Annotated in this window: 60 protein-coding genes, 1 tRNA gene and 1 pseudogene (1 of these 62 only partly in view); 41 read left to right on the forward strand and 21 right to left on the reverse strand. The window is 68.8% G+C overall.

Annotated features, from left to right (window positions below; genetic code table 11):
- Positions 1-632 (reverse strand): dGTP triphosphohydrolase (gene dgt / locus B3E43_RS13770; protein WP_292030469.1); only part of this gene is annotated, 632 nt, incomplete at its 3' end.
- A 62-nt stretch (positions 633-694) separates the two neighbouring features.
- Between dgt and erpA the strand changes: the two genes are divergently transcribed.
- Entirely contained in the window at positions 695-1,072 is a 378-nt protein-coding gene (gene erpA, locus B3E43_RS13775) for an iron-sulfur cluster insertion protein ErpA (RefSeq protein ID WP_292030471.1), read from the forward strand.
- Between the two features lie 68 nt (positions 1,073-1,140).
- Positions 1,141-2,067 (forward strand): alpha/beta hydrolase, encoded by a 927-nt coding sequence (locus tag B3E43_RS13780; protein ID WP_292030473.1) that lies wholly within the window; start codon positions 1,141-1,143, stop codon positions 2,065-2,067.
- Here B3E43_RS13780 and B3E43_RS13785 read toward each other — a convergent pair.
- Entirely contained in the window at positions 2,064-3,395 is a 1,332-nt protein-coding gene (locus tag B3E43_RS13785) for a dihydroorotase (RefSeq protein ID WP_292030474.1), read from the reverse strand. The two genes, B3E43_RS13780 and B3E43_RS13785, sit on opposite strands and share 4 nt — an antisense overlap.
- Before the next feature lie 32 nt (positions 3,396-3,427).
- Positions 3,428-4,387, reverse strand: coding sequence for a glycosyltransferase family 9 protein (locus B3E43_RS13790; protein WP_292030475.1), 960 nt, complete (start codon positions 4,385-4,387; stop codon positions 3,428-3,430).
- A gap of 84 nt (positions 4,388-4,471) precedes the next feature.
- Here B3E43_RS13790 and B3E43_RS13795 point away from each other — a divergent pair, with 84 nt between their 5' ends.
- Entirely contained in the window at positions 4,472-5,269 is a 798-nt protein-coding gene (locus tag B3E43_RS13795; protein WP_292030477.1) for a YgfZ/GcvT domain-containing protein, read from the forward strand.
- Positions 5,270-5,275: 6 nt separating this feature from the next.
- Here the strand turns inward: B3E43_RS13795 and B3E43_RS13800 are convergent, their stop codons facing one another.
- Entirely contained in the window at positions 5,276-5,689 is a 414-nt protein-coding gene (locus B3E43_RS13800) for a hypothetical protein (protein ID WP_292030478.1), read from the reverse strand.
- 141 nt (positions 5,690-5,830) lie between these two features.
- Here B3E43_RS13800 and B3E43_RS13805 point away from each other — a divergent pair, with 141 nt between their 5' ends.
- From B3E43_RS13805 to B3E43_RS13825, 5 genes are all read left to right on the forward strand, one after another.
- The gene (locus tag B3E43_RS13805) at positions 5,831-6,496 is read left to right on the forward strand and encodes a cyclase family protein (RefSeq protein ID WP_292030480.1); all 666 of its coding nucleotides are present in this window, start codon (positions 5,831-5,833) and stop codon (positions 6,494-6,496) included.
- Positions 6,497-6,605: 109 nt separating this feature from the next.
- A complete protein-coding gene (locus B3E43_RS13810) occupies positions 6,606-6,959 on the forward strand; it encodes a hypothetical protein (protein ID WP_292030482.1) in 354 nt (117 codons plus the stop codon).
- A 78-nt stretch (positions 6,960-7,037) separates the two neighbouring features.
- Positions 7,038-7,625, forward strand: a complete 588-nt coding sequence (locus B3E43_RS13815; RefSeq protein ID WP_292030484.1) for a DNA-3-methyladenine glycosylase I — start codon at positions 7,038-7,040, stop codon at positions 7,623-7,625.
- Positions 7,622-8,284 (forward strand): ribonuclease HII, encoded by a 663-nt coding sequence (locus B3E43_RS13820; protein ID WP_414631362.1) that lies wholly within the window; start codon positions 7,622-7,624, stop codon positions 8,282-8,284. Before B3E43_RS13815 ends, B3E43_RS13820 begins: the two co-directional genes overlap by 4 nt.
- A gap of 108 nt (positions 8,285-8,392) precedes the next feature.
- The gene (locus B3E43_RS13825) at positions 8,393-8,974 is read left to right on the forward strand and encodes a hypothetical protein (protein ID WP_292030486.1); all 582 of its coding nucleotides are present in this window, start codon (positions 8,393-8,395) and stop codon (positions 8,972-8,974) included.
- An 8-nt stretch (positions 8,975-8,982) separates the two neighbouring features.
- Here the strand turns inward: B3E43_RS13825 and B3E43_RS13830 are convergent, their stop codons facing one another.
- Together B3E43_RS13830 and B3E43_RS13835 are read right to left on the reverse strand one after the other, a co-directional pair.
- Positions 8,983-9,228, reverse strand: coding sequence for a hypothetical protein (locus B3E43_RS13830; RefSeq protein WP_292030487.1), 246 nt, complete (start codon positions 9,226-9,228; stop codon positions 8,983-8,985).
- A gap of 54 nt (positions 9,229-9,282) precedes the next feature.
- On the reverse strand, positions 9,283-10,431 hold the full coding sequence (locus B3E43_RS13835; RefSeq protein ID WP_349677590.1) for a DNA adenine methylase: 1,149 nt from the start codon (positions 10,429-10,431) through the stop codon (positions 9,283-9,285).
- On the opposite strand from B3E43_RS13835, the gene B3E43_RS13840 reads away from it, so the two are divergent.
- Complete coding sequence (locus B3E43_RS13840; RefSeq protein ID WP_292030489.1) at positions 10,358-10,708, forward strand: hypothetical protein; 351 nt, start codon at positions 10,358-10,360, stop codon at positions 10,706-10,708. The two genes, B3E43_RS13835 and B3E43_RS13840, sit on opposite strands and share 74 nt — an antisense overlap.
- Before the next feature lie 5 nt (positions 10,709-10,713).
- Here the strand turns inward: B3E43_RS13840 and pyk are convergent, their stop codons facing one another.
- Positions 10,714-12,144: a pyruvate kinase gene (gene pyk, locus B3E43_RS13845; protein WP_292030491.1), complete on the reverse strand. Its 1,431-nt coding sequence runs from the start codon at positions 12,142-12,144 to the stop codon at positions 10,714-10,716.
- A 151-nt stretch (positions 12,145-12,295) separates the two neighbouring features.
- Here pyk and B3E43_RS13850 point away from each other — a divergent pair, with 151 nt between their 5' ends.
- Positions 12,296-12,478: a DUF3606 domain-containing protein gene (locus B3E43_RS13850; protein WP_055828753.1), complete on the forward strand. Its 183-nt coding sequence runs from the start codon at positions 12,296-12,298 to the stop codon at positions 12,476-12,478.
- A gap of 14 nt (positions 12,479-12,492) precedes the next feature.
- Here B3E43_RS13850 and B3E43_RS13855 read toward each other — a convergent pair.
- The 3 genes from B3E43_RS13855 to B3E43_RS13865 all read right to left on the reverse strand — a co-directional run bounded on the left by B3E43_RS13855 (position 12,493) and on the right by B3E43_RS13865 (position 14,360).
- A tRNA-Leu gene (locus B3E43_RS13855) sits at positions 12,493-12,579 on the reverse strand.
- 13 nt (positions 12,580-12,592) lie between these two features.
- The gene (locus B3E43_RS13860; RefSeq protein WP_292030495.1) at positions 12,593-14,017 is read right to left on the reverse strand and encodes a M20/M25/M40 family metallo-hydrolase; all 1,425 of its coding nucleotides are present in this window, start codon (positions 14,015-14,017) and stop codon (positions 12,593-12,595) included.
- A gap of 106 nt (positions 14,018-14,123) precedes the next feature.
- Positions 14,124-14,360: a DUF3297 family protein gene (locus B3E43_RS13865; RefSeq protein ID WP_292030498.1), complete on the reverse strand. Its 237-nt coding sequence runs from the start codon at positions 14,358-14,360 to the stop codon at positions 14,124-14,126.
- 125 nt (positions 14,361-14,485) lie between these two features.
- Between B3E43_RS13865 and B3E43_RS13870 the strand changes: the two genes are divergently transcribed.
- From B3E43_RS13870 to B3E43_RS13925, 12 genes are all read left to right on the forward strand, one after another.
- Positions 14,486-15,364 carry a serine aminopeptidase domain-containing protein gene (locus B3E43_RS13870; RefSeq protein ID WP_292030499.1) on the forward strand — a complete coding sequence of 293 codons (879 nt, stop codon included), beginning with the start codon at positions 14,486-14,488 and terminating at the stop codon, positions 15,362-15,364.
- A 24-nt stretch (positions 15,365-15,388) separates the two neighbouring features.
- Entirely contained in the window at positions 15,389-16,240 is an 852-nt protein-coding gene (locus B3E43_RS13875) for an aldo/keto reductase (protein WP_292030501.1), read from the forward strand.
- A 40-nt stretch (positions 16,241-16,280) separates the two neighbouring features.
- Entirely contained in the window at positions 16,281-16,529 is a 249-nt protein-coding gene (locus tag B3E43_RS13880) for a helix-turn-helix domain-containing protein (RefSeq protein ID WP_292030504.1), read from the forward strand.
- 74 nt (positions 16,530-16,603) lie between these two features.
- Positions 16,604-18,133 carry a UbiD family decarboxylase gene (locus B3E43_RS13885; RefSeq protein ID WP_292030506.1) on the forward strand — a complete coding sequence of 510 codons (1,530 nt, stop codon included), beginning with the start codon at positions 16,604-16,606 and terminating at the stop codon, positions 18,131-18,133.
- Positions 18,134-18,240: 107 nt separating this feature from the next.
- Positions 18,241-18,588: a hypothetical protein gene (locus B3E43_RS13890; RefSeq protein ID WP_292030507.1), complete on the forward strand. Its 348-nt coding sequence runs from the start codon at positions 18,241-18,243 to the stop codon at positions 18,586-18,588.
- 109 nt (positions 18,589-18,697) lie between these two features.
- Complete coding sequence (locus tag B3E43_RS13895; RefSeq protein WP_292030509.1) at positions 18,698-19,321, forward strand: hypothetical protein; 624 nt, start codon at positions 18,698-18,700, stop codon at positions 19,319-19,321.
- 37 nt (positions 19,322-19,358) lie between these two features.
- Positions 19,359-21,197 carry a M14 family metallopeptidase gene (locus B3E43_RS13900; protein ID WP_414631363.1) on the forward strand — a complete coding sequence of 613 codons (1,839 nt, stop codon included), beginning with the start codon at positions 19,359-19,361 and terminating at the stop codon, positions 21,195-21,197.
- On the forward strand, positions 21,197-21,604 hold the full coding sequence (locus tag B3E43_RS13905) for an MAPEG family protein (protein WP_292030510.1): 408 nt from the start codon (positions 21,197-21,199) through the stop codon (positions 21,602-21,604). The genes B3E43_RS13900 and B3E43_RS13905 overlap by 1 nt, the downstream gene beginning before the upstream one ends.
- Positions 21,605-21,653: 49 nt before the next feature.
- Complete coding sequence (locus tag B3E43_RS13910; protein ID WP_292030512.1) at positions 21,654-23,009, forward strand: TldD/PmbA family protein; 1,356 nt, start codon at positions 21,654-21,656, stop codon at positions 23,007-23,009.
- Entirely contained in the window at positions 23,006-23,803 is a 798-nt protein-coding gene (locus B3E43_RS13915) for a 3'(2'),5'-bisphosphate nucleotidase CysQ (protein WP_292030514.1), read from the forward strand. Before B3E43_RS13910 ends, B3E43_RS13915 begins: the two co-directional genes overlap by 4 nt.
- A gap of 23 nt (positions 23,804-23,826) precedes the next feature.
- On the forward strand, positions 23,827-24,075 hold the full coding sequence (locus B3E43_RS13920; RefSeq protein WP_292030516.1) for a DUF4170 domain-containing protein: 249 nt from the start codon (positions 23,827-23,829) through the stop codon (positions 24,073-24,075).
- 71 nt (positions 24,076-24,146) lie between these two features.
- A complete protein-coding gene (locus B3E43_RS13925; RefSeq protein WP_292030518.1) occupies positions 24,147-24,377 on the forward strand; it encodes a hypothetical protein in 231 nt (76 codons plus the stop codon).
- Between the two features lie 3 nt (positions 24,378-24,380).
- Here the strand turns inward: B3E43_RS13925 and B3E43_RS13930 are convergent, their stop codons facing one another.
- The gene (locus B3E43_RS13930) at positions 24,381-25,046 is read right to left on the reverse strand and encodes a fused DSP-PTPase phosphatase/NAD kinase-like protein (RefSeq protein ID WP_292030588.1); all 666 of its coding nucleotides are present in this window, start codon (positions 25,044-25,046) and stop codon (positions 24,381-24,383) included.
- Between the two features lie 139 nt (positions 25,047-25,185).
- On the opposite strand from B3E43_RS13930, the gene B3E43_RS13935 reads away from it, so the two are divergent.
- The 5 genes from B3E43_RS13935 to lpxK all read left to right on the forward strand — a co-directional run bounded on the left by B3E43_RS13935 (position 25,186) and on the right by lpxK (position 31,362).
- Entirely contained in the window at positions 25,186-26,274 is a 1,089-nt protein-coding gene (locus tag B3E43_RS13935; RefSeq protein ID WP_292030520.1) for a winged helix-turn-helix domain-containing protein, read from the forward strand.
- A gap of 240 nt (positions 26,275-26,514) precedes the next feature.
- Positions 26,515-28,350, forward strand: a complete 1,836-nt coding sequence (locus B3E43_RS13940) for an ABC transporter ATP-binding protein (protein ID WP_292030521.1) — start codon at positions 26,515-26,517, stop codon at positions 28,348-28,350.
- Positions 28,347-29,036, forward strand: a complete 690-nt coding sequence (locus B3E43_RS13945; protein ID WP_292030524.1) for a lysophospholipid acyltransferase family protein — start codon at positions 28,347-28,349, stop codon at positions 29,034-29,036. Before B3E43_RS13940 ends, B3E43_RS13945 begins: the two co-directional genes overlap by 4 nt.
- On the forward strand, positions 29,033-30,343 hold the full coding sequence (locus B3E43_RS13950; protein ID WP_292030525.1) for a 3-deoxy-D-manno-octulosonic acid transferase: 1,311 nt from the start codon (positions 29,033-29,035) through the stop codon (positions 30,341-30,343). The genes B3E43_RS13945 and B3E43_RS13950 overlap by 4 nt, the downstream gene beginning before the upstream one ends.
- On the forward strand, positions 30,340-31,362 hold the full coding sequence (gene lpxK / locus B3E43_RS13955; RefSeq protein ID WP_292030526.1) for a tetraacyldisaccharide 4'-kinase: 1,023 nt from the start codon (positions 30,340-30,342) through the stop codon (positions 31,360-31,362). The genes B3E43_RS13950 and lpxK overlap by 4 nt, the downstream gene beginning before the upstream one ends.
- On the opposite strand, the gene B3E43_RS13960 is transcribed toward lpxK, so the two are convergent.
- Positions 31,347-32,666, reverse strand: a complete 1,320-nt coding sequence (locus B3E43_RS13960) for a metal-dependent hydrolase family protein (protein ID WP_292030527.1) — start codon at positions 32,664-32,666, stop codon at positions 31,347-31,349. The genes lpxK and B3E43_RS13960 overlap by 16 nt on opposite strands.
- An 84-nt stretch (positions 32,667-32,750) precedes the next feature.
- Between B3E43_RS13960 and B3E43_RS13965 the strand changes: the two genes are divergently transcribed.
- The 4 genes and pseudogenes from B3E43_RS13965 to B3E43_RS13985 all read left to right on the forward strand — a co-directional run bounded on the left by B3E43_RS13965 (position 32,751) and on the right by B3E43_RS13985 (position 35,121).
- Positions 32,751-33,335, forward strand: a complete 585-nt coding sequence (locus B3E43_RS13965) for a CYTH domain-containing protein (protein WP_292030529.1) — start codon at positions 32,751-32,753, stop codon at positions 33,333-33,335.
- Between the two features lie 76 nt (positions 33,336-33,411).
- Positions 33,412-33,588 (forward strand): annotated as a pseudogene (locus tag B3E43_RS13970) (adenosylhomocysteinase); the annotation flags it as partial.
- Between the two features lie 399 nt (positions 33,589-33,987).
- Positions 33,988-34,686 carry a murein L,D-transpeptidase catalytic domain-containing protein gene (locus B3E43_RS13980; protein ID WP_292030531.1) on the forward strand — a complete coding sequence of 233 codons (699 nt, stop codon included), beginning with the start codon at positions 33,988-33,990 and terminating at the stop codon, positions 34,684-34,686.
- 42 nt (positions 34,687-34,728) lie between these two features.
- Complete coding sequence (locus B3E43_RS13985) at positions 34,729-35,121, forward strand: hypothetical protein (protein ID WP_292030532.1); 393 nt, start codon at positions 34,729-34,731, stop codon at positions 35,119-35,121.
- A gap of 30 nt (positions 35,122-35,151) precedes the next feature.
- On the opposite strand, the gene trhA is transcribed toward B3E43_RS13985, so the two are convergent.
- Complete coding sequence (gene trhA, locus B3E43_RS13990) at positions 35,152-35,814, reverse strand: PAQR family membrane homeostasis protein TrhA (protein WP_292030533.1); 663 nt, start codon at positions 35,812-35,814, stop codon at positions 35,152-35,154.
- A 231-nt stretch (positions 35,815-36,045) separates the two neighbouring features.
- On the opposite strand from trhA, the gene B3E43_RS13995 reads away from it, so the two are divergent.
- Positions 36,046-37,662: an AbgT family transporter gene (locus B3E43_RS13995; RefSeq protein WP_292030534.1), complete on the forward strand. Its 1,617-nt coding sequence runs from the start codon at positions 36,046-36,048 to the stop codon at positions 37,660-37,662.
- Between the two features lie 9 nt (positions 37,663-37,671).
- On the opposite strand, the gene purD is transcribed toward B3E43_RS13995, so the two are convergent.
- From purD to B3E43_RS14010, 3 genes are all read right to left on the reverse strand, one after another.
- Complete coding sequence (gene purD / locus B3E43_RS14000) at positions 37,672-38,955, reverse strand: phosphoribosylamine--glycine ligase (protein ID WP_292030535.1); 1,284 nt, start codon at positions 38,953-38,955, stop codon at positions 37,672-37,674.
- Positions 38,956-39,004: 49 nt separating this feature from the next.
- Complete coding sequence (locus tag B3E43_RS14005; RefSeq protein ID WP_292030537.1) at positions 39,005-39,160, reverse strand: hypothetical protein; 156 nt, start codon at positions 39,158-39,160, stop codon at positions 39,005-39,007.
- Positions 39,161-39,229: 69 nt separating this feature from the next.
- Positions 39,230-41,077 carry a serine hydrolase domain-containing protein gene (locus B3E43_RS14010; RefSeq protein WP_292030539.1) on the reverse strand — a complete coding sequence of 616 codons (1,848 nt, stop codon included), beginning with the start codon at positions 41,075-41,077 and terminating at the stop codon, positions 39,230-39,232.
- A 238-nt stretch (positions 41,078-41,315) separates the two neighbouring features.
- On the opposite strand from B3E43_RS14010, the gene xseA reads away from it, so the two are divergent.
- From xseA to B3E43_RS14030, 4 genes are all read left to right on the forward strand, one after another.
- The gene (gene xseA / locus B3E43_RS14015; protein WP_292030541.1) at positions 41,316-42,923 is read left to right on the forward strand and encodes an exodeoxyribonuclease VII large subunit; all 1,608 of its coding nucleotides are present in this window, start codon (positions 41,316-41,318) and stop codon (positions 42,921-42,923) included.
- 47 nt (positions 42,924-42,970) lie between these two features.
- Positions 42,971-43,171: a DUF2093 domain-containing protein gene (locus B3E43_RS14020; protein WP_292030543.1), complete on the forward strand. Its 201-nt coding sequence runs from the start codon at positions 42,971-42,973 to the stop codon at positions 43,169-43,171.
- Positions 43,168-43,998, forward strand: coding sequence for a M23 family metallopeptidase (locus tag B3E43_RS14025; protein ID WP_292030545.1), 831 nt, complete (start codon positions 43,168-43,170; stop codon positions 43,996-43,998). Before B3E43_RS14020 ends, B3E43_RS14025 begins: the two co-directional genes overlap by 4 nt.
- Before the next feature lie 110 nt (positions 43,999-44,108).
- Positions 44,109-44,621 (forward strand): response regulator, encoded by a 513-nt coding sequence (locus tag B3E43_RS14030; RefSeq protein ID WP_292030547.1) that lies wholly within the window; start codon positions 44,109-44,111, stop codon positions 44,619-44,621.
- On the opposite strand, the gene B3E43_RS14035 is transcribed toward B3E43_RS14030, so the two are convergent.
- Positions 44,591-45,481: a lysophospholipid acyltransferase family protein gene (locus B3E43_RS14035; RefSeq protein ID WP_292030590.1), complete on the reverse strand. Its 891-nt coding sequence runs from the start codon at positions 45,479-45,481 to the stop codon at positions 44,591-44,593. The genes B3E43_RS14030 and B3E43_RS14035 overlap by 31 nt on opposite strands.
- A gap of 31 nt (positions 45,482-45,512) precedes the next feature.
- The gene (locus tag B3E43_RS14040) at positions 45,513-46,283 is read right to left on the reverse strand and encodes an SDR family NAD(P)-dependent oxidoreductase (protein WP_292030549.1); all 771 of its coding nucleotides are present in this window, start codon (positions 46,281-46,283) and stop codon (positions 45,513-45,515) included.
- A gap of 109 nt (positions 46,284-46,392) precedes the next feature.
- Here B3E43_RS14040 and B3E43_RS14045 point away from each other — a divergent pair, with 109 nt between their 5' ends.
- Entirely contained in the window at positions 46,393-47,661 is a 1,269-nt protein-coding gene (locus tag B3E43_RS14045) for an EAL domain-containing protein (protein WP_292030551.1), read from the forward strand.
- 10 nt (positions 47,662-47,671) lie between these two features.
- Here B3E43_RS14045 and B3E43_RS14050 read toward each other — a convergent pair whose 3' ends face one another.
- Entirely contained in the window at positions 47,672-48,019 is a 348-nt protein-coding gene (locus B3E43_RS14050; protein WP_292030553.1) for a glycine zipper 2TM domain-containing protein, read from the reverse strand.
- 102 nt (positions 48,020-48,121) lie between these two features.
- Here B3E43_RS14050 and B3E43_RS14055 point away from each other — a divergent pair, with 102 nt between their 5' ends.
- The 3 genes from B3E43_RS14055 to B3E43_RS14065 are packed head-to-tail and all read left to right on the forward strand — an operon-like array spanning position 48,122 to position 50,413.
- Positions 48,122-48,991, forward strand: a complete 870-nt coding sequence (locus B3E43_RS14055) for a TIGR01459 family HAD-type hydrolase (protein WP_292030555.1) — start codon at positions 48,122-48,124, stop codon at positions 48,989-48,991.
- A 29-nt stretch (positions 48,992-49,020) separates the two neighbouring features.
- Positions 49,021-49,482 (forward strand): MaoC family dehydratase, encoded by a 462-nt coding sequence (locus tag B3E43_RS14060; protein ID WP_414631364.1) that lies wholly within the window; start codon positions 49,021-49,023, stop codon positions 49,480-49,482.
- Between the two features lie 7 nt (positions 49,483-49,489).
- Positions 49,490-50,413 (forward strand): bifunctional riboflavin kinase/FAD synthetase, encoded by a 924-nt coding sequence (locus B3E43_RS14065; protein ID WP_414631365.1) that lies wholly within the window; start codon positions 49,490-49,492, stop codon positions 50,411-50,413.
- Here B3E43_RS14065 and B3E43_RS14070 read toward each other — a convergent pair.
- Both B3E43_RS14070 and B3E43_RS14075 read right to left on the reverse strand, forming a co-directional pair.
- A complete protein-coding gene (locus B3E43_RS14070) occupies positions 50,406-50,942 on the reverse strand; it encodes a DUF3828 domain-containing protein (RefSeq protein ID WP_292030557.1) in 537 nt (178 codons plus the stop codon). The genes B3E43_RS14065 and B3E43_RS14070 overlap by 8 nt on opposite strands.
- Positions 50,943-50,998: 56 nt before the next feature.
- A complete protein-coding gene (locus B3E43_RS14075) occupies positions 50,999-51,517 on the reverse strand; it encodes a DUF3828 domain-containing protein (RefSeq protein ID WP_292030558.1) in 519 nt (172 codons plus the stop codon).
- 242 nt (positions 51,518-51,759) lie between these two features.
- On the opposite strand from B3E43_RS14075, the gene ileS reads away from it, so the two are divergent.
- Positions 51,760-54,227, forward strand: partial view of an isoleucine--tRNA ligase gene (gene ileS, locus B3E43_RS14080; RefSeq protein ID WP_292030560.1) — the 5' portion only. 397 nt of this gene lie beyond the right edge of the window; 2,468 of the gene's 2,865 nt are visible here — the first part of the coding sequence; the start codon lies at positions 51,760-51,762; its stop codon lies off the right edge, out of view.

The following is a 54,227-nucleotide window of genomic DNA, read 5'->3' on the forward strand; positions in this document are numbered from 1 at the left end:
TCGTCGACGTCGTGGTTGTTGTAGGCGATGTCGTCCGCAATCGCCGCCGCCTGCGCCTCCAGCGAGGCGAAGGTGCCCAGCCGCAGGTCCCAGCCCGGCGCATAGTCGGCGATCGCCTTCCACGCCGGCTCATTCAAACGGTGCGAAACCGGCCCGTTGTGCTTGACCACCCCCTCGACGGTCTCCCAGCTCAGGTTCAGCCCGTCGAAGCCCGGATAGCGGTGCTCCAGCCTGGTCACCACACGGAAGGTCTGGACGTTGTGATCGAACCCGCCCCAGGGCTCCATCTGGGCCTGCAGCTCGTCCTCCCCGGCATGACCGAAGGGCGGATGGCCCAGGTCGTGCGCCAGCGCCACGGTCTCGGCCAGGTCCGTATCCAGCCGCAGCGCATGCGCCAGCGACCGCGCAATCTGCGCCACCTCCAGCGAATGGGTCAGGCGGGTCCGGTAGTGGTCCCCCTCATGCGCCACGAAGACCTGGGTCTTCTCCTTCAGCCGGCGGAAGGCGGTGGCGTGGATGATCCGGTCGCGGTCGCGGGCATAGGCGTTGCGCGTCCGGCTGATCGGCTCGGGCGTCAGCCGGCCGCGGCTGTGTTCGGGGTATTCGGCATAGGGCGCGCGTTCGGGGATCAAGGTCAGCCGCTCTTTCGGGTCCGGGCCTTTGCGATCGGCCCTGTACGCCTCATATACCCCCCGTGAGCACCGTCCAATCCACCCCCCTGTTCCAGATTTCGCCGTCCGCTGGCGGTCACGGCCTGACCCTGTCCGATAGCGCCGCCGAACGGCTGGCCGACCTGAGCCGGACCGAAGGGCATCCGGTGATGCTGCGCGTCGCGGTCGACGGCGGCGGCTGCTCCGGCTTCCAGTACCGGTTCGAACTGGTCCAGGCCGGAGAAGCGGACGACATCCGTATTGAGGCCGGCGGTCAGGCCGCCATCGTCGACCCCGTCTCCCTGCCATTCCTAAAGGGCTCCGAGATCGCCTTTGTCGATGATCTGGCCGGCGCCCAGTTCGTCGTGCGCAACCCCAACGCGGCGTCGAGCTGCGGGTGCGGGGTGAGTTTCTCAATCTGACCGGACGCTCGGGATTCGGCCCCGGAGCCGATCGTCCTCCTCTCTGACCCGCTCCGTGGAGACCCGCCATGCTCAGCCTGATCCTCGCCGCCGCCCTGCTGGACCCGACGGCCGCGCCGGTGGTCCTGCCGTCCGAACCCGCGCCTCTGCACGCCACCCTGCTGACGCCCGAGAGCCCGACCCGCGCCGTCGCCGTCATCCTGCCCGGCTCCGGCCCGACCGACCGCGACGGCAACAGCCCCGGGGGCCTCGTCGCCTCGACCTATCGCCTGCTGGCCGAGGGCCTGGCTGAACAGGGCGTGGCCACGGTGCGGATCGACAAGCGCGGCGTCGGCCAGAGCGGTCCCGCCATGATCGCCGAGCAGGACCTTACCTTCCAGACCTATATCGACGACGCCCGCGCCTGGGCCGCCGAGGCCGCCCGCGTCACCGGCCAGCCCTGCGTCTGGCTGATCGGGCACAGTGAAGGCTCGCAGATCGCGCTCGCGGCGGCGCAGGACGGCAACCCGTCCGTCTGCGGTCTCGTATTGCTGGCCGGCGCAGGGCGTCCCGCCGGGGTCATCCTGCGCGACCAGCTCCGCGCCGGCCTGCCCGAGACCCTGCTGGCGCCGGCCTTCGCCGTCCTCGACGAACTGGAGGCCGGCCGCACGGTCACCAACGCCCCGCCCGAGTTGGCCGGCCTCTTCCGGCCCTCCGTCCAGCCCTATCTGATCTCATGGATCGGCCTTGATCCGACGGACCTGATCCGGGTCTATGAGGGCCCGGTCATGATCGGCCACGGCTCGACCGACATCCAGGTCGGCATGGTCGACGCCAACGCCCTGTCAGCGGCCCGGCCGACGGCGCATCTGGTGGTCTGGGACGGCGTCAACCACGTGCTGAAGCTCGCACCCGCCGACCGTGCCGGAAACATCGCCACCTATGGCAATCCGGACCTGCCGCTGGCGCCGGGCGTGGTCGAAGACGTGGCCGGCTTCATCCTGCAGCCGCGTTAGGCCAGGGTTTCCTGGAAGCGGACGGGGCGGCCGTGCGCCGTCCCGACAAGTTCGCCGTCCTTCATCACGACCCGGCCGCGCACGATCGTGGCCATGGCCTTGCCGGTCGCCTCGAAGCCGTCGAAGGGCGTCCAACCGCAGCGGCTGGCCATGTCCTCGTGCTTCAGGACGTGCTTCGCCTTCAGGTCCACAATGGTCAGGTCGGCGTCATAGCCCTCGGCCATCCGCCCCTTGCCAGCGATGCCGAACACCCGGTTGGCCCCATGCGAGGTCAGGTCGATGAACCGGTCAAGCGACAACCGCCCGTTGGCGACGTGCGTCAGCATCACTGGCACCAGCGTCTGCACCCCCGGCATGCCCGACGGCGACGCCGGATAGGGCCTCGCCTTCTCCTCCAGCGTATGCGGCGCGTGGTCCGAGCCCAGCACGTCAGCGACGCCCTGTTCGATGCCGCGCCACAGGCCGGCGATGTGGTAGTTGTTGCGGATCGGCGGGTTCATCTGCGCCAGCCCCTTGAGCCGCTCGTAGGCCTCGTCTCCGTCCAGCGTCAGGTGCTGCGGCGTCAGCTCCATCGTCGCCACATCCTTGTGGTTGGCGAGGAACTCGACCTCTTCCGCCGTCGTCACATGCAGCACATGGATGCGGGCGCCTGTCTCCCGGGCCAGTCGCACCAGACGACGGGTGCTCATGATCGCGCTCTCGGGATCGCGCACCTCGGGATGGCTGGTCCAGTCGCCGGTCCGGGCCAACGGCCGCCGGTCGACCAGCCGGTATTCGTCCTCGGAATGGAAGGTGGCGCGCCGCTTCACATGGCGCAGCACCTCGCGCACCCCGTCGTCATCCGCGACCAGCAGGGTCCCGGTCGAGGCGCCCATGAACACCTTGACCCCGCAGCACCCCGGCAGCCGCTCCAGCTCGGCCAGGTATTTCGCATTGTCGTGGGTGCCGCCGATGTAGAAGGCGTGGTCGGTCCACATCCGGTCCCGCGCCCGATCCAGCTTGTCGGCGAGGGTATCCGGGTCGGTCGTATTGGGCTCGGTGTTCGGCATCTCGAACACGGCGACGACCCCGCCCAGCGCCGCGGCGCGCGACCCGCTCTCGAGGTCTTCCTTCCACTCCAGCCCCGGCTCGCGAAAATGGACCTGGGTGTCGATGACGCCGGGCAGGACGGTCAGCCCCTTCGCGTCCACCGTCTCCCCCGCCGAGGCCTGCGACAGGTCGCCGATGAAGGCGATCTTCCCGTCGACGACGCCGACGTCGGCCATGCCGCGCCCCGCATGATTGGCCACTTCGCCGCCGCGGACGATCAGGTCATAGGTCTGGGTCATGCGCGTCCCATAGCCTCGTGTCGGGCTGCGATCTAGACGCCCGGTCGTTCCGCCAGCAGCTTCTTCGCCGCGGCGAGCACCCGATCGGCGGGCAGGTCGTTCATGTGCTGGATGGCCTGGTTCAGGTTCGGATCGATCTTGCGATACTCGTCCACCGAACGCGGGCCCCGCACGGCGATCCCGCCCCAGGGCCCGTGCTCGGCCTCGTCCGACGGTCCAAAGGCCGCCACGACAGGAACCCCCGAAGCCACCGCCAGGTCGGTCCAGATCGTATCGGCCCCAACATAGAGCGCCGCACGGCGGATGGCCGCCACCGTCTCCAGCCTGCCCAACCGCCCCTGCAGCTCGGTCACCCGGTTGCGCGGCAACGAGAGCCGGATGACGTGCGCGGTGTCGCGAGCGTTCTCGTCGCCCACCACGATCACACGTCCGCCCTCCAGCGGCCCGCCGTCGCCGACCAGGGCCACGGCCACCTTGGCGTAGCGCTCTGACGGCCAGACCTTGCCCATCCAGTCCGCGCCCGGGCCGATGGCCAGCAGCGGAACCCCCTCATCCGGGATCAGGGCGTCCGCCCTTTCGCGGGTCGCGTCCGAAACAAACAGTTTCGGCGCCGGAATATCCTCGAGCTGCAGCACCCGCGCCGCCTGCTCGACCGCATGGACCCCGGCCTCCCAGGCGCCCCGCACGGCCCGCTTCTGCCGCTTCAGCTTGGCCGACAGGGTGGTGCCGCGCATGTCGACCACCAGCCCCCAGCGCGTCTCCCGCACCTTGTTCCACAGCCCCAGCCAGTCCAGCCGGCTGTCGCGCTCCAGCACGATCAGGCGATCCAGTCTGGGCGTATCGGTGAACAGCGGCGCGCTTTTCGGCGAGCCGACCACGGTAAAGCTCGCCTGCGGCATGGCCTCGACCATATAGGCGAGCACCCCCGACGAGAGGATCGCGTCGCTCGCGTCCGCCTCGGCGATGTAGAGGATGGGGAACCGTCCGACCATGGATCGACCGTATACGGATTCTCTCGTCACCGCAGACGGTATGCGCCCATGGTCCACAGCCGCGCCGCGCCTTATCTAGGGACCATGACCACCCGCATCGCCCGCCTCGACAGCCGCGCCCTGATCCGGGTCTCGGGCCCCGACGCCCGCCCCTTCCTGCACGACCTGCTGACCCAGGACGTCGAAACCCTGAAGCCGGGAGAACTGCGCTTCGGCGCCCTGCTCTCGCCGCCGGGCAGACTGCTGTTCGACCTTTTTCTGTGGGGCGAGCCGGATGCCGTCGTGCTCGACGTCGCCGCTGATCGCCGCGACAGCCTGCTGCAGCGACTGGCCATGTACCGGCTGCGGGCGCAGGTCACGGTCGAGGCGATAGATCGCGGAGTGCTGGCGGCCTGGGACGGACCGCTGCCCGAGGGCTTCGTCGCCGACCCGCGGACCCCGGAACTCGGCGGACGCAGCCTTGCCGACCACGCTGCGACAGACGCGACCGAAGGCGACTGGCAGGCCCATCGACTCGCCGTCGGGGTTCCCGACCCGACCGCCGACGCTCCCTCGGACAAGACCTACCCGATCGAGGCGAATTTCGACCTGCTGAACGGCATCAACTTCCAGAAGGGCTGTTTCGTCGGCCAGGAAACCACCTCGCGCATGAAACGCCGCGGCGCCATCAAGACCCGCATGCTGCCGATCACCTTCGATGGCCCGCTCCCGCCCTTCGGCGCCGAGATCCTGAACGGCGAACTGCGCGCCGGCGAGGTGCTGAGCGGCCGTGACGGCGGGGCCATGGCCCTGCTGCGGCTGGACAGGCTGGACGGCGCGCTGACGGTCGAGGAACGGCCGGTCACGACGAGGCGGCCGACGTGGATGGAGACGTCGACCTGACCGGTTTCACTCGCCGGTGGCAGGAACCGGGCTCTCCGGCGGCGGGACCTCAGCCGCGTGGACCTGCGGCGGCTCGACGGTGACCGCCGACGGCTGAACCACGATCTCGGGCGGAACCAGATAGATCATCAATCCGCCGACGTTGACCGGCGGCCCCTCGACCTGAACCGGCGGACCCTGGACATAGACTCCCGGCCCGGCGGACCCGGGCGCCCATGTGGTGCGACAGGCCGGCCGATGGGCGTACGCCGCGCGGCCCAGCGGCAGTCGAGGATTGATATAGGCCGCGTCCGGCCGAATCTCGCACGCTCCGACCGGCGCGGACGTCGGCGGAGGATAGCCGGCGGAGGGCGGATACTGCGCCGCCGCGGGCGTCGCGGTCAGCAGCAGGCCCGCCAGGCACAACGGCACTGATCTCATCGGCGCGTCTCCCGGGTTTGGCGACCGATCGCAGGACGCCGATAACAGGGTTACCGCGATTGTGGGAAGGACGTCCAACCCGCCGTTCCGAACCAGCGAGCGCCCCGAGGACAAACACGTCTTCAGCGGTCAGAATGCGGCATGCCCGACTCGCCACGCCGCCTGATCGACCTCAGCCATACCATCGAAGCCGGCATGATCACCTACAAGGGTCTGCCCGCGCCGCTGGTCTGCGACCATCTGAGCCGCGAGGCATCGCGGGCCAACTATGACGCCGGGACCGAATTCCAGATCGGCCGCATCGAGATGGTCGGCAATACCGGCACCTATCTGGACACGCCCTTCCACCGCTACGCCGACGGAGAAGATCTCGGCGATGTCGGCCTCGACCGCGTCGCCGCCCTGCCGGGCGTGGTTGTTCGGGTCCCCGACATTCAGGCCATCGACACCGACCGGTTCGCAGGTCTGGACGTGGGCGGCAAGGCGGTGCTGGTTCATACCGGCTGGGCCCGCCACTGGCGCACGGACGCCTATTTCGAGGACCACCCGTTCCTGACCGAAGCCGCCGCAGCCCGGCTGGCCGAGGCGGGCGCGGCCCTGGTGGGCATCGACTCACACAATATCGACGATACCCGCACGCGCGCGCGGCCGGCACACACCCTGTTGCTCGGCGCGGGCATTCCGATCTGCGAGCATATGCGCGGACTGGAACTGCTGCCCGACGCCGGGTTCCGCTTCACCGCCGCCCCGCCGAAGATCAAGGCGTTCGGGACGTTTCCGGTCAGGGCGTTCGCTGAAGTGGGCTGAACAATTTTCAGCACCCGCTGAAATTATCGCGCCGCCTTCTCGACGCAGTTCGCCCATCGGTGTTACGGCTGAGCTGCGCAGGGGGCGCATCCCTCAAAGGATCCGTAATATGTTCAAGGCTTTCGCACGCCGCGCCGTACTGGCGGCCGCAATCTCCGCCGTCGCCTTCGGGATGATGGGCTTCCAGTCCAACGATGGTCAGGACCGCCGCGTCACCATCATCAACGCCACCGGCGTCACCATGACCCATTTCTACGCCTCCAACTCGGGCCGGAATGACTGGGAGGAAGACATCCTCGGCCAGGACGTGCTTCCCGCCGGCGCCCGCGTCCGGATCAACATCGACGACGGCTCCGGCGCCTGCCTCTATGATTTCAAGGCCCGCTTCGCCGACGGCGATGAGCTCATCCGTTACCGGATCAACGTCTGCCAGATCACCGAGTACCGCTATACCGCCGGCTGATCGGACCGTTTGACTGAAGATCGGGGCCGCGCTTCCGGGTGCGGCCCTTTTTCGTGGCTGATCCGCTAGCCTGCCGTAATGGCCGACTCACTCCACCGCTGCGCCTGGTGCGGGACAGACCCCCTCTACGTCGCCTATCACGATGAGGAATGGGGCGTGCCCGAGTACGACTCCCGCGCCCTCTGGGAAAAGCTGGTGCTGGACGGCTTCCAGGCCGGCCTGGCCTGGATCACCATCCTGAGAAAGCGCGAGGGCATGCGCGACGCCTTCGACGACTTCGATCCGGAGAAGATCGCCTGCTATGGCGAAGCGGACATAGAACGGCTGCTGGGCGACGCCCGCATCATCCGCTCTCGCGCCAAGATCAACAGCGCCATCAAGGGCGCGCGGATCTGGCTTGAGATGCGCGACAACGGAGAGGAATTCTCCGAATGGCTCTGGTCCTTCGTCGGCGGCGCTCCGATCCAGAATGTCTGGCCCGACGGCGGCGCCCGTCCCGTGGCCACTCCCGAATCCGAGGCGATGTCGAAGGCGCTGAAGAAGCGCGGCTTCACCTTTGTCGGCCCGGTGATCGTCTACGCCTTCATGCAGGCGGTCGGCATGGTCAACGATCACGGCGTCGAATGCTTCCGCCACCGGCAGGTTCGTGCGATGGGCGGCGCGTGAAGATCCCGGCGAAATCCCCGGCAAAGGCAAAGCTTTCGCGCGCCTCTCCGACGCTGGCGCTTGAAATCCTGCTGATCGAAAGCGCGGGCGGACCGGTCTGCGGCGTCGACGAGGCGGGCCGCGGCCCCTGGGCCGGGCCGGTGTCGGCGGGGGCGGTGATCCTGAACCCCGACGACCTGCCTGCCGGCATCGACGATTCCAAGGCCCTGACCCACGCCCGGCGCGAGGCGCTGGAAATCGAGATCAAGGCCCGCGCCCTCGCCTGGGGCGTCGGCTTCGCCTCGGTCGAGGAGATCGACCAGCTCAACATCCTGCACGCCACCGGCCTGGCCATGCGCCGCGCGATCGAGGCGATGGCGATCCAGCCCGCCGCGGCGCTGGTGGACGGGAACTACGGGTTCAAACTGCCGTGCGCGGTCCAGACCGTGATCAAGGGCGACAGCCTGTCCCTGTCAATCGCCGCCGCCTCCATCCTCGCCAAGACGGCGCGGGACCGTTTGATGGTCGAACTGGACGTGGAATACCCCGGCTACGGATTCGCCGGCCACAAGGGCTACAATGCGCCGATCCATTCCGCCGCCCTGAAGGCCCTAGGCCCCTGCCCCGCGCACCGGCGCAGCTGGGCGCCGATCCGGGCCCTGCTGAGCGCTGAAGTCTAGCTGGATTCAACTCCAGATCGCAGGGTCAATGACTTCCGCCGAACAATGTTCTTGACTCTCCGCGTGTATGACGCTCAACCTTTGGTCGTTTCCGGGGAGAGGTAAGCTATGAAAGCCGCTATTTCCGCCATCGCCTTGGCATCGCTCGCTTGCGTCGCCTGCGACACGCTTCCGAAGCCCGGAACCCGAAGCTACCTTTCCGTCGCCACCCAGGAATCGCCGCCGAACGGGCCTGTGCGAACGATCGGTACGCTTTTCGTTTGGAGCAACGAAGTCAACGCAGGCGTGATCTACCAGGACGGGAATATTTGCATGCAGCGGGCGATGACCGCCCGCGCCATGAGCGGAAGAATGGACGCGAGCGCGCGTGCAGAGGCACCTGCCAGCGTGTTGTCCGCTATGACGACAGTAGCGGCAGAAGCCAGCGAGAACGGCAACATGGAGGCGGCGGCAGCCATGTCCGCCGCAATCGCCCAGACCGCTACAGCTCTTTCCGCCACCAGCGAGCGCACGGCCTTCCTGGACATCGGGATGTTCTACATTTGTCAGCTGAGTGCGAACGGTCGGCTTTCAGAAACCGAGACCAATGCGCTTTCCATGCAGCTGGTTCAGTCGGCCGCAGGCATGACGCCGACCGGAACCATTCCTCGTGCTGACGCGCCGGACCTTCCCGAACGCGAGAACGATTAGGTCTGCGGCTAGAGCGCCAGCGCCCCGCCCAGCATCGCGCCAAGAAGCGCCGCGACCAGACCCCCGGCTACCACCGTGACCCAGCCGGGCAGATCGGCGATCAGTTCCCGCAGTTTCGGCTCCGCGACCTCGGGATCATTGGCCACCCGCGTATCGAACCGCGCCGACGAGGGCGGACGCCAGGCGACGGTTTCAAACGCATCGGCGGCGCGGCCATAGGCGCGGACGCCTTCAAGTCGACGGGCGGAGGGCATGGGTGACACTTCCATGACCGATCAACGGCAAAGTCAAACGCGCGTTCCGTCGCCCTAGGCCGCATCCGCCAAGCTGACCGGTCGTTCGCTGACCATGAACAGATATTCGACGTTCCGCAGCCGGCCGACCGCCCCGACCTTTTCGCCCCTGGGATTGTGGATGCCGATACGGGCGCCGACGTAGCGCGGGCGGGCGATCTCGATCACCTGCACCTCGCCCCGGCCGGACAGCATCTCCACCAGCTGATCGCGGCCCAGATAGCCCTCGTCATTGAACGAGACGATCAGGTTCGGGGCCTTCAGCCCCTCGATAACCGCCTGCAGCGCCGGAGCGATGCCCGGCTTGCTGTTGAAGGCGCTCTTGCGGGTCTTCACATCGACCCGCTTGTTGGCGATGCCGTAGGTCTCGGGCCTGTCCCACAGCACCAGACTCTCCCAGCAGTGATAGTTGCCGAGGTAGGAATGCTGGTTGTACGGCGGGTCCAGATACACGAGGTCGGCCTCGACCTCGGGGGCGAGATCGACCGCGTCCCGGCGGGTCGCCTTGCACGGTCCGCCCGCGACGCCGGGCAGGATGTCGGGCATGCGCAGCTCCAGCGCATTGTAAGCTCTAGGGGCCCACTTCTTCATGTACGCCATCTGGATTCCTGCCGTGGAATCCACCCGGTCAGCGGCCTCCATCAGGCTTACCAAGACGATGGCTTCCAGCTCCGGCTCGAGCGCGAGTGCGGCGATTCGGTCGCGCATCGCATCAATGAGAGCCCCATTGTCCGGGTGGAAGAAGCGCGCGTCTCGGCAGAATGCCTTGGTGAACCACCCTGCGTTTGGCTTGACCGCACGAAGTTCTTCGAGAACAATCTCAGCGCGAGACAGCCACTTCTCGCGGTCTGATTGAACATATGCGGTCGCCAACGTGTGAGCATACGCATTGTGGTCGTTGGACCAGACCCTAAACCCTTCTCGCTTGAGTGCATGACCAACACGCGAAGTGCCTGAGAAGAGGTCGCATACAGTCCCCCCGCGGGGGAGAACTTCGCCGATGCCGGCAACGATATGATTGAGAAGTGCGCGTTTCGAACCAAGGTACTTAATCATCGCGGTCTGACTCCACGGAATATGAGTCAGCAGCATGTTCTTCAAAAATTTCGGGAAAATTAATTTGCCCAGGAAAATCCTTCGTACCCGCATACAGCAGGGCGACATCGCGGTCCTTGCTTTGGAACTCGCGGCAGAAAAACCGGGGGGCCGGATAACGACCACTGAGTTGAAGCGGCTGATGATTGCGAAATTCAAGCCGACGGGGGGCGATGCAGTGCTAACCGCGCGTGGAGTCAGCCGGTTTGATCAAGTTGTCGGCAACCTCATCAGCAATCGCCCAACACCACGGAGCATAATTTCAATGGGTTATGCCGTTCGAACAGCTGACGGCTTTCAAATCACACCCGCAGGACGAACATTCTTGGGTACCGTGCCGAGGTAACTTTTTCAGCGCTTAGCCTTCGCCGGAGCATGGGCCAGTCGCAGCAGATTCGCAGCCCCCGGCGCGCCGAAGGGCGTCCCAGCCAGGATCAGGATCCGCTGCCCCGGTTCCGCCAAGCCGTAGTCGACCGCGCTGGTCACGGCGTCTTCGGTGACATCCTCCAGCGAGGTCGGCTCCTTGCCCAGCCGCGTCTCGAGGCCCCAGACCAAGGCCAGTCGCCGCGCCGTCTCCGGCTTGGGCGTCAGCGCCAGCACCGGCTGCAGCGGCCGCTCGCGCGCCATCCGCCGCGCCGTGCCGCCCAGGGTCGTGAACACCACGATACAGGCCGTCGACTGGGCCTCGGCCGCCTTGCGCGCCGCGGCCACCAGGGCGTCGGCGTCGATGTCGTCCATGCCGGCGTGTTCGGCGTCCATCAGGCTGGGCCACATCGGATCGCGCTCGACCCGCTCGATGATCCGGCTCATCACCCCGACCGACTCCAGCGGATAGTCGCCGGAGGCCGTCTCGGCCGACAGCATCAGGGCGTCGGCGCCCTCGTATGCGGCGTTGGCCACGTCGGAGGCCTCGGCCCGGGTCGGGGCCGGCGAGGCCGTCATGCTCTCCAGCATCTGCGTCGCCACGATCACCGGCACGCCGCGCTGGCGGGCGGCGCGGATGATCTGCTTCTGGGCCACGGGCACCTCTTCAGGCTCCAGCTCCACCCCCAGATCGCCACGCGCCACCATGACCCCGTCGCAATAGTCGAGGATGCTCTCCAGCTCGAGCAGTGCCTGCGGCTTCTCGATCTTGGCCAGACAGGCGGCGCGGCCCTTCACGATCTGCTTCAACTCGGCCATGTCCTCGGCCTTCTGGACGAAGCTCAGCGCCACCCAGTCGACGCCGATGCGCAGGGCGAAGGCCAGGTCCTCGCGGTCCTTCGGGGTCAGGGCCGAGACCGGCACCACAGCCTCGGGCACGGCCACGCCCTTGCGGTCCGAGAGTTTCGAGCCGCTCTCGACGGTCACGTCGGCCCAGTCATCGGTCCGCTCATTGACCCGCAGCCGCACCCGGCCATCGTCGAGCAACAGCAGCATGCCGGTGCGCAGGGCCCGGAAGATCTCCGGATGGGGCATCTGCACCCGCGTCGCGTCGCCCGGCGTCGGATCGAGGTCGAACCGCATCCTGTGGCCCGGCTTGATGTCGATCTCGACGTCCCTGAACCTGCCCAGCCGCAGCTTGGGCCCCTGCAGATCGGCCAGAACCCCCAGCGGCCGCTTCAGCGCCAGCTCGGCCCCGCGCACGGCCTTCAGCGCCGCCGCGTGATCCTCATGCGTGCCGTGGCTGAAGTTCAGGCGGAAGACATCGACCCCGGCCTGGGCCAGGGCCTTGACCATGCCGGGTGCCCGACTGGCGGGTCCCAGGGTCGCGACGATGCGGGCGCGCCGGGCTCTTTTCATCGAATATCCATGCGATCGGAGGGGTTTCCCCCTTGTGCCCATGAAAGCGCGTCGGGTTAAGGGCGGTTCTTTGCACGAAACACGAAGTTACGCCGAACCGTCGCGCCCCGCCGCGTTTCGCGCTACCTCAGACCGAACAACGGAGCGGACCATGGCGGGCCTCAAGGACAAGCGCGGCTTCATCGACAAGGACCGTCTGGACCTGTCCGAGCGCCAGGCCGTCGAACACTGGATGAAGCGCTGGGGCGTGACCCGCGAACAGCTGACCGCTGCCCACCGCAAGGCCGGCCGCAACGTCAAGGACATCGCGGCGGAGCTGGGCAAGAAGCGCTAGCGCGAAATCTGTCTTGGTGCGAGCGGCGGGGGTCGAACCCGCAATCCCTTTCGGGCGACAGATTTTAAGTCTGTTGCGTCTACCAGTTTCGCCACGCTCGCGGCTGGAGCAATCCTACTGCGCCGGTCTTAACGCGCGGAAGTCCACGTCCGAATTGGCCAGCAGCCACAGGAAGGCGGCCCAGGCGGCGACGTTCTGGTCGAGATTGTCCGGATCGATCCGGTCCAGCACGTCGTCGGCGGTGTGGTGCCAGTCGAAATAGTCCGTGCCGTCCTGGTTGAGGCGGAAGGCGGGCACGCCGAGGGCCACCGTCGGACCGGTGTCCGGACCGCCGCCCGTCGCGGGCGCGCCGTCGAACAGCACGCCCAGCGGCGTCAGCACCGCCTGGGCGGCGCGGCGGAAATCGGTGTCGGCGGCGCCCGGCGGCAGTCCAAGGCTGTAGATCGGCCCGGCGCCGAAATCGCTCTCGCTGATGGCCACATGGTTCGCCATCTCGTCGGTGCGGCTGGAGGCGTAGAACCGCGCGCCGGCCAGACCCTGGGACGGGGCGGGCTGGCTGACCTCCTCCGAACCCCACCAGACCACGCGGATGGTCCGACGCGGGCGGCGCGGCATGTCCTCGATCAGCTTGAGGGCGGCGGCGGTGATGGCCACGCCCGCGCCGTCGTCGATCGCGCCCGTGCCCAGGTCCCAGCTGTCGAGGTGGCCGCCGATGACAATGATCTCATCCGGCGCGCCGGAACCACGGACTTCGCCGATGACATTCTGGCTGACCGTCTGGCCGGTGAATCCGGCGGTCGAGAACAGCCGCATCCGCACCGGCTGATCCGTCAGGGCGATCAGGCGGCGCAGCTGGTCGGCGTCGGGCGGGCTCATTGCGAAGGACGGCACCGTCCCCTCCCCGACCCGCGTGGCGCCGGTGTGGGCGAAGCGGTGGTCATGGGTGCCCAGCGAGCGCAGCACATAGCCGACCGCCCCGCGCCGCGCCGCCTCGGTCGGTCCATTGCCGCGAATCGGCGAGGTGGCGCCATAGCCGCGCCCGTCCTGGGCCTGGACGGTATCCTGCAGCACCACCGCGATCTTGCCGGTCAGCGAGCCCACGGGCTGGTCCAGCATCTGCTGATAGGTCTCGAAGATCGCCGCCTCGCCCTCAATCCCCTCGGGCGGCGTGGCATGGGAGCCGCCCAGCGACACCACTTCCAGCGGCTGGGGGAAGGGCGACAGGATCTCGACCCGCGCCTCGCCGCGGTTCCACAGGGCCAGCGGGAATTCCTCGATCGAGACGTTGTCGAAGCCCATCTCGCGGAACTTGTCCGCGCCCCAGCGGGCCGAGGCCTGCTCCGACTCCGAGCCCGCCAGACGCGGCCCGAACCGTGTCGTCAGTTCCGAAACGAGCCCGTACGCCACATTGTCCTGCAGCGCCCTGTCGCGCAGCTGTTCGGCCTCGCGGATGGTGCGGGCGTCCTGGGCGATGGCGGGGGCGGCGGCCATTGTCAGGGCCAGGGCGCTGGCGGCGAGAAGACGGACGGACAGGCGCATGACGGCTCCGGGACTCAGAGGGGAGCCGGAACCTGAACCTTGCAAGGGGAGCGGACAAGCGGTCCGCGTCAGAGTTTTTTCAACGACGCCACAAGCGCCGACAGGGCTATTCGCCCTTGACCCAGGCCTCGACCGGACCCTGCAGCTTGACGGTCAGGGCTTTGCCGCGGCGATCGACGCGGTTGCCGACCGCCAGACGGACCCAGCCTTCCGAGATGCAGTATTCCTCGACATTGGTCTTTTCCTCGCCCTTGAAGCGGACGCCGATTCCCTTCGCCAGCAGGTCGGCGTCGTGGAACGGGCTGTCGGGGTCGACACAGAGGCGGTCGGGAAGATCGGTCATGGCGAGAAGGCCCGGAAAACAGGAGAAGGCGCGGGCTTTAGCCGAGGACGGGCTCGGCTCCAAGAGCGCTTGACCTGACGCCGCGTCAGTCGGCTAGGTTCGTTGCGAATAGCTACGGACCTTAGATGCGCGACCCGATCATCCGCGACTTCATCGCCGAGGCCGCCGACGGCTATCCGCTGTCGATGCGGCTGATCATGCCCGAGACTCCCACGGCAGCCGTGATGGTCAGCTCCGGCACGGGCTTCCCCAAGGGCTTCTATGACCGGTTCGCCCGCCATCTGGCGTCTCGCGGGGCGGCGGTCCTGACGTATGATTTCCGGGGCATCGCCGGCTCGCGGCCCGATGATCTCGCCGCCATGGAGATGGACTATCCCGACTGGGGCCGGCTCGACATGCCGGCGGCCCTGGACGCCCTGATCGCAGCCGCGCCGGGCCTGCCGGTGGTTCATGTCGGCCACAGCGTCGGCGGTCATTTCCTCGGCTTCATGCCCAATCACGACCGCATCGACCGCCACGCCTTCGTCTCGGTCGGCAGCGGCTGGTGGGGCCGGCACCACCGGTCCTACAATCCGCTCGAGCTCTTCTTCTGGCTCGGCTTCGGCCCCTTCAGCCTGATGCGGCACGGTTATATCAAGGGCGGCGGCCTGTGGGCGGGGACCGACCTGCCGGCCGGGGTCTGGAAGACCTGGCGGCGCTGGTGCCTGAAGGAGCCCTATTTCCTCGACGAACTGAAGGACCGGCTGCAACCGCATCATTTCGACGCCGTCACCGCCCCGATCCGCTCCTGGGTCTTCACCGACGACCCGATCGCCACCCCGGTAACCTCGCCCATCCTGCTGCAGGTCTATCCCAGCGCCCCGCGCGAGGTCGTGGTCCGCACCCCGGCCGACTACAACGTCGCCCGCATCGGCCACGAAGGGGCCTTCCGCAAGGGACTGGAGCCGCTGTGGGACGAGATGTTCGACTGGCTGGTTGAACCTTCGGCCGTCGCCCCCAGTTAAACCGCTCCCCTCTCGGAGCCTCCCATGACCGACCAGCCCGCCATCACCGTCGACGGCCACGCCATTCCCCTGCTCGGTTTCGGGACCTGGAACCTGACGCCCGAGGTCGCCCGGAGCATGGTCGCCGAGGCCCTGCGCATCGGCTATCGCCACATCGATACGGCCTGGATCTATCACAATGAGGCGGCGGTCGGAGACGGCATCCGCGACGCTATCGCCGCCGGCCATGTCGCCCGCGAGGACATCTGGCTGACCACCAAGATCTGGGTCGCCCATTTCGACCGCGAGGGCCTGCTGGCGCAGGCGCGGGAGTCCGCCGCCAGCCTCGGCTTCACCCCGGACCTGCTGCTGCTCCACTGGCCCAAGGCCGAACCGGCGTGGGAGGAAACCCTCGGCGCCCTGAACGAGGCCAGGGATATCGGCCTGACCCGCACCATCGGCCTGTCCAACTTCCCGTCGGCCGAATTCCGGCGGGCGCAGGCCCTGTCGAAGGCGACGCTGGTCACCAACCAGGTCGAGTACCACCCCTACCTCAAGCTCTCGAAGCTGCTCGGGACGGCCAGGGACCTCGGCTCCTCCATCACCGCCTGGTCGCCGCTGGCGCAGGGCAATATCGCCGACGATCCGACCCTGATCGAGATCGGCAAGGCGCACCGCAAGACGCCCGGACAGGTGACCCTGCGCTGGTTGATCCAGCAGGGTGTCATCGCCATCCCGCGCACCTCGAAGGTCAGCCGCGCCGAAGAGAGCTTCGACATCTTCGACTTCACCCTCTCGTCCGAAGAGATGGACCGAATCCACGCCCTCGCCCGTCCCGACGGCCGTCTGGGCGACTGGCTCGACAAGGCGTTCAACTGGGACGAAGAATGGGCCTGACGCCCTGCAACCAGACAGGGCGCGCAGAGGGAGCGACCAGATGGGTTCGGTGCTGGGTTTTCCCGGCGTCGATCCGCTCGACGCAGCGGTCGGCGCGAGACTGAAGCGATGGCGAGAGGCCCGCGGCATGGCCGTCGACGACCTCGCCGCCTGTCTGCACATCACCGCCGAAGAAGTCCGCCGTGCCGAAGCGGGCCGCTCCCATCTGAACGCCGCCCGGATCGGCGCCGCGACCAGCGCCCTGCGTCTGCCGCTGTGGGCCCTGGTGTCGGATACGCGGGCCTACTGAAGAGTCGCACCCCCGGACGGCGTGACAGGACGGCCGCGTCCGCCTAATCCAGACGCTCTGACGGAGCGTTCCCCTTGGCCTACAAATCCCTGCGCGACTTCATGGCCATGCTGGAGGCCGAGGGCGAACTGGTTCGCGTCGCCGAGCCCGTCTCCACCCATCTGGAGATGACCGAGATCCAGACCCGGCTGTTGCGCAACGGCGGCCCGGCGGTCCTGTTCGAAAAGCCGGTCATGCCCGACGGATCGATCAGCCCCATACCCTGCCTCGCCAATCTGTTCGGCACGGTGAAGCGCGTGGCCATGGGCGTGACCATGGAGAAGAAGACCCGCACCACCGCCGCCGAGCTGCGCGAGGTGGGCGAACTGCTCGCTTTCCTGCGCAACCCGACCCCGCCGCGCGGCCTGTCGGACGCCATGGAGATGCTGCCGCTGGCGCAGACCGTCATGTCGATGAGGCCCAAGGTGGTAAAGACCGCCCCGGTGCAGCAGCTGGTGCTCAAGGGCGACCAGATCGACCTGACATCCCTCCCCGTCCAGGGCTGCTGGCCCGGCGAGCCCGCGCCGCTGATCACCTGGGGCCTCGTCGTCACCAAGGGGCCTTCCGAGGACCGCGAGGACGACTTCAACCTCGGCATCTACCGCATGCAGGTGCTGGGCAAGGACAAGGCCATAATGCGCTGGCTGGCCCACCGCGGCGGGGCGCAGCACTACGCCCGGCACAGGAAGGCCGGAAAGAAGGGCCCCCTGCCCTGCGCCGTCGTCCTCGGCGCCGACCCGGGCACCATTCTGGCCGCCGTGACGCCCGTGCCGGACACCCTGTCGGAGTACCAGTTCGCCGGCCTGCTGCGCGGCCAGAAGGCCGAACTGGTTCCCTGCAAGACCGTGCCCCTGATGGTCCCCGCCAACGCCGAGATCGTGCTGGAGGGCCATGTCCTGTTCGACGAACACGCCCCCGAAGGCCCCTACGGCGACCACACCGGCTACTACAATTCGGTCGAGACCTTCCCGGTCTTCCAGGTCACAGCCATCACCATGCGCCGCGACCCCATCTACCTGACCACCTTCACCGGCCGCCCGCCGGACGAGCCCTCGGTGCTGGGCGAGGCGCTGAACGAGGTCTTCATCCCCCTGCTGCGCGCCCAATTCCCCGAGATCACCGACTTCTGGCTGCCGCCCGAGGGCTGCAGCTACCGCATCGCCGTGGTGTCGATGAAGAAGGCCTACCCCGGCCACGCCAAGCGGGTGATGCTCGGCGTCTGGAGCTATCTGCGCCAGTTCATGTACACGAAATGGGTCATCGTCGTGGACGACGACATCGACGCCCGCGACTGGAAACAGGTCATGTGGGCCATCTCGACCAAGATGGACCCGGCCCGCGACATCACCGTCATCGAGAACACCCCGATCGACTACCTCGACTTCGCCAGCCCCGAGAGCGGTCTCGGCTCCAAGATCGGCCTCGACGCTACGGACAAGTGGCCCCCCGAGACGAAGCGGGAATGGGGTGAGGAGATCCGCATGGACGACGCCGTGGTCGAGCGGGTGTCGGGGATGTGGGACCGGCTCGGACTACCGGGTGACGGAAAGCCGATCTGGAAATAGCGGCGTCGTTTCCGTCGCCGATTGTGTCCAAAAAACGCTTTCCAGGTGACAGAACGGTAATCTAGGGTCCGCCCTTCGTTTCCGTCCCCTGTTTTTTGAGGCCAACCATGAAGCTGCCGCTGATCGCCGTGCTCGCCGTCGTTCTCGCCGCACCGGTCGTGACCGTTCCGACCTACGCAGACGCCCAGGTACGGGTCGGCAGCGGCGCCCGTCGGGATCCGCCGCGCCGCGTTAGCCCGCCCGCGCCGCGCCTGACCGAGGCCGAGGAAGACCGGCTGTGGGACGCCCAGGCCGAGGTCAACAACCTCGACACCCAGATCGCGGCCGTGAACGCCCTGGCCGCAGCCGCGGGCGGCGCGACCCCCGAGCAGCAGGCCACGCTCGCGGACCTCACGACACGTCGCACCGCTGAGCAGGCCGTGATCGACCGGCTGCAGGCCAAGCTGAACCGCTGAGAATTCCGTCCGGACAGAGCTGCGCCAGCCGCTTTTCCAGACCATTTGCGGGGTGACGCCGGCCTGCTTCCGTACCGGGTGTCGGTGAAGACAGGTCGGGGGGCCGCTCGTGAGTCCGTTTGAGTTCTTCTTCAGCTTCTACGGCCTGTTGCTGGGCCTGTCCGTCGCCGAGCTGGTGGGCGGCTTCTCGCGGGTGCTGCATGAGCGGCATCGCGTGCGCTTCGGCTGGCTGACGCCCCTTCTTGCCCTGTTCGTGGCCGTCGATCTGGCGACCTTCTGGAACCAGGCCTGGCGGTTCTTTCGCGGCGCGCCGTTCAATCCGGCCCTGCTGCTCATCGGCCTGATGGTCGCCGCGACCTTCTATGTGGCGGCCAGCGTGACCTTCCCGCGCGTCACCGCAGAGGGTGTCGAGACGCGCATCGACCTTGACGACCATTTCTGGGCCCACCGGCGCGTGGTCTTCGGCTGCGTGCTCGCGGCCAATGCGATGGTCTGGCTGCTTCTGCTCCTGCTCGGCCTCGTGGACCCGGCCTGGGCGGCGCTGTGGCCCCCCCGCGTGGTCATAGGGATCTGCCTCTTCGCCGTCTGCACGGCGACGGCGGCCTTCGCGCCATGGAAGCGGGTGGTCACGGCCGCGCTGGTGATCGTCCTGGCCTATACGCTGTGGAACATGGTGCGGGCCGGCGCCGCCCTTGTCGCCTCCGGCGCCTGGTCGCCGGCCCTCGGCGGCTAAGGCTTGCCAGACGGGCGGGATCGTCCGACGAAGGGCCATGCGCCCCATCCTGTTTTCCGCGGCCCTGGCCGCCCTTGTCAGTTGCGTCAGCCCCGCCATGTCCCAGACCGCCCCGCCGTCCGTCCCCAACGCCGCGCCCTGGGACCAGCCCTTCCTGCCGCCCGCGCCCGCCTGGGACGGGGCCAGCCGCGCCCTGCTGCGCGACGCCTCCGACCCCTGGGTCACGGCCTTCGAGGCCGACGCCGAGCATGACGAAAGCCCGAACTACGCCGACACCCGCGCCTGGTTCGACCGGCTGGACGCCGCCTCGGATCTGATTCGCATCGAACAGTTCGGCGTCTCGCCCGAGGGCCGGCCGATCTACGCCGTCATCGCCTCGAAGGACGGCGCCGCCTTCGACCCGTCCAAGCCCGTCCTGCTGGCCCAGGCCGGCATCCACCCCGGCGAGATCGACGGCAAGGACGCGGGCATGATGCTGCTCCGCGACATCGCCTTCAACGGCAAGGACGACCTGCTGGACCGGGTCAATCTGATCCTCATCCCCATCCTGTCCGTCGACGGTCACGAGCGCGCCTCGGCCTACTCCCGCCCGAACCAGCGCGGGCCCCGCATCCAGGGCTGGCGCAATACGGCCACGAACCAGAACCTCAACCGCGACTATCTGAAACTGGACCAGACCGAGATGCGCGCCGTCCGCGGCCTCGTCCTCAAATACCGGCCCGATCTGTACCTCGACATCCACGTCACTGACGGCATGGATTACCAGTACGACATCACCTACGGCTACAACGGCGAGAACGGCGTCTGGTCCCGTTCACCCGCCATCGCCCGCTGGCTGGACGACGCCTTCAAGCCGGCGATCAACGCAGCACTCGAAGCCGAAGGCCACATCCCCGGCGAGCTGGTCTTCGGCGTCGGCGACGATCCCCGCGCCGGCCTGTCCGACGGCGGCCTCGGCGAGCGCTTCTCCAACGGCTGGGGCTCGGCGGCTCACGTCCCGACCATCCTGATCGAGAACCACAGCCTCAAACCCTATGAGCAGCGGGTGCTGGGGACCTATGTCTTCCTCGAGGCCGCCATGCGCCGGCTGGCCGAGGACGGCCCCGCCCTGCGCACGGCGATCGCCGCCGACACCGCCCTGCGCCCCGCCGAAATCCCGGCCAATTTCGCGCTCGACCCGACCCCGGCCTACACCCGGACCTTCAAGGGCATCCGCTATGAGATGTACGACAGCCCCGCCTCGGGCCGTTCGGAGATCCGCTGGCTGGGCGTCGCCGATCCCGAGCCCTGGTCCCTGCCCTTCTACGGCTCACGCCCGACCCTGACTCTGCAGCGTCCCGAGGCCTACTGGGTCCCAGGCCACCGCGCCGACATCATCGAGCGGCTGCGCCTGCACGGGATTCAGATGGAGGCCCAGGACGCACCGCGCACCGTCAATCTCGACATGCTGCGCCTCGTCGAACCGAGGCTGGCGGCCCGGGCCAATGAGGGCCGTGTCGGCGTCACCGTCACCGGCGTGACGCCCGAACGTCGCGACTGGACCTTCCCCGTCGGCTCGGTGCGCGTGCCGACGGACCAGCCGCTGGGCGACATCGTCGTCCTGCTGCTGGAGCCGCAATCCAGCGAGAGCTTCTTCGCCTGGGGCCTGTTCCCCGAAGTGCTCAGCCGCGTGGAATATATCGAGGGCTACGCCATCGCCCCGCTGGCCGAGGCGATGATGGCCGCTGATCCCGCCCTCAAGGCCGCGTTCGAGGCGAAACTGGCCGCCGAGCCGGAATTCGCCGCCGACGGCGACGCCCGTTTGCAATGGTTCTACGAGCGAACCCCGTTTTATGATGACCGCTTCCGACTCTATCCGGTGGGGCGAGAAAACTGATGGCGACGATCGAAACCATGACGCCGGTTCAGGCGGCGGCCTTGTGGAGCGGCCTGCTGCTCCTGCTTATGCTCGTGCTTTCCGTGCGGGTCGTCATGAACCGCCGCAAGCACAAGGTGTTGCTCGGCGACGGCGGCGGCTCCCAGATCACCCTGGCGGGCCGGGTGTTTGGCAATGCGGCGGAATATGTGCCCGTCGGTGTCGGGGCCCTGGCCCTGTTGGCCATGCTGGGGATGCCGGCCATGGCGGTGCATGCCGTGGGCGCGGGCCTCCTGGCGGGACGTCTGATCCACGCCGTCAGCCTGAGTGACAAGAAGCCGACCGCGGGTCGGGTGCTCGGCATGGTCCTGACCTACGCCGCCCTGTTCACCGCCGGCGGGATGCTGATGGTCCACGCCTTCGTCTGAACTTCACGAGCGTGGTTGCGGCGCCGCGTTCGCCCGGCCATATCGGGGCATGCCTGACCGTACCGCGTCCGCCGCCTCTCCCGACATCCTGCCCGAACTGGTCGCCGCCGCCCTGAGGGCCGGCGCCGACGCCGCCGAGGCGGTCTCGGCCGGGCGCGCCTCCCTCTCCGTCGGCGTCCGCAACGGCGCCCTTGAGGAGGTCGAACGCGAGGAAAGCCGCGACCTCGGCCTGCGCGTCTTCATCGGCCGGCGTCAGGCCACCGTCTCCGCCTCCGACCTGTCCGACGCCACCCGCGCTCGTCTGGTCGAACGCGCCGTGGCCATGGCCCGGCTGGCCCCCGAGGACCCTTACGCCGGCCTCGCCCCGCAGGACCGCCTCGCCCGCGGCCCCTTCGCCGATCTCGACCTGTTCGATCCCGCCGAGCGCAGCGCCGCCGAGCTTGAGTCTATGGCCGCCGAAACCGAAGCCATCGCCATGGCTGTCCCCGGCGTCTCCAAATCCGAAGGCGGACACGCCTCGGCCTCGTCCAGCCGCTGGCGGCTGGTCACCTCGCACGGCTTCGACGGCGCCTATCACGGCTCGGCCTTTTCGCTGGGCGTCGGCGTCATTGCCGAGAAGGACGGGGCCATGGAACGCGGCGGCGAACACCGCGCGGTCCGTCACCTGTCCGACCTGCCGTCCGCCGCCTCCATCGGCGACTTCGCCGGCCGCCGCGCCGTGGCCCGCACCGGCCCGCGCAAGATCGACTCGACCACCGCTCCGGTGATCTTCGAGAACCGCATCGCCACCCAGGTCATCTCGCCGATCATCAGCGCCATTTCCGGCCCCTCGATCGCACGCGGCACCTCCTTCCTGAAGGACCGCCTCGGCCAGCGCATCCTGCCGGCAGGCGTCGATCTGGTCGACGATCCCTTCCGCGTCCGAGGCCTCGGCTCCACCCCTTTCGACGACGAAGGTGTGGCCGTCTCGCGCCAGTCGATCGTCCAGGACGGCGTCCTTACCACCTGGCTGCTCAACAGCGCCGCCGCGGCCCAGCTGGGGCTCGCCTCCACCGGCCATGCCTCGCGTGGCCTCGCCGGACCGCCCGGCGTCTCGACCCACAACCTGCATCTGGAACCCGGCGAGCGCGATCTGGCCGGACTGATGGCCGACGCCGGCGCCGGCCTGCTGGTCACCTCCATGTTCGGTCCGTCCCTGAACGCCAACACCGGCGACTGGTCGGCGGGCGTCTCGGGCTTCTGGTTCGAGAACGGCGAGATCGTCTGGCCCGTCAGCGGCGTCACCGTCGCGGGCAATCTGGCCGAGCTCTGGACCCGGCTCGAGCGCGGCTCTGACCTGGAGTTCCGCGGCAGTTTCAACAGTCCGTCGCTGATGTTCGACGGCGTCGCCATCGCCGGCAAATGAGCGACCTGGCAGCCGATCTCGACCTGATCCGCGACGCCGCAGAGGCGGCGGGCCGGCTGGCGCTGGCCGAACGCGACGCCGGGTTGAAGATCTGGTCCAAGTCGGGCGGGTCGCCGGTGACCTCGGCCGACATGGCCGTCGATCAACTGCTCAAGGACACGCTGCTTTCGGCCCGGCCCGACCACGGCTGGCTGTCGGAAGAGACCACCGACAACGCCGACCGCCTGTCGAACCGCCGCATCTTCGTGGTCGATCCGATCGACGGCACCGTCGCCTATATGAAGGGCAAGCCGTGGTGGTGCATTCCCATCGCCATCGTCGAGGACGGCCGCCCCGTCGCCGCCGTGATCCACGCCCCGGCTCTGGGCGAGACCTTCACCGCCACCCTGGGCGGCGGCGCCTCGCTGCAGGGCCGCGCGATCAGCGCCTCCGACACCAACGATCTGGACGACGCCTCCGTGCTCGCGGACGCGCGGCTGATCGAGGGGCCGCACTGGCTCGAACCGTGGCCTGCCATGCGGTTCGAGAAGCGCAACGCCATCGCCTATCGCATGGCCCTTGTCGCCGCCGGGGCTTTCGACGCCGCCATCAACCTCGCCCCCAAGTGGGACTGGGACGTCTGCGCCGGCGCCCTGATTGTCGAGGAAGCCGGGGGCAGGGTCAGCGACCACCACGGCCACGCCTGGCGCTTCAACCAGGCCGATCCGCGTCAGAACAGCCTCGTTTGCAGCGGTCCGGCGCTTCACCCGTTGATCGTGCGGCGGACAGCGCCTATTCCGCTGGCGCCCCGCTAGCTCCCCACATCTCCGGACGACCCATGACCAAGCCCGCCGAAACCGATCAGTTGCTGCACCTCGTCATCGGCGGCGAGCTCCGCCACCTCGACGCCCCGGTGTTCCGCGATCTGTCCAAGGTCGAGTTCGTCGGCGCATTCCCCAACTATGAGGAAGCCCGCAAGGCGTGGAAGGCTCGGGCGCAGGCCACGGTCGACAACGCCCACATGCGGTTCTTCATCCTGCACGCCCACCGGATGATCGACCCGCGGGGCGACGCGCACGGCCACTGACGGCGGAACCGGGTCTCGGCCCGGCGCGCTTTCAGGGCTATGGTGCCCTTCCACTTGCAGGAACCCCGCCCTTGACCCTCTTCGGCCGAACCTTCGACGGAACAGAGATCGTCTCGCTGGTCTCGATGCTGCTGTTGCTGGTCCTCTGGGTCAGCGCCTGGCGCGGCAACCGCAAGGAGTCCCAGTGGTTCAAGACCTGGAACGCCGAGCGCAAGGCGCGCCGTGACGCCGAGATCGCCGCCGAGGGCGGAGAACCCGGATCGCCATCCGACAAGAGCGAACCGCGCGGCCCTTGGGGCTGACGCCTACTCCCGCCTCAACAGCTTGTCGGTCAGGATCGTGCCCCACCAGCCGGCCTTGAACTCGGCCCGGATCGCCTTCGGATCGTAGGCGTCGCTGTCGACCCAGTCGATGAAGCTGACGCCCGTCGGCTCGACCTCGTTGAGGTATTTCTCCAGCGTGAAGTCCAGCACGCCGGTCAGCCCCTCGCGGTGGTGCAGGTATCGCTTGTCCAGCTGTTTGATCGCCTCGGAGATCGGCTCGCCGAGGTGAAAGTGGCGATAGAAGACCGCCATCATCCCTGCCCGGTCCGCCCCCGACTTGCAGTGGATCAGCACCGGATATTCGATCGTCTTGAACAACGCCCGCGCCCGGTGCACCCGGTCCTTCTGCGGCGGATCCCGTGAGTCCAGCGGGGCGTCGATCAGGGTCAGGCCCAGCCGCTCGCAGGCATCCTTCTCCAGCGCGTAATAGGCCTCGTCCCGCGCCCCGCGCAGGTTGATGATCGTCCTGATCCCCTTGGACTTCCAATAGGCCAGCTGGCGCGGCGACGGCTGGTTGGTCCGCACCAGGTCCGGCCCCAGCCAATGGCCGTTCATGAACCAGCGGCGCAGGAAGGCGTGGTCCTTCCAGACATAGTCCCACCGCGCCTTGAACCGGCCGCCCGGGGTGCTGAGATCGTACCGCGCCATGGATCGCAGATAGCGGGTCGCAACCGGTCCGTCATCCCGGCGCACGAAACACATTGCCTTGCCGCGACGCATGGTTGACGCTTCCTCGCCCGGCGCGCCGGGCGAGCGGCCCGTGCAACGCCCGAGGTATCCCTGAACCATGGCCCCCGGCTGCTTCCGCTTCGGCCCTTTCCTGCTCGACCCCGCAGACCGCCGCCTGACCCGCGACGGCGTGTCGGTTGAGCTGAACGCCCGCTATCTCGACGCCCTCGCCCTGCTGGTGCGCGAGCAGGGCAAGCTGGTGTCAAAGGACCGGTTTCTGGAGGAGGTCTGGCGCGGCGTCCCCGTCACCGATGAAGCCCTGACCCAGTGCATCCGCACGATCCGGCGCCAGCTCGGCGACGACGCCGCCAATCCGCGCTTCATCGAGACCGTGCCCAAACACGGCTACCGCTTCGTCGCGCCCGTCGAAACGCCTGGGCCGGACGCGCCGCCACCGGTCACAGCCGCGCCTGTATCAGCACCCGACGCGGCGCCGGACCGCTCCCAACCCCTGTTCCTCCAGCTCGGCGGCGCCGGGATGATCGGCGGTGCCATCGCCGGCGTGCTCGGCGGCCTGTTCTACGGTCTCGGCGCCGCCCAGCCGTTGCAGTCCGGCATGGGCGCGAGTTCGATCGTGCTCGTCCTCGTCGTCCTCACCGCCGCGGTTGGCATGATCGGCGGCGGCGGCGTCGGCATGGGGATCGCGGCGGCGAGAACCGCCTGGGGCCACGCCTCGCCCGGAGCCATCATCGGCGGCGCGTTCGGCGGTCTGGTCATCGGCGCCGTGGTGAAGCTGCTCGGCGTCGACGCCTTCAACCTGCTGTTCGGCCAGTCGCCCGCCGCGATGACCGGCGCCGGCGAAGGCGCCCTGCTTGGCGCCGCGATCGGCTTCGGAGCCTGGCTGAGCGCCGGCCGCGCGCTGAGCCTCAGACTCACAGCCGCCGCCACTGCCCTGTCCGGTGCCGTCGTCGGTGTCCTCATTCCGTCGTTCGGCGGACGGCTGATGGGCGGCAGCCTCGACCTGCTCGCCCGCCAGTTCCCCACCTCCCGCCTCAGCCTCGACCCAATCGGCGGCCTGTTCGGTGAGGCCAGCTTCGGCCCGGTCAGCCAGGCCGTCACCGGCGGGCTCGAGGGCGCCCTGTTCTGCGGCTTCGTCGTCGGGACCACCATTCTGGTCCAGCGGAGGCTGGCTGCCGCGCGCCTATGACGGCGCCTTGCGACGCGCCCCGCACAGGTCGCACCACTCGCCCCCGGCATTGCGTCGATCCGGCCGCCAGCGATGCCGGCGACACGACCACTGACGGATCAAATCCCGCACTGCCTTGAACATGCCCGGCCCTCCTGTTCCTTCAGGAAGGCCGGGGCGCTCTAACAGTTCCTGAAACGACGTGGTTGACGTCCCCATGAGGCGCTTGACTTCCCCCCCCAGCCGTCCGACCTCGGACCCATGACGCCGCCCGCGCCCGCCGCCGACGAGAAGGAGCCCCTGCGCCCGCTGCTGGGCCGCATCTGGCGCGACTATCTCTCCCATCACCGGACGCCGCTGTTCCTGTCGATCCTGTGCGCCGCCATCGTCGGCGTCATGGCCGCCACGGTGCTGCAGCTGCTCGAGCCGGCCATCGACGGCCTCTTCCTCGGCGAGGCCGTGACCATCTGGGGCGTAATCACCGTCCCGGCGGGCCGCGCCCTGGTCTGGATACCCGCCATCATCATCGGCGCCGGCCTGATCTGGACCGCCGCCGCCCTGGGCCAGGCGGCGCTCGTCAACCGGCTCGGCCACGGCATCGTCGGCGACATCCAGGTCCGCCTGTTCGGGGCCATGATCCGCGCCGACCTCGCCCGGCTGCGCAGCCAGCACTCCGGCGGCTTCGTCTCCTCGGTCCTGTTCGACGCCAATCTGGTACGCGAGGCCTTCACCAATGGCGTGGTCAACTACACTCAGCACGCCCTGACCCTGGTCGCCGTGATCGCCTACATGGCCTGGACCGACTGGCGGCTGACGATGATCGTCCTGCTCGGCGCCCCGGTCATCGCCTTCGTCATGCGCCGCTTCGGCAAGCGGATGCGCAAGGCCACCACCGGCGCCATGGTCGAGACGTCGAACCTCTCCACCGCCCTGATGGAGAACCTCGACGGCGTCCGCCTGATCAAGATCGAGAACCGCGAGGCGGCGGAACAGGCGCGGGTTGGCGAGGTCGTCGCCCGCCGTCAGCGCCACGTCATCAAGAGCGCCGACTCCCGCGCCTTCGCCGGCCCCTTCTCCAACCTCGTCGCCATGATCGTGGTCGCCGCCGTCATGGCCTATGCCGGCTGGCGGGCGCAGGACGGGGCCATGAGCGTGGGTTCCTTCGCCGCCTACATCGGCCTGCTCATGGCCGCGGGCCAGTCGCTACGGCAGGTGACCAACCTCCAGACCGTCATGTCCGAAGGCCTGACCGCCGCCCGCCGCCTGTTCGGCGCCCTCGACATCCAGCCCGAGATCCGCGAGGCGCCCGACGCCGCGCCGCTCGGGCACGGCCCGACCACCGTGGCCTTCGACCGCGTCTCCTTCGCCTACGGTCCCGCCTCCGGGGGCACGGCGCCGACCCTTTCGGACGTCAGCCTGACGGTCGCCCCCGGTGAGACCGTCGCCCTCGTCGGGCCCTCGGGCGGCGGCAAGAGCACCATGCTCAGCCTGCTGCCGCGCTTCTATGACGTGACCGGCGGGGCTGTGACCGTGAACGGCCGCGACATCCGCGAACTGAAGCTGCACGACCTCCGCGCCGCCATCGCCCTGGTCACGCAGGAGCCCTTCCTGTTCGACGACACCCTCGCCGCAAACATCGCCTACGGCCGCCCCGGCGCCACGGCCGAAGACATCGTCGACGCCGCCCGGTCCGCCGCCGCCCACGAGTTCATCTCCGCCCTGCCCGAGGGCTACGCCACCCGCGCCGGCGAGGCGGGTCTGCGCCTGTCGGGCGGTCAGCGCCAGCGTATCGCCATCGCCCGCGCCTTCCTCAAGGACGCCCCCATCCTGCTGCTCGACGAGGCCACCAGCGCCCTCGATACCGAGAGCGAGGCCCTCGTCCAGGCCGCCCTCGAACGCCTGATGCAGGGCCGCGCAACCCTGATGATCGCCCACCGCCTGTCCACCGTCCGCAACGCCGACCGCATCCATGTCGTCGAGGCCGGCCGTATCGTCGAGACCGGCAGCCACGCCGAACTGGTCAGACTGGGCGGCCTCTATTCACGACTGGCCCGGCAGCAATCGCTCGACGGGGATCCCGTCACGGCGGCGACATGAGACCCCTCCGGAACCCCGTCATCCAGGGCGCCCTGGCCTGGCTGCTCGCGGCCTGGATGCGGTTCTGCTTCGCCACCATCCGCTGGACCCGTGAGAATGAGGGCGTGGCGGAGGCGATCTGGAAACAGGGCGGCGGCGTGCTCTGCGCCTTCTGGCATTCGCGGATCGGCCTGAGCCCGGCCTGCTGGCCTCTCGACCGGGCCCAGCCGATCAAGGGGCTGGTTTCGCTCAGCGCCGACGGCCAGTTCATTGCCCGCGCCATGGCGCTGCAGGGCATTCCCGCCGTGCGCGGATCCTCGGCCAACAAGGACAAGATCGACCGGGCCAAGGGCGGCACCCAGGCGCTGCGCGACGGCCTGAAGCAGCTCAAGTTGGGTGGCCTCGCGGTGACCCCCGACGGCCCGCGCGGACCGGCGCGTCAGATGGCCGAGGGCCTGCCTCTGATGGCCAGGCTGTCGACGGCGCCCGTTCTGTTTATCGGCCTGTCGTGCAAGCCGGCGATCCGGCTGAACAGCTGGGACCGCGCCGTCCTGCCACTGCCGTTTTCGAAGGGGGCGATCGTCTGGGATGTCGCGGACTATCCCGAGGGCGCCGAACTGGCCGATGTCGCCCGCGACTGGACCGGCCGCCTCAACGCGGTCGAGGCCCGGGCCGACGCCATCACCGGGCTGGAACCCTCCCGGTGAGCCTCGCCCTCATCGCCTGGCGTCTGCTGACCCGCCTGCTGGAGCCCCTGGCCCCCCGCCTGCTCGACGCCCGCGCCAAACAGGGCAAGGAGGACCCCGCCCGCGTCGACGAACGTCTCGGCCGCGCCTCGCTTCCCCGTCCCGACGGCGACCTTGTCTGGCTGCATGGTGTCAGCGTCGGCGAGACCCTGTCCCTGCTGCCCGTGGTCGAGCGCCTGCGCCGCAGCCGGGCCGATCTCGCCATTCTCGTCACCTCGGGCACCCTGACCTCGGCGCAGCTGCTGGCCCGTCGCCTGCCGGCGGGCGTCATCCATCAGTTCGCTCCGGTCGACGCGCCCGGCGCCGTGACCGCCTTCCTCGACCACTGGCGGCCGTCGCTCGCAGTCTTCGTCGAGAGCGAACTCTGGCCCAACCTCATCCTTGAAGCCCGCCGGCGGGGCGTGAAACTGGTCCTGGCCAGCGCCCGGATCACGGAAAAGACCGTCAACGGCTGGCGGCGCTTCCCCGGCGCGGCGCGGGAGATCCTGTCCGCCTTCGACCGCATCCTGCCCCAGGACGAGGCCTCGGCCGCCCGGCTGCACAGCCTCGGCGCCCGGATCGACGGCCATGTGAACCTCAAGCTCTCGGGAGAGGCTCCGCCGCACGACGCCGCCGCCTTCACCCGCCTCAGCGCCGCCATCGGCGACCGGCCCGTGGTCGTCGCCGCCAGCACCCATGACGGCGAGGAGATTGCCCTCGTCCGCGCCCTCGACAAGCTGGCGGACCGGTTGTGCCTGATCCTCGTGCCGCGCCACCCGGCCCGCAGTGCAGAGATCGCGGCCGCGCTCGAGCGCGACGGCTACCGTTTCGCCAGACGCTCGGAAGGCAGCGAGCCGGACCGCGACACCGACCTCTATCTGGCCGACACCCTCGGCGAAATGGGCCTGTTCCTGCGCCTCGCCGATGTGGTGGTCATGGGCGGCTCCTTCTCGGCCGCTCTGGAGAAGCCTCCCGTTGGCGGCCACAATCCGCTCGAGCCCGCCCGCCTCGGCAAGCCTGCCGTCACCGGCCCCGACATGACCAACTGGGCGGCCGTCACGGACGCTCTGGTCCAGTCGGGCGGCCTGACCGTGGTCGAGGCCCCGTGGGACCTGCCCGCCGTCCTGGCGCCCCTTCTGGCCGACACCGACACCGCCCGGGCCATGGGCGAACGCGGCCGACGCGCCGCCGCCGAGGCAGGCTCGGGCCTGGATCGGCTGTGGGACGCCCTCGCGCCGCTCCTGCCGCCCGCCGCATCGCCTTCGAGTCTTGGGCGAGGCCGCCGATGAAGCTCAATACCCCCCGCTGGTGGTACACGCGCGACGCCCGGCACGGCGCGGTCGCCCGCATCCTGCTCAAGCCCCTGTCGTGGCTCTGGGCCGCGGTCACCGCCCGCCGCATCGCCCGCGCTGACCCGGTCGATCCGGGCGTGCCGATCATTTCGGTCGGCAATCTGACCGTCGGCGGCTCGGGCAAGACGCCCGTGACCCGCGAGGCCATTCGCCTGCTGCATGAGGCCGGGATCAACGCGCACGGCCTGTCGCGCGGCTATGGCGGGTCGTTGCGCGAACCGACGCAGGTGAACGCCGCCATCCACACCGCCGCCGACGTCGGCGACGAGCCCCTGATGTTGGCCCTCGGCGGGCCGACCTGGATCGCCCACGACCGCGTCGCCGGGGCTCGCGCCGCCGCGGCCGCCGGCGCCCAGGTTCTGGTCCTCGACGACGCCCACCAGAACCCGACGCTCAAGAAGACGCTCAGCCTGGTCGTCGTCGACGGCGAGACGCGCGGCGACGAATGGCCCTTCGGCGACGGCTCGGTGTTTCCGTCCGGCCCGATGCGCGAGAAGCTCCGCCACGGTCTGGCCCGCGCCGACGCCGTCGTGGTGCTGCTGCCCGCCGACGCCCCGGGCGTTGATCCCGAGCTACTGGAAGCCTTCGGCGATCTGCCGGTCCACGTCGCCCGTCTGATGCCCGCCGCCCCGCCGCCCAAGGGCCCAATCGTCGCCTTCGCCGGCATCGCCAAACCGTGGAAGGTCGAGCGCGCCCTCGACGCCGCCGGCGCCGAACTGATCGACTTCGCCCCCTTTCCCGACCACGCGGCCTTCCGCGAGGGTGATCTCGCCTTCCTCGCCGACCGCGCCGAGCGGAGTCACGCCCGTCTGGTCACCACCGAAAAGGACTGGTTCCGCCTGTCCCCCGAATGGCGGGCACGCGTCCTCTCATGGCCGGTCAAGGCGACGTTCGAGGATGAGGCGGGATTTCAGCGGTTGCTGCTGGGGGCGCTCCGGGCTCACTCCGCCCGGTAGACCACCCCGCCCCGCATCACGAACCGCACCCGCTCCAGCTCGGTCACATCGGCCAGCGGGTCGCCGCCGACCGCGATCAGATCCGCCGGCATGCCCGCCGCGATCCGGCCCGCGTCCTGCGAAATCCGCAGATGCGCCGCCGCGTTCACCGTCGCCGCCTGGATCGTCTGCAGCGGCGTCATCCCGGCCCGCACCAGCAGGGCGAACTCCTGGGCGTTGTCGCCATGGGCCGAGACGCCCGAGTCGGTGCCGAAGGCGATCCGCACGCCGCCTGCGTGGGCGCGGCGAACCATGTCCAGCATCCTCGGCCCGGCCTCCAGCGCCTTGGCCGTCTGGGCCGGGGTGAAGAAATTGTCCGGGCCGGAGGCGATCCGGCCCACGAAGTCCCCGGCCAGCAGCGTCGGCACCAGATAGGTCCCCTCGCGGCGGAACAGCCGGATCGATTCATCGTCCAGATAGGTGCCGTGCTCGATCGAGTCGCCGCCGGCCCGCAGGAAGGCGTTGATCCCGTCCACGCCGTGGGCGTGCGCCGTCACCCGACGCCCCATCCGGTGCGCCGCGCCGATGATGGCCGCCAGTTCCTCGTCCGAGAACTGCTGGCCCAGCCCCGCGGCCGTGTTCGACAGCACCCCGCCCGTCGCCGTGATCTTGATCACGTCGGCGCCCGACCGGACCTGCAGCCGCACCGCCCGCATGCAGTCGTCGGCGCCCGAGCAAATGCTCTCGCCGGTGAACATATGCATGATGTCTTCGCGGTAGCCGTTGATGTCCCCGTGCCCGCCGTGGACCGAGACCGCCTCGCCCGAGGCGATGATCCGCGGCCCCGCCACATCCCCGCGCCGCACCGCGTCGCGCAGGGCGAAGATCGTCTCATTGGTCGCGCCGAGATCGGCGACCGTCGTGAACCCGGCCATCAGGGTGCGGCGGGCGAACCGCGCCCCGACGAAGGCCTGGTCGACATCCGACTGGGTCACATTCTCCAGCCGGGCGTTCGGATTCTGCTCACCGGTCAGATGGACGTGGCTGTCGATCAGGCCGGGCAGGACGAACTTGCCGGACAGGTCGACGACCCGGGCCCCGGCGAATTCCGAAGCGGGCACGAAGCCGTCCCGCACGGCCTCGATACGGCCGCCGCGGATGATCAGACTGGCGTTCCGGCGCGGCGCCTGGCCCGGACGGTCGAGCAGGGTTCCGGCATGGACGATGATCACCTCGGCCGGCGCCTGCCGGGCGGCGGCCGAGAGGGACAACAGCGTCGCGCAGGCGACCGCCGCGGCGGCGACGAGACCTCGTCTCTGGATCATCGGAAGCTCCCCATTCTGGACGATGGGGGCACCCTAGGCGGCGTCGCCCCTTGCGGGAAGGCGTGCGACGCGCGATGCCGGGCCATGACCGCGCCCGACCGTGAGATCGAGCTGAAGTTCCTGCTGTCGCGCGACGCCGCCGACGCCGTGCTGGCCGCTCTGCCGCGGGGCGAGACGGCCGTGAAGGACCTGCACGCCATCTACTTCGACACCGCCGACCACTGGCTGCGCCGCCAGGGTTTCGGCCTGCGCGTGCGACGCTCGGGTGACCAGCGCGTCCAGACCCTGAAGTCGGCCCTTGGCGCGGACGGCGGCCGTGACGAGTGGGAATGGCCGGTCAAGACCGATGCGCCGGAGATCGCATTGCTGGCGGAGACGCCCGCCGCCCTGCCCGACGGCGCCGCGCTGGTCCCACTATTCACGGTGACCAGTCGGCGCGCGGTCCGGATGATCGAGGAGGGCGGCGCCCTGGTCGAACTGGTGATCGACGCGGGCGAAATCCGGGCCGGCCACCGGTCCGTCCCGCTTCTGGAGCTTGAGATCGAGCTCAAGACGGGGAACCCGTCGGCGCTTCGCACGCTGGCGGAGCGGCTGGCGCGCGTCGCGCCGCTGACGCCGAGCGCCGAGACCAAGGCTGAACGCGGCTATCGCCTGCTGGGCAAGACATAAGGATATCTTTATATCCATGTTGTCCTGATGCCGCCGGACGGCTATAGAGCCCTCACGCCGCAATAGGAGCTACCGCGTGACCGACAGCATCGTGCGCGACCTTTCCCTGGCCGACTACGGCCGCAAGGAAATCGCCATCGCCGAGACCGAGATGCCGGGCCTGATGGCCGTGCGCGAGGAGTTCGGCAAGGACCAGCCGCTGAAGGGCGCCCGGATCGCCGGCTCCCTGCACATGACCATCCNNGTGGCTGTCGATCAGACCCGGCAGGACGAAGGACGACCTCAGATCGACGACCCGGCCCTCTCCGACGAAGCCGTCGCGCACTTCGACGATACGGTTCCCTTCGATCACGAGAGTTTTATCGCGCTGCACAACACCGGTGGCCGGGTCGGCCAGAAGCCGCCCCACCTGAACGAACGTCGTTCCCCCCGCAGGGGAAACCGGTGCAGGCGCGGGCGTTTGCGCGGCAACGCTCGTTGTGGCGAACAGGGCCGCAGCGGCCAGCAATGGTGTGATCAGCTTCACGAAACCCTCCCGGAACAGGGTTTGCACCTTACACATCCGGGGGTCTTGACCAAGGCTCAGGTTGAAACACCCGTCACGAACTGAAACAACCCGTGACCTGTTCTGTAACCGTGCGAGGGGCGTCGCATGCGCTTGGCGAGACGAGGCTTCATTCTGGGCGGCGTGGCGATGCTTTCGGGCTGCGCCACGGCGGCCGCGCAGACGGCGAGCGTTCAGCCGCTCGTGACCGTCACGCCCGGCCCGCAGCTTCCGGCCAGGCCGGCCCAGGTCATCACCTCCCAGCTCAACACCACCCGCCCGCTCGACCCGCGCAGCCAGGTCCGCAAGGAACTGATGGACCGGGCCATGGCCGCCCTCGACATCCACGACCACCGCATCACCCGACGCGACCGCATGTATCTGGTCGACTTCAAGAAATTCTCGGGCGAGGAACGCCTCTACGAGGTCGATCTCGAGGGCGGCGCCATCACCCTGATGCGCACCAGCCATGGCCGCGGCTCCGACCCGGCACACACCGGCTTCGCCACCACCTTCAGCAACACCCCCGACAGCCACATGTCCTCGGTCGGATCCTATGTCACCGCCGGAGCCAGCCACGGCGCGGAACAGGGCCCCAACGTCCTGCTCGACGGGCTGGAGTACACCAACAACCTGGCCCGCGAGCGCGCCATCATCATCCACGGCGCCGACTATGCCGACCCGGCCTTCCTCGCCCGCGAGGGCAAGCTGGGCCGCAGCTACGGCTGTTTCTCGGTCGCCCACGCCGACCTCCCGGCCCTGCGCGAGCGCATGGGCGAAGGCCGGTTGCTGTTCGCCTGGGCCTGAGCGGACTTGCCGGGGTCTCGTCGATGCCGCTAGGCTTCGGCCATGATCGGCGTCCTGATCCTGCTGACTCCGCTTCAGATCCCGACTGAGCCGGTTCGCGAGATCTTCGCGTCATACGACTGCGCCCATCGGGCCTATCGCGATGAGGTCGTCTGCTACTTGCATATGACGGTGGCTCCGCCCCCGACATCCGCCGCCCGTGAAATCGTCGTCAGGTACGAATGCCTGTATCGCCGCAATTTCCGCTGCACCCTGCGATCACGGCCGCCCGCAGACATCTGGGCCCGCGAACGGACAGAGGATCTCGCCCGACGGTTCGAGTCCCGACCGCCGTCCCGTGCGATGCCTGATGGCGAGGCGTTCATCCTTTCGTTCCGGCTTCCACAGGACGCGGCCGAACTTCCCGTCGCGCCCGAACCGGTTTCCGAAGACTAGGGAACTCTGGCTACCTTTTCCCGGGCCGCCCTACTTCAACACCGCCAGCAGCACCGCCACCCAGTGCACCGCCGCGGCCACAACGACATGGCCGTGCCAGATGGCGCGCCGGTAGCGCATGGCCTTGTTGGCGTAGAAGATCACCCCGACCGAATATAGCAGGCCGCCGATCGCCAGCAGGATCAGGGGCGCCGGGCCCAGACTCCGCATGAACGGCTCGATGGCGATCACCATCACCCAGCCCAAGGCCAGATAGATAGCGATCCAGAACCCCTTGCCCAGCCCTGGCAGGAACAGCTTGGCCATCGCCGCGAAGATGGCCGTGCCCCACACCGCCGACGTCATCCCCCAGGCCCAGGCCCCGGTCAGATGCTGGGTCGTGAAGGGCGTGTACGACCCTGCGATCATCACAAAAATGCCCGCATGGTCGAACCGCCGCAGCAGCGGCTGGAACCGCGGAGCCGCGAAATTATAGGCCGTCGACAGCCCCAGCATGGTCAGCAGCCCGACCGCATAGATGGCCGCCGCCGTCAGGCTGCCGGCGTTGCCGAAGCCGATCGCCAGCCCCAGCAGCATCCCTCCGCCCACCAGCGCCAGCGCCAGCCCGGTCAGATGGACGATCAGATCGGCCAGCCGCTCCTTCCCGTCGCGGTAGTGGCTCGGCGGCTCGGGCGGCAGGTCGGCGGCGTTCACGATGCGTCTGTCTCCATGACCGGCGTTACTGACGCCGGCGGCTCAACCTTGACCATGGATGGCACGGGTCAGGGCAATAGGACACAGGGGGGTGTGACGAATTGGCGCCCTCTCCGGCCTCGCGTTGATGATCGCCCCCCGCCCGGTTAGCTAGTTGGCTGTCGAGAGGACGCCGCCCCGCCTGAGAGAGGCCGGGCCCGCCCAGGACGCCCGCCGATCGCAAGGACCTTGATGACCGACGCCGCCCGGAACGGCCCCGAAGGCCCAACGCCCCCGCCCTCTCCCGGCAAGCGCAACGCCTTCACCCGCTTCCTCGACGGCGTCGAATGGCTGGGCAATCTGCTGCCGCATCCCGTGACCCTGTTCGCCATCCTGGCGCTGTCGATGGTGCTGTTGTCGGGCCTGTTCGGCTGGATGGGCGTGGCGGTCGAGGATCCCCGTCCGCTCGGCGCCGCGGGCCGGTCTGAAGACGGCATGATCACCGCAGTCAGCCTGATGAACCCCGACGGCCTGCGCCGGATATTCACCGGCCTTGTCAGCAATTTCACCAGCTTCGCCCCGCTCGGCGTGGTGCTGGTGGCGATGCTGGGCATCGGCGTGGCCGAGCGCTCGGGCCTCCTCTCGGCCGCCGTCCGCGCCCTGGTCCTCAGCGCCTCGCCGCGGATCGTCACCGTCGCCATCGTCTTCGCCGGAGTGATCTCCAACACCGCCTCCGAGGTCGGCTACGTCGTCCTCATCCCCCTCGCCGGAGCCGTCTACTATTCGCTGGGCCGGCACCCCCTGGCCGGTATGGCGGCGGCCTTCGCCGGTGTCTCCGGTGGCTATTCCGCCAACCTGCTGATCGGCACGATCGATCCGCTGCTGGCCGGCATCACCGAGGAAGCGGCCCAGCTCATTGATCCCGCCTACCAGGTCACCGCCACTGCCAGCTACTATTTCATGGCGGCCTCAACCTTCCTCGTCACCATCATCGGGTCGCTGGTCAGCATCTTCATCGTCGAACCCAAGCTCGGGCGTTATGATTCCTCCCGCGCTGATCCTGCGGTTCTCAACACCGACGGCGCCGCGCCCCTGTCGGGGCAGGAGCGCAAGGGCCTGCGGATGGCGGGCCTTGCGCTGCTCGCCATCCTCGGCCTGATGGCCCTGACCCTGCTGCCCGAATGGGGCGTCCTGCGCGATCCCGAGACCGGCGACCGGCTGCGCTCGCCCTTCTTCACCGGCTTCGCGGTCTGGATCCTGCTCTTCTTCCTCGCCGTCGGCGTCGCCTACGGCAAGGTCGTCGGCACGGTGAAGAACGATCGCGACGTGATCGACGGCATGGCGTCCGGCCTGTCGACCCTGGGACTCTATCTCGTCATCGTCTTCTTCGCGGCCCAGTTCGTGGCCTTCTTCAACTGGTCCAACCTCGGCGCCATCTCGGCGGTCAACGGCGCGATCTTCCTGCAGAATACCGGCATGACCGGCCCGGCGATCTTCATCGGCTTCATCGCCATCTGCGCCTTCGTGAACCTGATGATCGGCTCGGCCTCGGCCCAGTGGGCCCTGACCGCGCCGATCTTCGTGCCCATGCTGATGCTGATCGGCTATTCGCCCGAGGTGATCCAGACCGCCTACCGGATCGGCGACTCCACCACCAATATCATCACCCCGATGATGAGCTATTTCGGCCTGATCCTCGCCTGGGCCACGCGCTACGACAAGAATGTCGGCATCGGCACCATGATCGCGATGATGTTGCCCTATTCGATCTTCTTCACCCTTGCCTGGTCCGCGATGTTCTTCCTGTGGGTGTTCGGCTTCGGCCTTCCGGTCGGACCGGGCTCGCCGACCTATTACGCGCCCGGCTGACCCGAGGACTCAGGTCGGGGCGTTCCGCTCCAGCGCCCGCCAGCCGATGTCCGTGCGGTGGAACCCGCCCGGCCAGTCGATTTTCTTGACCACGGCATAGGCCCGTGCGCGTGCCTCCGCGATGTCCTTGCCGCGCGCGCAGACGTTCAGCACCCGGCCGCCCGCCGCCGCCAGCTGGCCGTCGGCGCGACGGCGGGTCCCGGCGTGGAAGACCTGCACATGTGGGCCGAAATCCTGCTCGGCGCCGCGGATGATCGAGCCTTCCAGCGGGCTGTCGGGATAACCCGAGGCCGCCAGCACTACGCAGATCACCGTCTCGTCCCGGAACGCCGGTAGCGGCGCCCGGGTCAGGTCGCCCCGCGCGCAGGCCAGCAGCAGGGGCACCACATCCCCGTCCAGCCGCATCATCAGCACCTGGCACTCCGGATCGCCGAAGCGGGCGTTGAACTCGACCACCTTGGGCCCGTCCTCCGTCGCCATCAGCCCGGCGTACAGCACCCCGCGATAGGGCATGCCCTCGGCCGCCATGGCCGCCACCACCGGCTGCACGACCAGCCGGTCGGCCGCCTCGACCAACTCGGGGGTGAACACCGGCGCCGGCGAATAGCTGCCCATCCCGCCCGTGTTCGGGCCCAGGTCGCCGTCATAGGCCCGCTTGTGGTCCTGCGCCCCGCCCAGCAGCACGGCGCGCGTCCCGTCGCAGACGGCGAACAGCGAGCCTTCCTCGCCGTCCATGAACTCCTCGATCACCACCCGCGCCCCGGCCGTGCCGAACCGGCCGCCCAGCATCCGCTCGATCTCGCCCTCGGCGTCGCGTTTGGTCGGGCTGATGGCCACGCCCTTGCCCGCCGCCAGACCGTCGGCCTTGATCACATAGGGGGGTTTGAAAACCGTCAGCGCCTGCCGCGCCTCATGCAGCCGCTCATAGACGCCGAAACCCGCCGTGGGGATTTCGTGCCGCTCCATGAAGGCCTTGGAGAAGGCCTTGGAGGTCTCCAGCTGAGCCGCCTTCGCCGTCGGTCCGAAACATGGAATGCCCGCCGTCGCCAGCCGGTCGGCCAGTCCGGCCTCCAGGGCGGTCTCGGGGCCCACCACCACCAGATCAGCCTTGATCTCCCGGGCGAGGGCGCACAGCCCGTCCGCGTCGGTGACCTTCATCGGCCGCAGCTCGCCCAGCTTCTCCATGCCCGGATTGCCCGGCGCGATGACCAGCCGCCGCGTCAGCGGCGACTGGGCGATCTTCCACGCCAGGGCGTGCTCGCGCCCGCCTGATCCGACCAGCAGGATATTCATAGGGGCGCAATGACCGCGACTGCGAAGGCGGTCAAGTCACAGCCGGTAATCAGAGGACAGCCGAGATCACATAGACCACGACGCCCAGCAGCAGCAGCGACCCGATGACCAGCCAGGGGCTCATCGCCGGCCCGTCGCTGCGCCGCCCCAGTTCGCGCTCGCGGGGGTCCCTGTCTTCGGGATCGGTGTTGCGGGGGTCGGCCATGCAGGGACAATGACGGCGGCGGGCGGGGAGTTCCAGCGGGTTCGGCCGGAGCGTCGTACCCCGGCCGGCCTAGGCATTCCAGATCCGCAGTCCGATCCAGCCGTGGAAGGCAAGATAGAGACAGGCTGCACACGCCAGCAGTGCGCAGGAGACCGCGAAAATACGGGAGACCCGGTTGGCGTCGCCGGGGGGCGTGACGCCCTTCGCCAGCGCGACGACCGCCAGTATCGGGGCCGCGAGTGAAATAGCGAAGATGCTCCACCCCGCGACGGATGGGCGGCCCAGCACCGTCAGATCATCCGTCGCCAACAGAGCCAGCGGGGCGAGCGCGGCAGCCGCGCTGAACAGGATGGCGAGGAACGGCAAAAGTCGCAGCGCCAGCCCGCCCCGGCTTTTCAGCCGGCCCATGAGGGCGCTCAGCGCCCACAGGCAGGCATAGGCCAGTGCGCTCAAGAGGCCGAATGTGAACAGCGCCACCGAGGCGATCTTCGCTGACATCTCCGGCCCCGGAACCCGACGATGCGCACCGATGCCTGACTGGATGCGCACCCCCGTGCTGGTCTCGATGATCGCCAGGCCCGGCGCGGCGTCGCCTTCGGCCTGAAAAAGACCTTCGCCGACATGCAGCCAACGTCGCCCCTTGAACAGCAGGGCGTCGGATTCGAACGAAGCCCCCTCCCACTGGGTCAGGCCGACCAGAGCCGCGAGGAGGCGACGGCGGGGTGTCATGGTCTGATACTGGCCTGCCCAGGCGCGCCGGTTCCGCTCGGAGATCGGCTGCGCGACGACCACAGGGGGCGCGACCTGGCGTTCAAGATAGCGTCGCACCAGTCCCGCCGCGTCCAGCACTTCTCCGGCGGGACTGTTGGCCATCAGAACATAGGCCGCGCCGATCTGCGGGGCATAGGCATAGGTTGCGACAAACCCGTCGATACTGCCGTCATGCCCATGGAACACCACACGGCCCTGCGTATCGGCGACATTGCCGAGTGCGTATCCGTAATCCAGGCCCGCGCGCGCCGCGTTGCTGCCCGCGGGGGTCTCGATGCGCCGGGCCGTCGCCGGCGAGAAATAGGTCACGCCGTCCAGCGTCCCGCGCCCGAGCATGAGCAACGGCAGGCGCGCCAGATCGCTCGCGGTCAAGTTCAACGAGCCGCTCGGGCGGCCCGGGATGTCCATGAATCGCTCCTCGGTCAGGTCACCTGCCCGATAGCTCCTGGACAGCCTGACCGCCATTTCTGGTGTCAGGGTCCAGGAGGCGCTGGTCATGCCCATCGGAGTGGTCAGCCGCCGCGCCATAAAGTCCTGAAAGCGCTCGCCGCTGACAGTCTCGATCACCCGGCCTGCCATGATCGGGCCGGCGTTGCTGTAGGAGGTTCGCGTTCCTGGACGCCAGCGGCTTTGGTAGGGTCCGTACAACCCGACCGCATCGGAGAGCGGGACGTCCCTCCCTTCGAGCCAGTAGTGACGGAAAGCGATATCGTCGAGGCCCGCAGTATGTTCCAGCAGATGGACCAACCGGACCGGATCGGTCCCGCGCCAGGGATTGCGAATTGAAAGATCGGGCAGGAGGTCGGCGACCTCGGCGTCCAGACTGAGGCGACCCTCCTCAACCAGCGTCATCACCCCGATCGCCGTGAAGCTCTTGCTGATCGAGCCGGCCCGAAACACGGTCCCATCGACAACGGGGGCCTGTGTGGCGCGGTCCGCAACGCCGTAGTTTCTGCGGAAAACGACACGCCCGTTCTCGATGACGATCAGGGCGGCGCCGGGAACGCGGGCGTCGGCCAGTACCTCAGCGACGGCAGTATCGAGCTCTGAAAGCGACTGCGGTGTCGCCGGCTGCGCCCGGCAAACATCCGTTGCGAAAACAGCAAGGGCGACCAGAGCGGCCGCCGCCCAGCTTCGAACCTTCATTGCGCCTGACCCCCAACAACGCCCCCGGAAGCCCGGAGCTCCGGAGCGCGACCGGAACTATCTATAACAAGGTACCTACTTATCGCAAGGTACCTTGTTATAGACAAGCACTGATCCCTTCATCTCGCCAGCCGTTGACCGCCCGGAAGGACCCGCCCTCCTGTTGGGGTCGCCCCGCCCCGCGCCGGCGTTCCCCTTGCCCATTCCCCCCGCCTTCGGGCCCCGCTACCCTGCCCCCATGAGCGACGACTCCTACGTCTTCGAGGGCCCGGCTGACGAACCGCCAGCGCCCGCGCGGGACAACAATCCGCCCCGGACGGTCTCGGAACTGTCGTTCGCTCTCAAGCGCGCGCTTGAAGAGCAATTTGGCCATGTCCGGCTGCGGGGCGAGATTTCCAAGGTCAATCACCACGCCTCGGGCCACGTCTATCTGACGCTCAAGGACGACAAGGCCGCCATCGACGGCGTGATCTGGAAGGGGTCGGTCCGCGGCCTCGGCGTCCGGCCCGAGTCCGGGCTGGAGGTCATCGTCACCGGCAAGATCACCTCCTACCCCGCCCGCTCGTCCTACCAGATCGTCATCGAGACCATGGAGGCCGCCGGCGCCGGCGCCCTGCTGGCCCAGCTCGAGCGGCTGAAGGCCAAACTGGCCGGCGAGGGACTGTTCGAACCGGGCCGCAAGACGCCAATCCCCACCTTCCCCGCCGTGGTCGGGGTGATCACCAGTCCGACCGGGGCCGTTATTCGCGACATCCTGCACCGCATCGCCGAACGCTGGCCGTGCCGCGTGATCGTCTGGCCCTGCGTCGTCCAGGGCGACGCCGCCGCCGGCCAGGTCGCCGCCGCCATCCGGGGCTTCGACGCCCTGACGCCCGGTGGCGCCGTTCCGCGCCCTGACGTGGTCATCGTCGCCCGCGGCGGCGGCTCGGTCGAGGATCTCTGGGCCTTCAATGACGAGGCCCTGGCCCGCGCCGTGGCCGCCGCGTCCATCCCGATCATCTCGGCCGTCGGGCACGAGACCGACACCACCCTGATTGACTTCGTCTCGGACCGCCGCGCACCGACCCCGACGGGCGCCGCCGAGATCGCCACGCCCGTGCTGGCCGACCTGCAGTACGCCGTCGCCGATTTCGAACGCCGCCTCGCCCGCGCCGGGGGCCGTATCCTCGAGGACCGCCGCACCCGCCTGCGCGCCGCCGCCCGCGGCCTGCCTGCCCGGCCGGAGGACGTCCTCGCCCTGCCGCAACAGCGGCTCGACCACGCCGGCAGCCGCCTCGCCTCGGGCCTGACCCGCAATGTCGCCCTGCACGAACGCGCCCTCGTCGGCGTCACCGGCCGCCTCACGCCTGCGCTGCTCGACCGCGCCATGGAGCGGCGCCGCGACCGGCTGGAATCCGTCTCGACCCGCCTCGGCTCCGGTCTCGGCGCCAATGTGAAGGCCCATGAGCACCGCCTGCTGCGCGCCCTCTCCCGCCTGTCGCCCGAGCCCCTCTATCGCCGTCTGGACCAGCGCGCGGCGCGGCTTGAGTCCATCGGAACCCGGCTCGACGCCCTTCCCCGGCGGCTCGAAGCCGACACGGCCCGCCTCGCCGCCCTGTCCCGCGCCCTGTCCGGCCTCAACCCGAAGACCCCCAAGCCCGGCTTCGCCCGCGTCGAGAGCGAGGACGGCGCCATGATTTCCGCCGCCGCCGGCCTGCAGGACGGTCAGGCCGTCCGCCTCGTCTTCGCCGACGGATCGCGCGGCGCGCGGATCGACGGCGAGGGAGACCCGCCGCCCGTTCGGCCGAAACCATCGCCCGCGCCAAGGCCGAAAGCGCCCCCGCCCGGCCAGGGCGACCTGTTTTAGGCGCGAAGCCCTTGGCGCGGACTACAACCGCGGGCTAGCCTGCGACCATGCCCAAGACCCAGACCGCCAAGGCGACACTCCACTACGGCGACGGCGAGTTCGCCGTGCTCAAGCCCGGCCGCTTCGTGACCTGCGCGGTCAGCGGCAAATCCATCCCGCTCGAGACCCTGCGCTACTGGTCGGTCAGCCTGCAGGAGGCCTATGCCGGCCCCGACGAAGCCTTCCAGCGGCTGGGCCAGGTCGCGTGATCCTGAACCGCCGGAGCGTCGTTCTCGGCTCCGGCGCCCTGCTCGCCGCCAGTGCGGCGCAGGCGCAGGAAGACGAAGGCCTCACCCTGACCGGCCGCTTCGTGCAGGGCGGCCATGCCCTCGGCCGCACATGGCCCCGCGCCCTGATCTTCGTCGACGGCGAATCCCTGACGGCCGCCTCGGCCGACGGCGCCTTCATCATCGGCTTCGACCGCGACGCGGCAGGCAGCGTCCAGATCGAGGCCCGCCTCGACGGTCGCAGCACCGGCCGCACGCTTGACATCGCCCGCGGCCGGTTCCCCAGCACCAGCGTAAACGGCCTGCCGCCCTCTACCGTCGAACCCTCTGACCCCGAACTTCTGGCCCGCATCCAACGCGAGATCCTGGTCAAGACCGAGGGGTTCGCCAGCCGCATCGACGCCGACCATTTCCGCGACGGCTTCGACTGGCCGCTCGAGAGCTTCCGCGTGACCAGCCGCTGGGGCAGCCAGCGCGTCCTCAACGGCACCCCGGCGCGGCCCCACTACGGCATCGATCTGGCGGCGCCGCAGGGGACGGTGATCCGCGCGCCGGCCGCCGGCCGTGTCGCGCTTGCCCAGCCAGGGTTGCATTTCGAAGGCGGTCTGGTCCTGATCGATCACGGCCAGGGGTTGATTACAGCCTACCTCCACCAGTCCCGCCTCGACGTGGCCGCGGGCCAGGAATTGCGGCGGGGAGACCCGGTCGGCCGTGTCGGCATGACCGGCCGGACCACCGGACCCCACCTGTGCTGGCGCATGAAGTGGCGTGATCGCAATCTCGATCCATCGCTGCTCGTGAAAACCTGAACGTGCGTAACCCGTTACCCGCCTGACTGAACGTTGATCGGTCATGGACGGATAACGATTCACCCCTTAAATTGACCGACCTCCCGCCGATTCCGGCACGGCCCCGATTTATGTCATCTCTTCAGGCACTCCAGGTTCTGCTGGTCGACGACAACCAGCACATGCGGGCGATCACGTCCGCGGTGCTGCAGTCTGCCGGCGTGCGCAAGGTGCGCGAAGCCTCTGACGGCGCCGCCGGGCTGGAAATCCTGCGCGAACAAGCCGTCGACCTGGCCATCGTCGACTTCAACATGTTCCCGCTGGACGGCGTCGAATTCACCCGCCTGGTCCGCAACAGCCCCGACACCGCCAATCCCTACCTGCCGATCATCATGATGACCGGTCATTCGGAGAAGAGCCGCGTCTTTGAGGCGCGCGACGCCGGGGTGACGGAGTTTGTGGTCAAGCCGATCACCGCCAAGGCCATCCTCGACCGCATCCAGGCGGTGATCTTCCGTCCGCGTCCCTTCGTGAAGACCGACGGCTATTTTGGCCCGGACCGTCGGCGTTCCAACACGTCGAACTACAAGGGCCCTCTTCGCCGCGCCGCGGATCAGGCTACGGGCGATTCCAGCGCTGCATAGACCCGGTCGGGCCACCGCTTGTGGACCCAGAACCAGTCGACCGGACTCTCCCGCACCCGGTCCTCGATGAAGCGCGTGATCGCCTGCACGCCGCGCGCGATGTCGGCCTGCCGGTCGCCCGTCGGTTCCAGTTCGATCGGCTCATAGACCGTCAGCCGGAACCGCACCCCCGGCAGCCGCACCACCGACATCGGCTGCAGCACCGTCCCGAAGCGCAGCGCCAGCCGGCTCGGCCCCGGCGCCGCATTCACCGGCTGGCCGAAGAAGGTGACCTCCGGCCCCTCCGAGAATTTCTGGTCGTTCATCAGGGCCACGGACTCGCCGCGCGCCATCCCCGCCAGCAGCTCCCGCGCCCCGTCGCCGCCCTTGGGCGCGAACAGCTTCACCCCGTACCGCGACCGCGCGGCGATGATCTGGGCGTCGACATAGGGGTTGTTGGCCGCGCGATAGGTAATCTGGCACGGCACGCCCGAGCCGGTAATGGTCGCCGCCAGGGTCTCGATATTGGCGAAATGCCCTCCCACGAACACCACGGGCCGGCCGCTGTCCCGAATGGCGTGAAGCCGCTCCAGCCCGACCACCTCGATCCGGTTCTGTTTGACCAGAATGTCCATGACCGCCGTCTCGGCGAAGGCCCGGCCGGTCTGTTCCCACTGCGCCAGCGCCAGCGCCTCGCGCCCGGCCTGCGGCATGTCGGGGAAGGCGATGCGCAGGTTCCGCATCACCGTCCGCTGCGTCCCCGTCTTCGGCCCCAGCGTCCGCAGCAACCAGCCGCCCAGGGCCGAGGCCCGCTCGACGCCCAGCAGCCGCATGAAACCGATGAAGCCGGCGAAGGCCGCCGACTCCAGCCGCCAGATCATGTCCTGGCGGAAACCCACGCGCTTGCCGTCTTCACCAGGCAATGGTGATCCCGCCGTCCACCACCAGCGTCTGGCCGGTCATATAGGCCGAAGCCGGCGCCGCCAGATACACCGCCGCTCCCGCGATCTCGTCCGGCTGGCCGATCCGCTTCAGCGGCGCGGGGTCCGTGACCTGTTTCAGCAGCTCGGGGTTCTCCCACAGATATTTGGCGAAGTCGGTCTGCACCAGGCCCGGCGCGATGGTGTTGACCCGCACGTTCGACGGGCCCCACTCCACCGCCAGGTTCCGCGCCAGCTGCATGTCCGCCGCCTTGGAGATGTTGTAGGCGCCGATCAGGGCGTTGCCCCGCAGCCCCCCGATCGACGAGACGATGATCACCGACCCGTCCTTCCGCTCCAGCATCTGCGGCGCGACCATCTGGATCAGCCAGTGGTTGGACACGACATTGTTCTGCAGGATCTTGCCGAACTGCTCGTCATTGATCCCCGCCATCGGCCCCGCATAGGGATTGGTCGCGGCGTTGCAGACCAGGATGTCGATCTTGCCGAAGGCGGCATTGGTCTCATCGACCAGCCGCTGCAGGTCTTCCTTCGAGGCGATGTTGGCCGGGATGGCGATCGCCCGGCCCTCGCCGTGCTTCGCATTGATCGCCTGGGCGACCTCGTCGCAGGGCCCGGCCTTGCGCGAGCTGATGACCACCCTGGCGCCGTGCTCCGCCATCCGTTCGGCGATCGCCTTGCCGATGCCCCTGGAGGAGCCGGTGATGATCGCGACCTTGCCGCTCAGATCGAACAATTCCATCGTTAACCTCGAAGAAGTGGGGAGAATCCGTGCACGAACGCTAGGCGTTTAGCTCTGATACCCCGATACTCGGGCGATTCCATCCGGGAAGACGGACCATCCGTTTCCAATGCGCGCACTCACCCAGGCCTTCCTGTTCTTCGGCTACCTCTTCCTGGCCCTGACGGTCGGCGCCTTCGTGTGGCGCGCGGGCCTCGGCGCCGGCGCGGGCGCAGCGGGGGCCATCGCCACCATGGGATTGCTGGTCGCCGTCCACGCCGCCATCACCGGCCGCGCCGACAAGGCCGCCCTGCGCAACGAGATCGAACAGGTTCGCGAGGCCCATCGGCTGCTGGCCGACGCCATGGAGTCGACACAGGGCGCCCTCACCGAACTGGCCCAGGCCATCGAGTCCGGCGCCGTGACCTCCACCGAGGCGCTCTCGGGCGAGGTCCGCATGCTGGAGACCCTGATCCAGCAGATGAGCGAAACCCTCGAACAGCGCGCGGCCCAGCCGGCCCCGACCAATCCCTACGAGGCCCGCCACCGCGAACAGTCCAACGTCCTGCTGGCCACGATCCATGAGGCCCTGGCCGAGAACCGGGTCGACCTCTACCTCCAGCCGGTCGTCTCCCTGCCCCAGCGCCGGACCATCTTCTACGAAAGCTTCACCCGCCTGCGCGCCGCCGACGACCGGGTCATGATGCCGGCGGAATATCTCTCGGTCGCCGAGGGTGAGGGTCTGGTCCCCGCCATCGACAACCTGCTGCTGTTCCGCTGCGCCCAGATCGTTCGCCGTCTGGCGCGTCAGGACCGCAAGGTCGGTGTCTTCTGCAATGTCGCCCTGTCCTCGCTCGGCGACGAGACCTTCTTCCCCCAGTTCCTCGACTTCCTCAGCGAGAACCGCGACCTCAACCAGGCCCTGATCTTCGAACTGGGCCAGGCCACCTTCGACGCCCGCGGCGCGGTCGAGGCCCGCAACATGGCCAAGCTGGCCGACCTCGGCTTCCGCTTCTCGATCGACAAGGTCCAGACCCTCGACCTCGACTTCGCCGACCTGCAGCGGTCCGATGTGAAATTCATGAAGGTGGCGGCCGACCTGCTCATCGAACAGCTGCTCGACCTCGACGGCGCCTCGGCCCTGCCCTCCCTGCGCGACATCTCCGCCGCCGACTTCGCCGGCCTGACCCGCCGCTACGGCATCGAACTGATCGCCGAGAAATGCGAGAGCGAGCGCCAGATCGTCGACATCCTCGAGCTGGACGTCAGCATGGGCCAGGGCCACCTCTTCGGCGAACCCCGCGCCATCAAGGAAGCCGTGCTGGCCGAAACTGACCCGCCCGCCGACTTCATCCGCTCGACGTTGCGGAGCGCGGATCACCGGCGGCGGATGGGATAGGGCCGACGCGCTACCGGCGCCGTCCGTCATCCCGCCAATAGACCCGCTCCCGCCCGTAGCGGTAGTCGCGGTTATACCCGCCGAAGCCATAGCCGCAGGGATCGTCCTCCTCGGACAGTTCGCGCCCGATCAGCGCCCCCGCGATGGCGCCGATAGCGGCCCCTTCCTCGCGGTTGTCGCGACCGGCCACCGCCGCCCCGACCGCCGCGCCCAGCGCCGCCCCGGCGCCCGTCGCATACTGCCGGTTCCGCTCATAGTCGCGCTCGCAGGCCGAGGCGTATCCATCGCCCATGGTCGCGCACCCGGTCAGCACCAGCCCGCAACCTGCAACCGCCGTCATTGTCAGAATGGACCGCATATCGTCTCTCCCTCTGGCCCCGGAGATCGAACGCGGGGAACGAGGGGGTGTTCCGGCGCGCTCCGCCTTCACCCGTGCGGCCGAACCCGCTATCAGCCCCCCATGACCCTCCCCCACGCCCTTTCCGGCCTGTCCGACATCGCCGCCGGCTACGACCTCCTGCTCTGCGACGTCTGGGGCGTGATCCACAACGGGCGCGAAAGCTGGCCCGAGGCCTGCGAGGCCCTGAGCCGGTTCAACCGCGACCACGGCCATGTCGTGCTGATCTCCAACTCCCCGCGCCCCGCGCCCGGCGTGGTCGTCCAACTCGATGCCCTGAACGTACCGCGCGACAGCTGGCGCGCCGTCGTCACCTCGGGCGACGCGACCCGGCACGAGCTGGCGAAGCGCGCGCCTGGCCCGGCCTGGATCATCGGCCCGGATCGCGACTGGCCTCTCTATGACGGCCTTGGTCTCCAGACCGCCGAAGGCGCCGCCGACGCCGCCTTCATCTCCGTCACCGGCCCGGTCGATGACGAGACCGAAACGCCCGAGGACTATCGCGACCGCCTGTCCGCTGGCGCCGCCCGCGGCCTTGAGCTGATCTGCGCCAACCCCGACCGCGTCGTGCAGCGCGGCGACCGGTTGATCTATTGCGGGGGTTCCCTCGCCGACCTGTATGAAAGCCTCGGCGGCCGCGTCACCATGGCCGGCAAGCCCTTTGACCCGATCTACGGCCTGGCCCTGACCGAGGGCGAACGGCTACTCGGCCGTCCGGTCGACCGGTCGCGCGTGCTGTGCATCGGCGACGGCGTGGTCACCGATGTGCTCGGCGCCAACAAACAGGCGCTCGACTGCCTTTTCATCGCCCAGGGGATCCACGGCGACGCCGCACGGGGCGCCGACGGCCGCCTCGATCCGGCCCGCGCGGCCGACCTGCTGAAGGCCGAGACGACATACGCCCGCTACGCCGCCCTCGATCTGACGTGGTGACCACCCTCGATTCAGGCTAAGGCCGGGCCATGACCGAAATTGTCACGAAACACCCCTCCGGCGGCTACATCCTCGAGGAACTCCACGTCGGCATGACGGCGGAGACCCACATCCTCGTCACCGAACAGCGCATCCAGCAGTTCGCCGAGGCCTCGGACGACTTCAATCCGGTGCATATGGACGAGGCCTTCGCCTCGAAGACCGCCTATCGCGGCCGCATCGCCCACGGCCTGCTGACGGCCTCCTTCGGCTCGGCCGTGGTCGGCACCATCCTGCCCGGCGCCGGCGCCATCTACCTGTCCCAGACCCTCGGCTTCCATCAGCCGGTGCGGATCGGCGAGACCGTCCTGGTCCGCGTGAGCGTCAAATCCGTCGATCCGGAAAGCGCCCGCGTCGAGCTGGATTGCGAGGGCTTCGTCGACGACAAGCGGGTCATGGACGGCGTCGCCCTGGTCCGCGTCCCCCGCCGCCGGCGCCCCGCGAAGGACTGACCTGGTCGTGATCGTCACCGATTGGCGCGGCCTGCCCGACCGGCTTCGCGGCGCCGCCGTCGCCATCGGCGCCTTCGACGGCGTCCATCGCGGCCATCAGGCGGTTATCGCCCGGGCCCGCGAAGCCGCCGACCGGCTCGGCGCCCCGCTGGCCGTGGTCAGTTTCGACCCCCATCCGCGCCGCTGGTTCCAGCCCGGCGCCGCCCCCTTCCGCCTGATGACACCGGCCCAGATGGCCCGCGCCATGGCCCCGCTGGGCGTCGACCGGCTGCACCTGCTGCCGTTCGACGCCACCATGGCCGCCATGACCGACGAGGCGTTTGTCGGGCAGGTTCTGGTCGATGGCCTCGGCATCCGCCACGCCGCCGTCGGCTTCGACTTCACCTACGGCAAGGGCCGTACCGGCTCGGCCGAGGGCCTGCGCCGCCAGGGCGAGGCGCTGGGCTTCGGTGTCACCGTGGTCGACCGTATCGATGACGGCGACGGGCTGAAACTGTCGTCCTCCGGCGTCCGCGAGGCGCTCAAGGCCGGCGACATGGCCCGCGCCGCCGCCATCCTCGGTCGTCCCTTCGCCATCGAGGGCGAGGTCATCCACGGCGACAAGCGCGGCCGCACCATCGGCGTCCCCACCGCAAACGTGGCGATGGGCGACTACATGCGCCCCGCCTACGGGGTTTACGCCACCCGCACCCGTCTGCCCGACGGTCGCGTCATCGACGGCGTCGCCAACCTCGGCGTCCGTCCCATGTTCGAGATCGACCAGCCCCTGCTCGAGGTCTGGCTGTTCGACTTCAGCGAGGACCTCTACGGCCAGACCATCGAGACCGAACTGGTCGGCTTCCTGCGCGGCGAAATGGCGTTCGACGGCCTCGAGGCGCTCAAGCTGCAGATCGACGCCGACGCGGCGGCTGCCCGCGCCTTGCTCAGCTGATCGCCGCCATCAGCTGTTCGGTCAGCGCCGGCCGCCCCGGAACCAGCACATCGGAGACCTTCCACATCGGCCCCTCCTTCACCAGTTTCAGCGTCTGCCGCTTGGTCTCGCCGGCGTTTGTAAACACCACCGCCGCCTCGGCCGCGGCCGGCCCCGACTGCGTCACCGTCACAGAATCGAGCCTGAAGCCCTCGCTGTCCTGGCAGTCGCAGATCGGGTCATAGTTCAGCGTCGGAACCTCTCCCGCCGCCTTGGCGAAATCAGCGCCGATCATGGCGTTCAGCATCCGGTCGTAGATCGGATCCTGCCCCGGCTGCAGCGGCTCTCCCATACTGGCCCCCGGCGTCGCGTGGACGGCGTAGAGGGCCCGCACGAATTCCTCCGGCCCGACGCGCGCGGCCTCATAGATGGCCGGACGACCCGGCGGCAGGGCGGCGGGTGCGTCGGCCGGCTCAGTCGCCTCGCCCTCGGGCGACGAACAGGCGGCCAGCGCGGCACAGGCGGCGACGGCGATCAGGGACAGGCGCATGGGAACCTCCGGTCTGGCCCCGACTATATCCCGGCCCGCCCCGGCGCTGGCAAGTCTCAGTCGCGTTGCAGGGCGGGCAGACCCGCCTCCCGCCGCCGGTTCGAATCCTCCAGCTGCTCTGCCAGTCCCGGCTGACCCGGCGTAAGCACATCGTCGATCCGCCAGCCGCTGATCGGATCGCCGCTCAGCTGAAGCCTCGTCGTCTCCCGCTGGCCGAAATTGGTGAAGGTCACATCCGCCCTGCGTCCGGGCATCCTCGCAATGTGGATGATCCGCACGGACTCGACCCGGAACTCTCCCCAGTCCTGGCACTGGCACAGGGGATCCGCGTCCAGATAAGGCAGATCGTCCTCCGCCAGCGCGCGGTCCCGCCGGATCAACCCCGCCATACGCGCCGAAAAGACGTCGCTCAGATTGTACTCAGTGAGCGGCCATTCATCCTCGCCATTCGCGCTATAGCCGGCGAACACCCCGCGCACGAAGGCCTCGGCCCCCTCCGACCCCACCTGCGCCGCCGCGGGCATAGCCGCCGCCAGCGCCAGCCCCCCGACCAGTCCGATCATCCACCGTCGCATCGCTCGTCCTCCATCCCGCACCGAAGCTGCGCCCCTCCACCGAAGACGCCAACCCACCGATCCTGACGGCGCGGGGTGGCGTCCTGCCCTCCCCGTCTGCTAGAGCGTTCGCACCATGACCGTCCGCGTGTTTCGCCCGATTTCGATTAGCCGCCCGGCGTAGCGCCGCAGGGCATTGGCCCCGTGCACGCCGGGTTCCTCGAAACTCCACGCGAACGATCAACACGACGAAACGAGACTTCATGGCCGACGCCAACGACACGCCTTCCACCGCTCGCGACTATCGCGAGACGGTCTTCCTGCCCGAGACGCCCTTCCCCATGCGCGGCGGGCTGCCGCAGAAGGAACCGGCGATCATCGAGCAATGGGGCGACCTCTACTCCGCCCTGCGCAAGCAGCGTCAGGCCGAGGGCGCCCCTCTCTACGTCCTCCACGACGGTCCGCCCTACGCCAACGGCGACATCCACATCGGCCACGCCCTCAACAAGACGCTGAAGGACTTCGTCGTCCGCAGCCGCTTCCTGCTGCGCAACGATGTCGACTACGTCCCCGGCTGGGACTGCCACGGCCTGCCGATCGAGTGGAAGATCGAGGAGGAGTACCGCAAGAAGGGCCGCCGCAAGGACGACGTCCCGACCGCCGAGTTCCGCGCCGAGTGCCGCGCCTACGCCGGCCACTGGATCGGCGAGCAGATGAAGGGCTTCCAGCGCCTGGGCGTCATGGCCGACTGGGAGAACCGCTACTCGACGATGGACTTCAAGAGCGAGGCGACCATCGTCGCCGAGTTCCAGAAGTTCGTGATGAGCGGCCAGCTCTACCGCGGCTCCAAGCCGGTGATGTGGTCGCCGGTCGAACGCACCGCCCTGGCCGACGCCGAGGTCGAATACCACGACCATGTCAGCCCGACGGTCTGGGTGAAGTTCCCGCTGGTCAGCGGCGGCGCCGCCGTCGTGATCTGGACCACGACGCCCTGGACCATCCCGGCCAACCGCGCGGTCAGCTACAGTCCGCGCATCGACTACGGCGTCTACGAAGTCACGGCGCTCGAGGAGAACCTTGAGTTCCAGCCCTGGGCCGCACCGGGCGACCGCCTGATCCTGGCCGACAAGCTGGCCGAGGAGGTCTTCAAGGCCGCCAAGGTCGCCGCCTGGACGCGAGTGGAAACGGCGAACCTCGACGGCGTGGTGCTGCAGCACCCGCTGGCGAAGCTCGACGCCGGCTACGGATTCCCCGTGCCGATGTTGGCCGGCGACCACGTCACCGACGACGCCGGCACGGGCTTCGTGCACACCGCGCCCGGCCACGGCGCCGACGACTACCTGATCTGGCTCAAGAGCAAGCAGCAGCTCGAGGCCATGGGCGTGGACTCCGCCATTCCCGAGACCGTCGACCCGGACGGCGCCTACTATCCGCACGTGCCGCTGTTCGCGGGCCTCAAGGTGCTGGAGACCGAGGGCAAGAAGGCCGGCAAGTTCGGTCCGGCCAACGGCGCGGTCATGGAAAAGCTGATCGAGGCGGGCAACCTGTTGGCTCGCGGCCGGCTTGAACACAGCTACCCGCACAGCTGGCGGTCCAAGGCGCCGGTCATCTTCCGCAACACGCCACAGTGGTTCATCCGCATGGACGAGCCGCTGGAGAACGGCGAGACGCTGCGCCAGCGCGCGCTGAAGTCGATCGCCGCCACGACCTTCCACCCCGACAGCGGCCGCAACCGCATCGGCGGCATGGTCGAGACGCGTCCGGACTGGCTGATCAGCCGCCAACGCGCCTGGGGTGCGCCGCTGGCCATGTTCGTCGACAAGGAGACGGGCGAGCCGCTCCGCGACCAGGCCGTCAACGACCGCATCGTCAAGCTGATGCACGAGGAGGGCGCCGACGCTTGGTTCAACCGCCCGGCTGCGGACTTCCTCGGCAATCATGATCCGGCGAAGTACGAAAAGGTCGAGGACATCCTCGACGTCTGGTTCGATAGCGGCTCGACCCACGCCTTCACGCTGGAAGGCCGCGACGACAGCGGCTGGCCCGCCGATCTCTACCTTGAAGGCTCCGACCAGCACCGAGGCTGGTTCCAGTCCTCGCTGCTGGAGTCCTGCGGCACGCGCGGCCGGGCGCCCTACAAGACGCTGGTCACCCACGGCTTCACGCTCGACGAGAACGGACAGAAGATGTCCAAGTCGCTGGGCAACACGGTCGAGCCACACGTGGTCATCGCCGAATCCGGCGCGGAGATCCTCCGCCTGTGGACCGCGACGGTCGACTACATGGAGGACCAGCGGATCGGCAAGACGATCCTGGCCACCGTCACCGACAGCTACCGCAAGCTGCGCAACACCATGCGCTACCTGCTGGGCGCGCTGGACGGCTTCACCGACGCCGAGCGCGTGGCCGTGGCCGACATGCCGCCGCTGGAGCAGTACATCCTGCACCGCCTGTGGCAGCTCGACGCCCAGGTCCGCACCGCCTACGAGGGCTACCGCTTCAACGAGGTGGTCCGGCCGCTGCTCGACTTCTGCCAGAGCGACCTGTCGGTCTTCTTCTTCGACATCCGCAAGGACGCCCTCTACTGCGACCGGCCCGACAGCCTGACGCGCCGCGCCTACCGCACCGTGCTGGACGCCATCTTCGAGCGCCTGACCATCTGGCTCGGCCCACTGATGACCTTCACCATGGAAGAGGCCTGGACGACGCGCTTCCCGGACGCCGGCTCCAA

Origin of the sequence: Brevundimonas sp. UBA2416 (assembly GCF_002343105.1) — a bacterium.
In the GTDB taxonomy this organism is placed as follows: domain Bacteria; phylum Pseudomonadota; class Alphaproteobacteria; order Caulobacterales; family Caulobacteraceae; genus Brevundimonas.

What these genes read in the sequence shown, in the direction of transcription:
- B3E43_RS13780 (WP_292030473.1), top strand. Translation starts at nt 1,141, where the DNA reads ATGCTCAGCCTGATCCTCGCCGCCGCCCTGCTGGACCCGACGGCCGCG.
- B3E43_RS13785 (WP_292030474.1), bottom strand. Translation starts at nt 3,395, where the DNA reads ATGACCCAGACCTATGACCTGATCGTCCGCGGCGGCGAAGTGGCCAAT.
- B3E43_RS13790 (WP_292030475.1), bottom strand. Translation starts at nt 4,387, where the DNA reads ATGGTCGGACGGTTCCCCATCCTCTACATCGCCGAGGCGGACGCGAGC.
- B3E43_RS13795 (WP_292030477.1), top strand. Translation starts at nt 4,472, where the DNA reads ATGACCACCCGCATCGCCCGCCTCGACAGCCGCGCCCTGATCCGGGTC.
- B3E43_RS13800 (WP_292030478.1), bottom strand. Translation starts at nt 5,689, where the DNA reads ATGAGATCAGTGCCGTTGTGCCTGGCGGGCCTGCTGCTGACCGCGACG.
- B3E43_RS13805 (WP_292030480.1), top strand. Translation starts at nt 5,831, where the DNA reads ATGCCCGACTCGCCACGCCGCCTGATCGACCTCAGCCATACCATCGAA.
- B3E43_RS13810 (WP_292030482.1), top strand. Translation starts at nt 6,606, where the DNA reads ATGTTCAAGGCTTTCGCACGCCGCGCCGTACTGGCGGCCGCAATCTCC.
- B3E43_RS13815 (WP_292030484.1), top strand. Translation starts at nt 7,038, where the DNA reads ATGGCCGACTCACTCCACCGCTGCGCCTGGTGCGGGACAGACCCCCTC.
- B3E43_RS13825 (WP_292030486.1), top strand. Translation starts at nt 8,393, where the DNA reads ATGAAAGCCGCTATTTCCGCCATCGCCTTGGCATCGCTCGCTTGCGTC.
- B3E43_RS13830 (WP_292030487.1), bottom strand. Translation starts at nt 9,228, where the DNA reads ATGCCCTCCGCCCGTCGACTTGAAGGCGTCCGCGCCTATGGCCGCGCC.
- B3E43_RS13840 (WP_292030489.1), top strand. Translation starts at nt 10,358, where the DNA reads ATGTTCTTCAAAAATTTCGGGAAAATTAATTTGCCCAGGAAAATCCTT.
- B3E43_RS13835 (WP_349677590.1), bottom strand. Translation starts at nt 10,431, where the DNA reads ATGTCGCCCTGCTGTATGCGGGTACGAAGGATTTTCCTGGGCAAATTA.
- pyk (WP_292030491.1), bottom strand. Translation starts at nt 12,144, where the DNA reads ATGAAAAGAGCCCGGCGCGCCCGCATCGTCGCGACCCTGGGACCCGCC.
- B3E43_RS13850 (WP_055828753.1), top strand. Translation starts at nt 12,296, where the DNA reads ATGGCGGGCCTCAAGGACAAGCGCGGCTTCATCGACAAGGACCGTCTG.
- B3E43_RS13860 (WP_292030495.1), bottom strand. Translation starts at nt 14,017, where the DNA reads ATGCGCCTGTCCGTCCGTCTTCTCGCCGCCAGCGCCCTGGCCCTGACA.
- B3E43_RS13865 (WP_292030498.1), bottom strand. Translation starts at nt 14,360, where the DNA reads ATGACCGATCTTCCCGACCGCCTCTGTGTCGACCCCGACAGCCCGTTC.
- B3E43_RS13870 (WP_292030499.1), top strand. Translation starts at nt 14,486, where the DNA reads ATGCGCGACCCGATCATCCGCGACTTCATCGCCGAGGCCGCCGACGGC.
- B3E43_RS13875 (WP_292030501.1), top strand. Translation starts at nt 15,389, where the DNA reads ATGACCGACCAGCCCGCCATCACCGTCGACGGCCACGCCATTCCCCTG.
- B3E43_RS13880 (WP_292030504.1), top strand. Translation starts at nt 16,281, where the DNA reads ATGGGTTCGGTGCTGGGTTTTCCCGGCGTCGATCCGCTCGACGCAGCG.
- B3E43_RS13890 (WP_292030507.1), top strand. Translation starts at nt 18,241, where the DNA reads ATGAAGCTGCCGCTGATCGCCGTGCTCGCCGTCGTTCTCGCCGCACCG.
- B3E43_RS13900 (WP_414631363.1), top strand. Translation starts at nt 19,359, where the DNA reads ATGCGCCCCATCCTGTTTTCCGCGGCCCTGGCCGCCCTTGTCAGTTGC.
- B3E43_RS13905 (WP_292030510.1), top strand. Translation starts at nt 21,197, where the DNA reads ATGGCGACGATCGAAACCATGACGCCGGTTCAGGCGGCGGCCTTGTGG.
- B3E43_RS13910 (WP_292030512.1), top strand. Translation starts at nt 21,654, where the DNA reads ATGCCTGACCGTACCGCGTCCGCCGCCTCTCCCGACATCCTGCCCGAA.
- B3E43_RS13915 (WP_292030514.1), top strand. Translation starts at nt 23,006, where the DNA reads ATGAGCGACCTGGCAGCCGATCTCGACCTGATCCGCGACGCCGCAGAG.
- B3E43_RS13920 (WP_292030516.1), top strand. Translation starts at nt 23,827, where the DNA reads ATGACCAAGCCCGCCGAAACCGATCAGTTGCTGCACCTCGTCATCGGC.
- B3E43_RS13930 (WP_292030588.1), bottom strand. Translation starts at nt 25,046, where the DNA reads ATGGCGCGGTACGATCTCAGCACCCCGGGCGGCCGGTTCAAGGCGCGG.
- B3E43_RS13935 (WP_292030520.1), top strand. Translation starts at nt 25,186, where the DNA reads ATGGCCCCCGGCTGCTTCCGCTTCGGCCCTTTCCTGCTCGACCCCGCA.
- B3E43_RS13940 (WP_292030521.1), top strand. Translation starts at nt 26,515, where the DNA reads ATGACGCCGCCCGCGCCCGCCGCCGACGAGAAGGAGCCCCTGCGCCCG.
- B3E43_RS13945 (WP_292030524.1), top strand. Translation starts at nt 28,347, where the DNA reads ATGAGACCCCTCCGGAACCCCGTCATCCAGGGCGCCCTGGCCTGGCTG.
- lpxK (WP_292030526.1), top strand. Translation starts at nt 30,340, where the DNA reads ATGAAGCTCAATACCCCCCGCTGGTGGTACACGCGCGACGCCCGGCAC.
- B3E43_RS13960 (WP_292030527.1), bottom strand. Translation starts at nt 32,666, where the DNA reads ATGATCCAGAGACGAGGTCTCGTCGCCGCCGCGGCGGTCGCCTGCGCG.
- B3E43_RS13965 (WP_292030529.1), top strand. Translation starts at nt 32,751, where the DNA reads ATGACCGCGCCCGACCGTGAGATCGAGCTGAAGTTCCTGCTGTCGCGC.
- B3E43_RS13980 (WP_292030531.1), top strand. Translation starts at nt 33,988, where the DNA reads ATGCGCTTGGCGAGACGAGGCTTCATTCTGGGCGGCGTGGCGATGCTT.
- B3E43_RS13985 (WP_292030532.1), top strand. Translation starts at nt 34,729, where the DNA reads ATGATCGGCGTCCTGATCCTGCTGACTCCGCTTCAGATCCCGACTGAG.
- B3E43_RS13995 (WP_292030534.1), top strand. Translation starts at nt 36,046, where the DNA reads ATGACCGACGCCGCCCGGAACGGCCCCGAAGGCCCAACGCCCCCGCCC.
- purD (WP_292030535.1), bottom strand. Translation starts at nt 38,955, where the DNA reads ATGAATATCCTGCTGGTCGGATCAGGCGGGCGCGAGCACGCCCTGGCG.
- B3E43_RS14005 (WP_292030537.1), bottom strand. Translation starts at nt 39,160, where the DNA reads ATGGCCGACCCCCGCAACACCGATCCCGAAGACAGGGACCCCCGCGAG.
- B3E43_RS14010 (WP_292030539.1), bottom strand. Translation starts at nt 41,077, where the DNA reads ATGAAGGTTCGAAGCTGGGCGGCGGCCGCTCTGGTCGCCCTTGCTGTT.
- xseA (WP_292030541.1), top strand. Translation starts at nt 41,316, where the DNA reads ATGAGCGACGACTCCTACGTCTTCGAGGGCCCGGCTGACGAACCGCCA.
- B3E43_RS14020 (WP_292030543.1), top strand. Translation starts at nt 42,971, where the DNA reads ATGCCCAAGACCCAGACCGCCAAGGCGACACTCCACTACGGCGACGGC.
- B3E43_RS14030 (WP_292030547.1), top strand. Translation starts at nt 44,109, where the DNA reads ATGTCATCTCTTCAGGCACTCCAGGTTCTGCTGGTCGACGACAACCAG.
- B3E43_RS14035 (WP_292030590.1), bottom strand. Translation starts at nt 45,481, where the DNA reads ATGATCTGGCGGCTGGAGTCGGCGGCCTTCGCCGGCTTCATCGGTTTC.
- B3E43_RS14040 (WP_292030549.1), bottom strand. Translation starts at nt 46,283, where the DNA reads ATGGAATTGTTCGATCTGAGCGGCAAGGTCGCGATCATCACCGGCTCC.
- B3E43_RS14045 (WP_292030551.1), top strand. Translation starts at nt 46,393, where the DNA reads ATGCGCGCACTCACCCAGGCCTTCCTGTTCTTCGGCTACCTCTTCCTG.
- B3E43_RS14050 (WP_292030553.1), bottom strand. Translation starts at nt 48,019, where the DNA reads ATGCGGTCCATTCTGACAATGACGGCGGTTGCAGGTTGCGGGCTGGTG.
- B3E43_RS14055 (WP_292030555.1), top strand. Translation starts at nt 48,122, where the DNA reads ATGACCCTCCCCCACGCCCTTTCCGGCCTGTCCGACATCGCCGCCGGC.
- B3E43_RS14060 (WP_414631364.1), top strand. Translation starts at nt 49,021, where the DNA reads ATGACCGAAATTGTCACGAAACACCCCTCCGGCGGCTACATCCTCGAG.
- B3E43_RS14070 (WP_292030557.1), bottom strand. Translation starts at nt 50,942, where the DNA reads ATGCGCCTGTCCCTGATCGCCGTCGCCGCCTGTGCCGCGCTGGCCGCC.
- B3E43_RS14075 (WP_292030558.1), bottom strand. Translation starts at nt 51,517, where the DNA reads ATGCGACGGTGGATGATCGGACTGGTCGGGGGGCTGGCGCTGGCGGCG.